The sequence below is a fragment of the Novilysobacter longmucuonensis genome, assembly GCF_046600735.1.
Classification (GTDB): Bacteria; Pseudomonadota; Gammaproteobacteria; order Xanthomonadales; family Xanthomonadaceae; genus Novilysobacter_A; species Novilysobacter_A longmucuonensis.
On the sequence record NZ_JBJMAW010000008.1, the window covers coordinates 55818 to 111887 of the forward strand.

Consider the following 56070-nt stretch of genomic DNA (forward strand, 5'->3'; position numbering starts at 1 on the left):
GCGTTCAGGAAAGGATCCTGCAAGGATTGCCCCTTTGACATCATTGTTCCCCACTGTGTTTTCTAGTTATAGGGCGGCAGTCGCGTGCGAACGGCCGCGTTGCCGCTGATTCTCCCCGCCGCGGCAACCCGGCCGATGGTAGCGCAATCGGCCGGCGCCGGACCCGGCCGGATGCGGCGTTTGCGACGCCTGTCCGATGCAGGGCACATCGGGCGCCGCCTCGAGCGCCCGCGCGTGTAGGAGCGGCTTCAGCCGCGATCCCAGCGGGCCGACGAGCCGGCTGGTTCCCAATCGCGGCTGAAGCCGCTCCTACGGACGCCCGGGTTCAGACAAACATCGCCATTGCCTGCTCCAGGCCGGCACGGTCGCCCGCCGGATCGAACCAGCGCGCATCGAGCTCACCGCGCAGCCAGGTCAACTGGCGCTTGGCCAGTTGCCGGGTGGCCTGGATGCCGCGCTGGCGGAACTGCGCGGCATCGGCAAGACCGTCGAGGTGCTCCCAGGCCTGGCGGTAGCCGACTGCGCGCAGTGCCGGCAGGTCCAGCGGGCGCGGGTGCGCCTGAAGCTCGGGCCGCGCGCGCAGGCCTCGGACCTCCTCGAGCAAGCCCTGCGCGAGCATCGCGTCGAACCGCGTCTCGATGCGCTGGTGCAGCACCGCGCGCTCACGCGGCGCCAGCACCAGCTTGAGCACGCGCACCGGCAGCCGCGCGGTCGTGGACACATCACCGCGCCAGTCACTGATGCTGCGCCCGGATAGCCGGTAGACCTCGAGCGCGCGCTGGATGCGCTGCGCATCGGTGGCGTGGATACGCGCCGCGGCCGCGGCATCGACCGCGGCGAGTTCGGCGTGCAGCGCAGCCCACCCACGCACATCGGCCTCGGCCGCCAGCTGCGCGCGGGTGGCCGCGTCGGCCGCCGGCATTGCCGACAGTCCCTGCAGCAATGCATGGAAGTACAGGCCGGTGCCGCCGGCGAGGATGGGCAGCTTGCCGCGCGCGACGATGTCATCGAGCGCCGCGCGCGCGTCGGCGGCGAACCCGGCCGCCGAGTATGGCTGCCACGGCTCGCGCAGGTCGATGAGGTGGTGGCGCACCTGGGCCCGCTCCCGGGCGGACGGCTTGGCCGCGCCGATGTTGAGGCCGCGGTAGACCAGCGCCGAATCGACGCTGACGATCTCCCCATCCAGCCGCTGCGCCCACTCGAGCGCAAGCGCGGTCTTGCCCGAAGCCGTTGGCCCCATCAGGGCGATCGCCGGCGGACGCTTGTCGTTCAACGTCATGCTGTTCAACGCCATGCGCCCGCGGACGACCGCCAGCCGATCAACGGTCCGTTATCGCCGGACCGTCCGGGGTCAGTAGCCGGTCTCGCTTAGCGACTGCCGCACCTGCTGGTGGGTGGCCTGGATGTCCTGCGGCGGCTCGCGGTCGAGCCGGCTGACGATGATGATCGCCAGGGTGGCGACGATGAAGCCGGGGATGATCTCGTAGAGTTCCGAGCCGAACTGGTTGACCGCGATCTGCTTCCAGGCAATCACCGTGACCGCGCCCAGCACCATGCCGGCCAACGCGCCGTTGCGGGTCATGCGCTGCCAGAACAGCGACAGCAGCACGACCGGCCCGAATGCGGCGCCGAAGCCGGCCCACGCATAGCTGACCAGGCCGAGCACGCGGCTGTCGGGATCGCGCGCGATCCACAGCGCCACCAGCGCGATCAGCAGCACCGAAGCGCGACCGACCCAGACCAGCTCGCGATGGCTGGCCTGCTTGCGCAGGAAGCCGCGGTAGAAGTCCTCCGACAGCACGCTGGAGGAGACCAGCAGCTGGCTGGACAGGGTGCTCATGACCGCCGCCAGGATCGCCGACAGCAGGATGCCCGCGACCCACGGATTGAACAGCACCTCGATCAGCGTGATGAACACCCGCTCGGCATTGGCCTCCACCGGTCCGGCCACGGCGGGGTTGTCGGCGAAATAGGCGATTCCGAAGAAGCCGACGGTCAGCGAGCCGGCCAAGCACAGGATCATCCAGCTCATGCCGATGCGGCGCGCCTTGGGAATGGTGGCGATGCTGTCGGCGGCCATGAAGCGCGCCAGGATGTGCGGTTGGCCGAAATAGCCCAACCCCCAGGCGATCAGCGACAGGATGCCGATGAGCCCCAGTTCACCGCCACGGAACCAGTCCAGCCGGGTCGAGTCGTACTGTTCGATCGCCGCCAGGCTGGCGTCGAAGCCGCCGTTGACCATGACCACCGTGACCGGCGTGATCAACAGCGCGAAGAACATCAGGGTGCCCTGCGCCGCGTCGGTCCAGCTGACCGCAAGGAAGCCGCCGACCATGGTGTAGAGGATCGTCACTGCCGCGCCCCACCACAGCGCCTGCGCATACGGCATGGCGAACACGCTCTCGAACAGGCGCGCGCCGGCGACCACGCCGGAGGCGCAGTACACCGCGAAGAACACCAGGATCACCGCCGCCGACAGCACCCGCAACGAGCGCCCGTCATCGCGGAACCGGCTGGTGAAGTAGTCCGGCAGCGTCAACGCATTGCTGGTGCGCTCGGTGTACACCCGCAGCGGGCCGGCGACGTACTTCCAGTTCAGCCAGGCACCGGCGATCAGGCCCACCGCGATCCAGCTCTCCGACACGCCACCGAGGTACATCGCGCCGGGCAGGCCCATCAGCAACCAGCCGCTCATGTCGGAGGCACCGGCCGACAGCGCGGTGACGAACGCACCCAGCGAGCGACCGCCGAGGATGTAGTCGTCGAAGTTCTTGGTCGAACGCCACGCGATGTACCCGATCAGCAGCATCGCGAACAGGTAGATCGAGAACGTGACAAGAAGTGGTGTGCTGGCGGTCATCGGCAAATCATCCCCCGGAAATCGGCGGCCGTGGTGGCCGTCCCCCGGGGCCCAGCTTACCGCGACTGGCAATCGGTTTTTTTTGCCGCAGTTGTGCACAGCCGCTGTGGACAAACATTCGGAACAACCTGTGGACAACTACCGCCGCAACCGGCCCCGCAAGGCCTGCAATCACCCTGGCCAAACTTTGGCCAGCCCCGAAGCGGCGCTGTCGTAGAGCGGAGCTCGCTCCGCTGCGCCCGCACGTCAACGAAACCTACGGCCGTCCGCGCAGCCGAGCAAGCTCGGCTCTACGGATCGAATGCCAACGGGCGCCGCTCAGTCTTCGTCGGGCCAACGGATGGTTGCGTTGGCGGTCCGGGCCTGCGGCATGCGTTGCGTGGCCACTGCCTGCCATACCTTCAAGGCGTCCGCGGTCGCGGCGACATCGTGCACGCGCAGCAGTCTTGCACCGCGTTGCGCGGCGATCAGGTGCGCCGCGACCGAGCCGTGCACACGCCGGTCCGGCTGCGCCTGCCCGGTCACCTCGCCGATCGTCTTCTTGCGTGACAGGCCGGCCAGCAACGGCACACCGAGTTCGGTGAAACGTTCCAGCTGCGCGAGCAACGCGAGGTTGTGGTCGCGGTTCTTGCCGAAACCGAAGCCCGGATCGACCACGATCTGCTGCTTGGCGATGCCCGCCATCTCGGCGGCGAAGATGCGCTCGGCCAGGAAGCGATGGACCTCGGCCACCACGTCCTCGTACTGCGGCGCATCCTGCATCGAGCGCGGCTCGCCGTGCATGTGCATCAGTATCACCGGCACACCCAGCGATGCGGCCATCGACAACGCACCATCGCGACGCAACGCGTACACGTCGTTGATCATCCCGGCACCGGCCGCGACGGCCGCGCGCATGACCTCGGGCTTGGAGGTATCGACGCTGATCGGCAGTGCGCATTCACGGGCCAGCCGCTCGATCACCGGGATCACCCGGCGCAGCTCTTCCTCGACGCCGACCTCGTCCGCTCCCGGGCGGGTCGACTCGCCGCCGACATCGAGCACGTCCGCGCCCTCCTGCGCCAGCTTCAGGCCATGCGCGACCGCGGCCTCGAGCGTGTCGTGCACGCCCCCATCGGAGAACGAATCGGGGGTGACGTTGACGATGCCCATGATCCGGGCACGATCGAGCGTCAGCGGGCGACCGCCGCAATCCAGGATGGGCGTGGTGTCGAACATGGCGGGACTCGGGACTCGGACGGGGACTCGGACGGGGACTCGGGACTCGGGACTCGGGACTCGGGACTCGGGACTCGGGACTCGGGAAAATCTACACCTTGTCATCCCGAACGCAGCGAGAGATCTGCTTTTGTTCTGCCGCGGCAAGCAAGGCAAAAGCAGATCTCTCGCTGCGCTCGGGATGACACTTTACTTTAGGCCGGGGTCGCCCCCCGCGGGTCGTGCTTACGCATCGCGTGCAGCGAAAACAAGAAACGGCGCCAGTTGCCCAGCGCCGCGTGCTTTGTCCCAAGTCCCGAGTCCCGACCCGAGCTCAGGTCTGCGCCGCAGGCCCGCCGATCGCGCCCGGGCGACCATCGTCCTTGGGCGGCTTGTCCGACTTGGACCAGTCCGCCGGTGGCCCGGGGGTGCGGCCGCCCATGATGTCGTCGATCTGCCTGGCGTCGATGGTCTCGTACAGCAGCAGGGTCTCGGCCATCACGTGCAGTTGGTCGAGGTGGTCCTTGAGGATCTTCGAGGTGCGCGCATAGGCCTTGTCGAGGATGCCGCGCACGACCTCGTCGATCCTGCGCGCGGTGTCGTCGGAGACACTCTTGTGCTGGGTCACCGACCGGCCGAGGAACACCTCGTCCTCGTCCTCGCTGTAGGCGATCGGGCCCATCTCGTCGCTCAGGCCCCACTTGGTGACCATGTTGCGCGCCATCTTGGTCGCGCGCTCGATGTCGTTGGAGGCACCGGTGGTGACCTTGTCGTTGCCGAAGATCAACTCCTCGGCGACCCGGCCGCCATACAGCGAGCACAGCTGCGACTCGATCGCGGTGCGGTTGAAGCTGTACTTGTCGCCCTCGGGCAGGTACATGGTCACACCCAGCGCGCGGCCGCGCGGAATGATGGTGACCTTGTAGACCGGGTCGTGCTCGGGCACCACGCGGCCGACGATGGCGTGGCCGGCCTCGTGGTAGGCGGTGAGCTTCTTCTCGTCCTCGCTCATCGCCATCGAGCGGCGTTCCGCGCCCATCAGGATCTTGTCGCGGGCGCGGTCGAAGTGCTCCATACGCACGTCCTTGCCGTCCTCGCGCGCGGCGAACAACGCCGCCTCGTTGACCAGGTTGGCCAGGTCCGCGCCGCTGAAGCCCGGCGTGCCGCGGGCGACCACCATCGGCTCGACGTCGTCGGCCAGCGGCACCTTGCGCATGTGCACGCGCAGGATCTGCTCGCGGCCCTTGACGTCGGGCAGCCCGACCACGACCTGGCGGTCGAAACGACCGGGGCGCAGCAACGCCGGGTCGAGCACGTCGGGGCGGTTGGTCGCGGCAATGACGATGACGCCTTCGCCGCCCTCGAACCCGTCCATCTCGACCAGCAACTGGTTCAGCGTCTGCTCGCGCTCGTCGTGGCCGCCACCGAGGCCGGCGCCGCGATGGCGGCCGACCGCGTCGATCTCGTCGATGAAGATGATGCATGGCGAGTGCTTCTTGGCCTGCTCGAACATGTCGCGCACGCGGCTGGCGCCGACGCCGACGAACATCTCCACGAAGTCCGAACCGGAAATCGAGAAGAACGGCACCTTGGCCTCGCCGGCGATGGCGCGCGCCAGCAGGGTCTTGCCGGTGCCGGGCGGGCCGACCATCAGCACGCCGCGCGGGATCTTGCCGCCGAGTTTCTGGAAGCGGCCCGGGTCGCGCAGGAACTCGACCAGTTCGCCGACTTCCTCCTTGGCCTCGTCGCAACCGGCCACGTCGGCCAGGGTGACCTTGACCTCGTTTTCGCCCTGCATCTTGGCGCGCGACTTGCCGAAGCTCATCGCGCCCTTGCTGCCGCCCTGCTGCATCTGCCGCATGAAATAGATCCACACGCCCAGGATCAGCACCCACGGCAGGATGTTGATCAGGATGTAGGCCAGCGATGGTCCGGTCTCGGGCTTCTTTCGGGTGATCTCCACGCCCTGGTTGACCAGCACGTTGACCAGCGAGTCGTCGGACGGCCCGTACACGGTGCCGATGCCGCCGTCCTTGCGCTCGAACCGCAGCGCATTGACCGACAGCCCGGTTTCCTCGGTGTATTCGACCGACTCGACCTGGCCGGCTTCGACCGCCTCGAGGAACTGCGAATAGGTGACGCTGGTCGGGGCCTGGCCCGCGGTGCGTGGACCGAACGCCTGGAACACCACCATCAGCACGACGGCGACGATCACCCAGAGCAGCAGATTCTTGGCCAAGTCATTCATTGAAAATATCCGTGGGCCCTGGGGCCGAAAACCGTTTGTCCGCGAAGGACGCAAAAACAGCAAAAAAACAACAACGCGAAAAACCGAAAACCGAAAAACCTAGAACTGCTTCATCGTCGCCCGCCGGCCCTGGGCCAGCGCGTAGACCTCCGGGGAGCGCTTGCGCGAGGCCGCCGGCTTGCGGATCGACACCTTCGCATAGCGACGGCGCAACTGCTTGACGTACTCGTCGAAACCCACGCCCTGGAACAGCTTGATCAGCAGGCTGCCGTCGACGCGCAGGTGCCGGTCGGCGAACTCCATCGCCAGCTCGGCCAGGTACAGCGCCCGCGGCATGTCCACCGCGTCCACACCGCTCTTATTGGGGGCCATGTCCGACAGTACAAGGTCCATCGGCTTGCCGCCGAGCGTCGCCTCCAGGGCCGATAGGACCGCATCCTCCCTGAAATCCCCATGAAGGAACTCCACGCCGGCCAGCGGCGGCATCTCCAGGATGTCCAGCGCGATCACGCGCCCGGGGTGGGCCTGGTCGAGCCCGCCGAGCTCCTGCCGCACCCACTGCGACCAGCCGCCCGGCGCAGCGCCCAGGTCGACCACCACCATGCCCGGCTTGAGCAGCCGGTCGCGCTCGACCAGTTCCTCCAACTTGTAGGCGGCACGCGAACGCAGGCCTTCGGCCTTCGCCTTCTTCACGAAGGGATCGGAAAAGTGTTCCTTGAGCCAGCGTTGGCTACTCTTGCTGCGCGTCGCCATGGGCGTGAGCGGGCCTGGATGGACGGTCGGCCATGATACCCTGCGCGCCTGTCCAGACTTGCTCGCCCGACCCGATGCCAACCTTGCTGAATGCCGCCCAGACCCGTTTCCTGCGCGGCCAGGCGCACGACCTGAACGCCATGCTGCAGGTCGGCGGCAAGGGCATCACCGATGCGCTGATCGCCGAGATCGACCTCGCGCTGGAGCAGCACGAGCTGATCAAGATCAAGGTCGCCGCGGCCGATCGCGAAGCCCGCCAGGCGATGATCGCCGAACTCGCCGAACGCACCGATGCGGCACTGGTGCAGCGGATCGGCCATACGGCAGTGCTGTACCGGCCCAGCCAGGACAAGCGGCAGATCGTGCTGCCGCGCTGAACGGGGGGAACGGAAAACGGTAAATAGTGAATGGTAAAGGCACCGGTTCCCGGTGACCTGCCGGTGTTCGCTTCTACCATTCGTTGTTCACGGTTCACCATTCATCGCCTACATGCAACTCACGCTTGAAAACCCTGAACATGAATACGTGCTGCGTGGCGCTGATGGCGAGGCTGCGCGAGTCAATGAGCGGCGGCTGACTGCCAGCTTCGTGTTGACGCCCACCACCCTGGTCGAGAGCTGGCCGGTGACCGATGCGCGGACGCTGGCAGCCGAGCAATTGCAGCCATTGCTGGACCTCGACCCCGAGGTGATCCTGCTCGGTACCGGCGCGCGCCAGGTGTTCCCGCCGGCTGCGGTGATGGCGGCCTGTCTGGGCCGCGGGATAGGCATCGAGATCATGACCAACGCCGCCGCGGCCCGCACGTTCAACGTGCTGGCCGGCGAGGAGCGGCGGGTGGTGGCCGGGTTCATCCTGTAGGGCGGGTCCTGGCCCGCCGCACGTCGCCGCGCCAGGAAGGCGGGTTGAAACCCGCCCTACTGCTTCGGCAGGTACCGCAACGGATCGACCGGCTTGCCGTTGTAGCGCACCTCGAAGTGCAGCATGTCGCGGGCGGCGCCGCTGCGGCCGAGTTCGGCGATCTGTTCGCCGGTCTTGACCACCTGGCCTTCGTTGACCAGCCGGTTGCGGTTGTGGCCGTAGGCCGACAGCCACTCCTCGCTGTGCTTGATGATGATCAGCTCGCCGTAGCCGACCAGGCCCGAGCCGGAATACACCACCACGCCGCCGGCCGCGGCGCTGACCGGAGCACCGCCGCTGCCGCCGATGTCGATGCCCTGCTTGGTCGGGTCGCCGGCGGTGAACCGGTTCAGCAACTGTCCGTCCGCCGGCCAGCGCCATGCGATTCCGCTGTCGGCCGGCGCCGCGGCCGAAACCGGCGGGCTTGACGGTTGGCGGCTGGCAGCAGGCGGTCTCGCCGATGGCGCGGCCGGCCGGGTGGCACCGGCGCTGCGCGAGCCGGAGCCCGGGTACAGGCGCAGGCGCTGGCCGGGATAGATCGTGTACGGCGGCGGGACGCCGTTCCACGCCGCCAGGTCGCGCGCCGCGATGCCGTTGTCGGTCGCGATGCGATACAGCGTGTCGCCGCGCTGCACCACGATGGTGGCACCGTGTCTGGCCGCCGACCGGCCTTCCCGGACCACGGTGCTGGAACAGGCTGCGAGCGCAAGCGCCACGCCAGCCGACATCAGGATGCGGGCGATGGTCTTGCCCGTCGGGGTCATCGTCTTGGTCATGCGCCTTGTTGTGTCCTCCAGATCAGCCGGGGCGACGTGGCCGACGCATCGATGGCGCCGGGCACCGGCGGTGAGCCGCTCAACTCGAGAGCCGCTGGAACAGCTCGTGCGCGGCGACACTGCCGCCGCCGATCAGGATACCGAAGTAGATGATCGTGCCGACGTTCGCCAGATGGCCCAGCAGCATCGCCCCGCCGTCCCGCTGGATCAGGCCCACAGCGTAGAACAGCAGCGCCAGTGCCGGCAGCGTGTTGCTGAACGGCACGAATCCGAACGGCGCCATCAGCAGCACGGCGGCCAGGATGAATGCCAGATTGTTGAGCAGGTCCTGCGCGCGTCCTTCGGCGAACAGGCGCAACCGATGCGGTCGGCTGATCTTCTCCAGGCGCCGTACCCAGACCATGCCGCCAGCCAGGCCGGGGCGCAGCTTGTCGGCCGGCAGCGCCTTGTGCCTGAGTCTCGCCGGGAGCCACAACGGCCGGCCGATCAGGCGACTGATGCCGACCAGCAGGATCGCCGCCCCGAACACCGTGCTGACGCCGGGGATCGACACCGGGATCAGGAACACCAGGGTCAGCAGCATGGTCAGCAGCAGCAGGCCCTCGCCGCCGAACACGTCGAGCAGTTCCCCCAGGGTTAGCTTGTCGCCGGGCAGGTCGCGGATGATCTTGGCGAGTTGCTCGCCCAGTGCAGCCGCCTGGGGATCGTGCGCGTCGCGTCGGTTGTCCGGCCCGGCCATGGCGCTCAGTCGATCAGGCCGGACAGCAACGGCACGAACACCACCGGCGCCAGCGACTCCTGGCTGATCCGGCCATCGGCGTCCTTGCGCAGCCGGAGCAGCGACTGCGACGAGGCCCCCCCGACCGGCGCGATCAGGATGCCGCCCGGCGCCAGTTGCGCGGTCAGCGCCTCGACCAGTGCCGGCGCCGCGGCGGTGACCAGGATCGCGTCGAACGGGCCGTTCTCGGGCCAGCCGATGCGGCCGTCGTCGTGCTTGCTGCGCACGTTCAGGCCGAGCTGGCGGAAGCGCTTGCGCGCGGTGCGCAGCAGCTCGCCGATGCGCTCGACGGTGTGCACTTCCAGCCCGAGCGCCGCCAGCACCGCGGCTTGGTAGCCCGAGCCGGTGCCGATCTCCAGCACCCGGCTCGGCGCCGCCTGGCCCGGCTGCGGCTCCAGCAGCGCCTGGGTCATCTTGGCCACCACCCAGGGTTGCGAGATGGTCTGGCCGTGGCCGATCGGCAGTGCGGTGTCCTCGTAGGCGCGCGTGGCCAGCGCCTCGTCGACGAACAGGTGCCGCGGGATGGTGCGGATCGCGTTGAGCACGCGCTCGTCGGTGATGTCGTTGCTGCGCAGGCGCTCGACCAGGCGGTCGCGCACGCGCTGGGAGGTCATTCCCGAGCCGATCGCTTCTGGCTGCAGCCGCAAGCGCACGCTCACTGGGAAGGCTCCGGCGTGGAGGCCTGCGACGCCGCCGGCTCCAGCGACGCCGCCAGGCCGCCGACCCAGCTGGCGACCTGTTCCAGCGCCTGGTAGCGGGTCAGGTCGACCAAGATCGGGCTGATCGAGATATGCCGGCCGCGGATCGCGTTGAAGTCGGTGCCCGGCCCGGCGTCCTGCTCGGGTCCGGCCGCGCCGATCCACCACCACTGGCGGCCACGCGGGTCGGTCTGCGGCACGCAGGCCTCGGCGCGGTGCCGGTTGCCCAGACGGGTGACCTCGAAGCCGGCGATCTCGTCCCACGGCAGGTCGGGCACGTTGACGTTGAGGATGGTGTCGGCCGGCAGGGGATCGGTCTTGAGCCGGGCGATGATCTGCACCGCGGCGCGCGCGGCGGTGTCGTAGTGCCGGCCGACGTGGTCGCTGGTGACCAGCGACATCGCGATCGCCGGCAAGCCGAGGAAGCGCCCTTCCATCGCCGCGGCGACGGTGCCCGAATAGATCACGTCGTCGCCGAGGTTGGCGGTGTTGTTGATGCCGGACACGACGATGTCCGGCTCGGCCTCCAGCATGCCGGTGATCGCCACGTGGACGCTGTCGGTCGGGGTGCCGAACACGCGCCAGGTCGTCGCGTCCTGCTGGACCACGCGGATCGGCATGTCGAGCGTGAGCGAATTGCTGGCGCCGGAGCGGTCGCGGTCGGGCGCGACCATCAACACCTCGTGGCCGGCGGCACGCAGCCCCTCGGCGAGGGCCTGGATGCCGGGGGCGTCGACACCGTCATCATTGCTTACCAGGACTCGCATGGACTCTCTTGCTGGAAGGACGCCTGCGCGGATGGCGCGGCGCAGTGGGGGCCATGATAGCTCACACGTTTTGTAGGCCGGGAATGGAAAGACGGAATGAGAAGCGGAAACGGGGAACGGTTGCTCGGCATGCCGGCGGACCTGCGAAGCCCCAAAAGCCGGTCATCCCGCGAAGGCGGGGATGACGGCAGAAAAAACGAAAGCGGGAAGGCACGTTCCGGCCCGATTTCCAGCTGCTAGTCTCGCCGCATGTCCCCCGACGACCACGACGACGATAACGACGCGGCGCTGTTTCGCGATGCGATCGGCCCGGTGCGCCGGCTGCCAGAGGCCACGCCGCCGCCGTCACCGCCGAAACCACGCCCGCGCGCGCGCATGGCCGAGCGCGACGAGCGCGAGGCGCGGGACGAATTTCGCCGCGGCCTGGAAGTGAGTCTGTTGGACGCCGGCGACGCGCTGAGCTATCGCCGTGATGCATTGCCGCCACGCACCTTCCAGCGGCTCAAGCGCGGCGAGATCGCGGTCCAGGACGAGCTCGACCTGCACGGCGCCGATGCGCGCGACGCCGAGTCACTGCTGCGCGGCTTCGTCGCCGACGCGCACTACCGCGGGTTGGGCTGCGTGCGCGTCATACACGGCAAGGGCCTGCACGGCGAGACGCTGTTCGGCAGTCGCGGCGCGCCGGTGCTGAAGAACCTGGCCGATCGCCTCCTGCGCCAGCGCGCGGACGTGCTGGCGTTCCATTCCGCGCCGCTGGCGCAAGGTGGCACCGGCGCGGTGCTGGTGTTGCTCGCGCCGCCGAAGCGGCGCTGAGCGGGTCAGTCGTCGACCTGCGCGACCGTCTGCCGGCTGCGCGGCAGGTTGACCCAGGTCACGTCGACGCCACGGCGCCGGGCGACCCGCTCGACCTTGTCCATGTAAGCGCGATCGGCATCGCTGAGCCAGGCGTCGCTGACCGGTGCCGGCGGCGTGTAGCTGGACCGCTCGTCCATGCTGGTGCAGGCCGCTAGGCCGAGGATCGGAAGCGCAAGAACCGCAATGCGTAGCTTGTCATTCATGACGGCATCTCCGGGGACCGGTGCTGCACTCGCACCGAAAACGCCCGGCCCATACCGGGCGTACTTCTTGCTTATACGCCGCCGACATGCCATGACCAGTGCCACGCGTCGGCTCCCGACGAACGGTCGTGAGGGCCCGGCCTGCAGCAAGCCGCCGGCCGGTCAGGCGCGTGCGGCGTCGCAGACCTCACCCAGCTCGGCCAGCACCGCGGTCGCATAGGTCCCGGCGGGCAGGGTGAAGGCAAGCTCCAGCGCGGCGGCGTCGAGCCAGCGCCAGGCCAGGTCGCCCGGTCGCAGCCGCAAGGATCGCCGCTCCTGGGCCAGCCCCGCCTTCTCCAGCCCGGCGCACAGCGATCCGGCGGTCTCCCCCGACAGCGCCAAGCGCTCCAGTTCGGCCACAGCCGCGCCGCTGCGCAGCTCGCCGCGGCCCCATAGCGGCCCGGTCGGATGGATGTCGAATCCCGCCAGCCGCTGCGCCAGCGTGTCGCTGAACGGTTCAGGGCCGAACACGCTGCGACTGCCCTCCAGCATCCAGACCTCGCCGTCCAGCGCCTGGTTCCAGTGACCGGCCGACACGCGCGCGGCGAGCACGCGGTTGAACAGTTCCGACCGCGCCGCCGACAGCAGCATGCCGCGTTGCTCGCGCCGCATGCGGCGACCGGCGAACATCGCCAGGGCGCCGGCGATGTTGGCGCCGTCGCGGCCGAAACGCTGCTGGCCAAAGTAGTTCGGCACGCCCTGCTCGGCCACCGCGCGCAACCGGGCCTCGATGGCGTCGCGCTCGCCGCGCACCTCACGCAACACGAGCACGAAGCGGTTGCCGAGCAACGCGCCGCGCGGCAGCTTTTTCGCATGCCAGGTGCTGTGCAGCACCCGCAGGCGCTCGTCGGGCGAGGTCTCCTCCTGCAGCGTCGCCAGGTCCGGCGCGATGCGTCTTGGCAGGTGCACGCTGAAACGCTGGCGGGTGACCGCATGGCGGTCCTTGAGGCCGGCGTAGCCGATCGCGACCTCGCCGATCCCGGCCCATTGCGCGATCCGACTGGCGGCGAAGGCGGTGTTGATGCCGCGCTTTTCTATCGTCAGCAGCAGGTGCTCGCCGCTGCCACTGGCCTCGAAGGCCGGCAGCTCCTCGACCAGGAAGTCCTCCGGCGTGGTGCGGATGAGCGCGGCGAGCACCGGTCCGCCGGCGGCACGCGGCAGCGTCGGGGCCGCTGGGCTCATGCGCGGACCAGCAGGCAGACCGCCATCGCCGCGATGCCCTCGCCGCGGCCGGTGAAGCCGAGGCGCTCGCTGGTGGTCGCCTTGATGCTGAGCGCATCGAGCGCCACGCCCAGATCGCTTGCCAGCACTTCGCGCATCGCCGGCGCATGCGGTGCGACCTTGGGCCGCTCGCAGACCACGGTGATGTCGGCATTGCCGACGCGCCAGCCACGTTCGGAAACCAGCCCCGTGCAGTGGCGCAGGAACGCACGGCTGTCGGCGCCCTGCCAGCGCGCATCGCCAGGCGGGAAGTGCTGGCCGATGTCACCCAGCGCCAGCGCACCGAGCATGGCATCGCATAACGCGTGGATGACCACGTCGCCGTCGGAGTGCGCCACGATGCCGCGCGAATGCGGCACCCGCACACCGCCGAGCATGAGGTGGTCGCCGTCGCCGAACGCATGCACGTCGAAGCCCTGGCCGATGCGGATGTTCATGTATCGAGTTCCATAGTCACTTCCAGCTTGCGATCCATTGTAGGAGCGGCTTCAGCCTCGATCGGACACCTGGGCGCTCGTGCCGGTTCTGGTTCGCGGCTGAAGCCGCTCCTACAGGTGCTGCCGGGCATTCGACAGCAGGTATTCGGCGAGGGCGAGGTCGCTCGTTGTCGTCACCTTGAGGTTGTCCTCGCGGCCCTCCACCAGCCGTGGCCGCGCGCCGGCGCGTTCCATCGCCATCGCCTCGTCGGTCACCGCGACACCCGCCGCATGCGCCTGCTGCAATGCCAGGGTCAGCGCGCCACGGCGGAAAGCCTGCGGCGTCAATGCACGCCACAGGCCGGCGCGGGGCTCGGTGGCGGCGATGCGACCGCCGTCGTCGGCGCGCTTCAGCGTGTCGCGCACCGGTGCGGCCAGGATGGCACCGTGCCGGTCGGCCTCGGCCGCGACAATCAGCCGGCCCAGGTCGTCGTCATGCAGGTTCGGCCGCGCCGCGTCGTGGACCAGCACCAATCCGTCCGGAGCCGACTCCGCCGGCAATGCCTGCAGCGCCGCCAGCACCGAATCGGCGCGCTCGCCGCCGCCGATGCAACGCAGCACCGGCTTCTGGTGCCATGAGGTCCAGCCCGGCCAATGCGCATCCTCGGCGGCCAGCGCGACCACCACGCCGGCCACGCGCGGATGCGCGAGCAGCGCGTCCAGCGCATGCGCGATCAACGGCCGCCCCGCCACGTCCAGGTACTGCTTGGGCACGGTGCCACCGAAGCGGGTGCCGCGGCCCGCGGCGGGGATCACCGCCCATATCTCCGGATGGCTCATTTGCGGCGACCCCTGCACCGCCACGCATGCGTCCGCACCACCATGTCGGAAGGGATCGCAGCGGCCTGTGGGAGCACGCCGGGGAGATCGGTGGTCGGCCGAAGCATGCGGATCCTGCTCAGTCCTCGGCCGGGAGCGAAGCTGCCGCCGGCTCGGGTTCGACCACGCGATAAAACGTCTCGCCCGGCCGGATCATGCCCAGCTCGCTGCGCGCACGCTCCTCGACCGCGGCCTCGCCCGACTTGAGGTCCTCGACCTCCGCGGCCAGCGCGTCGTTGCGCTGCTGCAGGCCCTGGTTGTCGCGGGTCTGCTGTTGGACCTGCTGCTCGAGCACGGCGACCGAACGGCGGCCGCCCTCGCCAACCCACAGCCGGTATTGCAGGCCGACGAACAGCACCAGCAACAGCATCGTGAGCAGTCGCAGCCAGCGCATGTCCGTCCCCGGGGCCTAACGCTTCAGCGACACGAACGCGTCGCGGCCGGCGTACCGGGCCGGAGTGCCCGGATTCTGAAGGGCAATTTGCTCCTCGATGCGCAGCAACTGGTTGTACTTGGCCACCCGGTCGCTGCGGCACAACGAGCCGGTCTTGATCTGGGTGGCGCTGGTCGCGACCGCGATGTCGGCGATCGTGGTGTCCTCGGTCTCCCCGGAGCGGTGCGAGACCACCGCGGCGTAGCCGGCGGCATCGGCCATCGCGATCGCCTCCAGGGTCTCGGTCAGGGTGCCGATCTGGTTGACCTTGATCAGGATCGCGTTGGCGACCTGCCGCTCGATGCCCTCCCTGAAAATGCGCGGGTTGGTCACGAACAGGTCGTCACCGACCAGCTGCACCTTGCGGCCGAGCACGTCGGTGAGCTGCTTCCAGCCTTCCCAGTCGCCCTCGTCCATGCCGTCCTCGATCGTGATGATCGGGTACTGCGTGCACCAGCTCGCGAGGAAGTCGACGAACTGGTCGCTGGTCAGCCGCTTGCCCTCGCCGGTGAGGTGGTACTTGCCGTTGTCGAAGAACTCGCTGGAAGCGACATCCAGGCCCAGCAGGATGTCCTCGCCGGCCTTGTAGCCGGCCTTGCCGATCGCCTCCAGGATGGTTTCCAGCGCCTCTTCATTGCTGCGCAGGTCCGGCGCGAATCCGCCCTCGTCGCCAACCGCGGTGCTCAGGCCGTGGCCCTTGAGCACCGACTTGAGCGCGTGGAACACCTCGGTGCCGGCGCGCAGGCTTTCGGCGAAGCTGTCGAAGCCGACCGGCAGCACCATGAACTCCTGCAGGTCGACGTTGTTGTCGGCATGCGCGCCGCCGTTGATGATGTTCATCATCGGCACCGGCAGGACCGGGGCGCGGCCGCCACCGATACCGCTGCCGGCCAGGTGCTGCCACAGCGGCAGCTTGTTGGACATGGCCACCGCATGGGCGTTGGCCATCGACACGCCCAGCAGCGCGTTCGCGCCGAGCCGGCCCTTGTTCTCGGTGCCGTCCAGGTCGATCAGGCGGCGGTCCAGGCTGGCCTGGTCGGTGGCATCGAGCCCGGCGAGCGCCTTGGCGATCGCGCCGTTGACGTTGTCGACCGCGTTGCGCACGCCCTTGCCGAGGTAGCGGGTGCGGTCGCCGTCGCGCAACTCGACCGCCTCCTTGGTGCCGGTGGACGCACCCGAGGGCACCATCGCACGGCCGAAGCTGCCGTCGCTGAGGGTCACTTCGGCTTCCAGCGTGGGATTGCCGCGGCTGTCGAGTATCTCGCGGGCGTGGACTTTGGCGATCGTAGTCATCGGTGGGTTCGTCTTGCCTCGGGGCAGGGGAATGGTGGTGGTGCGTAAAAAGCCTTGACGCGGATCAGAGCAGAAAAAGGCGGATCAGGGCGAAAAGCTTCAATGCAAAAGAGCAAACGGCACTGGGTTCCCGCTTTCGCGGGAATGACGCCGACCGGATGACGCTCTGTCGATTCTCTACCGCTCTTATCCGTGCTTATCCGCGTCGAAGCTCTATGCTCCTGATTCGAGGAAACCATTTCGCTTGGTGACCTCGTCCAGCGCCATCAGGGTTTCCAGCAGCGCGCGCATCTTTGGCAGCGGCCAGGCGTTGGGGCCGTCGCTGAGTGCCTTGTCCGGGTCGGGATGGGTCTCCATGAACAGGCCGGCAATGCCGACCGCCACCGCCGCGCGCGACAGCACCGGCACGAACTCGCGTTGGCCACCGCTCTTGCCGCCAGCGCCGCCGGGCAGCTGCACCGAATGGGTCGCGTCGAACACCACCGGGCAACCGGTGTCGCGCATCACGCTCAGCGAGCGCATGTCGCTGACCAGATTGTTGTAGCCGAAGCTGGCGCCGCGCTCGCAGGCCATGATCTGCCCGTTGCCGGTGGCGCGGGCCTTGTCGGTGACGTGCTTCATCTCCCATGGCGACAGGAACTGGCCTTTCTTGATGTTGACCGGCTTGCCGGCGCCGGCGACCTTCTGGATGAAATCGGTCTGCCGGCACAGGAATGCCGGGGTCTGCAACACGTCGACCACCGAGGTCACTTCGTCCAGCGGGGTGTATTCGTGCACGTCGGTCAGCACCGGCACGCCGAGCTGGCGCTTGACCTCGCCCAGCACCTTCAACCCTTCCTCCAGGCCCGGCCCGCGAAAGCTGGTGCCCGAGGTGCGGTTGGCCTTGTCGAAGCTGGATTTGAAGATGAAGGGGATGCCGAGCGCGCCGGTGATCTCCTTGAGCTGGCCGGCGACGTCGAGCTGCAGTTGCATCGATTCGATCACGCACGGCCCGGCGATCAGGAAGAACGGCTTGTAGAGGCCGATGTCGAAACCGCAGAGTTTCATGTGCGCACCTTCAAAAGCGGTAAATCTTTGACACGGATCAGAGCTAAAAAGAGCGGATCAAACAGAGACAAGACTTTTATGGCTCTATCCGTGTCCATCCGCGTAGATCCGTGTCCCGCGTTCATGCCTTGGCTTCCTTCAACAACCCACCCATCTGCCCTTCGTTCGCCTTGTACTCGCGCGCGGCGCGGATGAAACCGACGAACAGCGGGTGGCCATCGCGCGGGGTCGAAAGGAACTCCGGATGCGCCTGGCAGGCCAGGAACCACGGGTGCTTCTCGCGTGGCAGCTCGATCATTTCCACCAGCAGGTCGTCCATCGAACGCGCCGAGATCACCAGTCCGGCCTCCTCGAGCTGGGCGCGGTAACGGTTGTTGAACTCGTAGCGGTGGCGGTGGCGCTCGGCGGCGACGTCCTTGCCGTACAGCTCGTGCGCGAGCGTGCCCGGCTTGATCCGTGCGTCCTGCAGGCCCAGGCGCATGGTGCCGCCAAGGTCGCTGTCCTCGCTGCGGCGCTCGATGTCGCCCGAGGCGTTACGCCACTCGGTGACCAGGCCGATCACCGGGTGCGGGCTGGCCTTATCGTTCTCGGTGCTGTTGGCGCCCTCCAGCCCGACCACGTGGCGCGCGTAGTCGACCACCGCAGCCTGCAGGCCGTAGCAGATTCCGAAATAAGGAATGCCGTTCTCGCGCGCATGCCGCGCGGTCAGCACCTTGCCATCGAAGCCGCGGTCGCCGAACCCGCCAGGCACCAGGATGCCGTCGACCCCGGCCAGTGCCGCGCCGCCGTCGCGCTCGACGTCGCTGGATTCCAGCCACCTCAGGTTGACCCGGGTGCGCTGGCGCAGGCCGCCGTGCTTGAGCGCCTCGGCCACCGACTTGTAGGCGTCCTGGTGGTCGACGTACTTGCCGACCACGCCGATGGTGACCTCGTCGACCGGGTGGATGCTGGCGTCGAGCACCGCGTTCCATTCGCCCAGGTCGGCCGGGCCGGCCTGGATGCGCAGGCGGTCCAGAACGATGTCGTCCAATCCCTGCTCGTGGAAGAACGTGGGCAGCTTGTAGATGTTGTCCAGGTCGATCGCGGAGATGACCGCGCGCTCGGACACGTTGGTGAACAGCGCGATCTTGCGGCGGTCGCTGTCGGGCAGCGGCTGCTCGGAGCGGCACAGCAGGATGTCGGGCTGGATGCCGATGGAGCGCAGCTCCTTGACCGAGTGCTGGGTCGGCTTGGTCTTGAGCTCGCCGGCGGCGGCAATCCACGGCACCAGGGTCAGGTGCATGAACAGCGCGTTCTCCGGCCCGCGCTCGCTGCGGATCTGGCGGATCGCCTCCAGGAACGGCAGCGACTCGATGTCGCCGACGGTGCCGCCGATCTCGACCAAACCGATGTCGAAGCCGTCGGTGGCTTCCATGATCGCGCGCTTGATCTCGTCGGTGACGTGGGGGATCACCTGCACGGTGCCGCCGAGGTAATCGCCGCGGCGCTCCTTGCGGATCACGTTGTCGTAGATGCGGCCGGTGGTGACCGAGTTCTTGCGGCTCAGCCGGGTGCGGACGTAACGCTCGTAATGGCCCAGGTCCAGGTCGGTCTCGGCGCCATCGTCGGTGACGTACACCTCGCCGTGCTGGAACGGGCTCATCGTGCCCGGATCGACGTTGATGTAGGGGTCGAGCTTCATCATCGTCACGCGCAGGCCGCGCGCTTCGAGGATGGCCGCGAGCGAGGACGCCGCAATGCCCTTGCCGAGCGAGGACACCACGCCGCCGGTGACGAAGACGAGTGGAGTGATGGAACGGGCGGGTGTCATGAGTTGCTACCGCTGGAAAGCCGTAGTTTAGCGGCTGGCCGGCCGCGCCGCGACCGCTTGACGCGGCCGGCGAACCGGGGGCGGGGGTGACGCCGGGGTCGCGGGCGGCGCGGCGCGTTCAGGCCGCGCCGGCGGCATGCACTGCGATGGCAGCTTGACCGCCCCCGGGCCCGTCGCCATCCTCGCCGCTCCGCTTGCCGTGCCGGGCCTTTTGCAAACCTGCCGATGAACAACCGCTACAACGCCGCCGATATCGAAGTGCTGTCCGGGCTGGACCCGGTCAAACGCCGCCCCGGCATGTACACCGACACCACCCGCCCCAACCACCTGGCGCAGGAGGTGATCGACAACGCGGTCGATGAGGCGCTGGCCGGGCACGCGCGCGGCATCGAGGTCACCCTGCACGCCGACGGCAGCTGCGAGGTGTCCGACGACGGCCGCGGCATGCCGGTCGACATCCATCCCGATGAGGGCATCCCTGGAGTCGAGCTGATCCTGACCCGGCTGCACGCAGGCGGCAAGTTCAACAACAAAAATTACACCTTCTCCGGCGGCCTGCACGGGGTCGGCGTCAGCGTGGTCAACGCGCTGTCGACCCGGGTCGAGCTTTTCATCAAGCGCGACGGCAACGAGTACCGGATGGAGTTCCGCAACGGCGATCGGGTATCCGAACTGGACATCGTCGGCAGCGTCGGCAAAAAGAACACCGGCACCCGGCTGCGGTTCTGGCCGGACCCGGGCTACTTCGACACGGCCAAGTTCAACCTGCGCTCGCTCAAGCACCTGCTGCGGGCCAAGGCGGTGCTGAGCCCCGGGCTGACGGTGAAGCTGCTCGATGTCGCCAGCGGCGATAGCCATCAGTGGTACTACGAGGACGGCCTGCGCGACTACCTGCTCGGCGAGTTGCAGGGGTGCGAGCTGCTGCCGCCGGAGCTGTTCGTCGGCCGGCGCGAGCTCAACACCGAGACCGTCGACTGGGCGGTGGCCTGGGTGCCCGACGGTGAACTGGTGCAGGAGAGCTACGTCAACCTGATCCCTACCGCGCAGCACGGCACCCACGTCAATGGCCTGCGCACCGGCTTCACCGATGCCTTGCGGGAGTTCTGCGACTTCCGCAGCCTGCTGCCGCGCGGGGTCAAGCTGGCGCCGGAGGATGTATGGGACCGGGTCGCCTTCGTGCTCAGCATCAAGATGACCGACCCGCAGTTCAGCGGCCAGACCAAGGAGCGCCTGAGCTCGCGCCAGGCCGCGGGCTTCGTCGAGGGCGCCGCTCACGACGCGTTCTCGCTGTGGCTCAACCAGCACACCGAGCTGGGCGAGCGCATCGCGCAGCTCGCCATCGAGCGCGCATCTGCGCGGCTGAAGACCGAGAAGCAGATCACCCGCAAGAAGATCACCCAAGGCCCCGCCCTGCCCGGCAAGCTCGCCGACTGCACCAGCCAGGACCTGTCGCGCACCGAACTGTTCCTGGTCGAGGGCGACTCGGCCGGCGGCAGCGCGCGGCAGGCGCGCGACAAGGATTTCCAGGCGATCCTGCCGTTGCGCGGCAAGATCCTGAACACCTGGGAGGTCGCCTCCGGCAGCGTCTTGGCATCGCAGGAAGTGCACGACCTCGCGGTGGCGATCGGCTGCGATCCCGGCAAGGACGACATCAGCGGGCTGCGCTACGGCAAGGTGATCATTCTGGCCGACGCCGATTCGGACGGGCTGCATATCGCCACCCTGCTGACCGCGCTGTTCCTCAAGCACTTCCCGGCGCTGGTCGCGGCCGGCAACATCTTCGTGGCGATGCCGCCGCTGTTCCGCGTCGACGTCGGCAAGCAGGTGCTGTACGCGCTGGACGAGGAGGAAAAGCGCATCCTGCTGGAGAAGATCGAGCGCGAGAAGGCCGAGCGCAAGAAAGGCTCGAGCGGCGCGGTCAACGTCACCCGCTTCAAGGGCCTGGGCGAGATGAACCCGTCACAGCTGCGCGAATCGACCATTCACCCGGATACGCGCCGGTTGGTGCAGCTGACCGTCGATGACGAGGACCAGACCCGCTCGCTGATGGACATGCTGCTGGGCAAGAAGCGCGCCGGCGACCGCAAGGCGTGGCTCGAAAACAAGGGCGACCTGGCGACGCTGGAGGTTTAGCACGAGTCTCGACCCGCCATCGCGTCGTGCTCCCGCGGCGGGTTGAAACCCGCCCTACGTTCTGTAGGAGCGGCTTCAGCCGCGAACACCAATCGGTCACCGACGGTCGAGCCCGGCCGTCGGACCCGCTTTGCGACATTCGGCATTTCCCGCGACCTGTCCGAAAAGCTCGCGGCTGAAGCCGCTCCTACAGGAGCGTGGCGGCCAGCAGCTCGCGCAGCATGATCTGCAGCCGCGCGGCTTTCGCCTGGTCGTACTCGAACGTCGCCTCGTCCATGTAGGTCCGCTGGCTGATCTCCAGCTGCACCGCGTCGATGCCCCGTTCGGGCTGGCCGTAGTGGCGCGTGATGTAGCCGCCCTTGAAGCGGCCGTTGGCGACCCAGTCGTAGGCGGACTGCGCGCCCAGTACCGCTTCAAGCCGGGCCTGCAACGCGGCACCGCAACTGCTGCCAGCGGCGGTGCCGAGATTGAGGTCCGGCAGGCGTCCCTCGAACAGGAACGCCAGTTCGCTACCTTTGATCGAGTGGCCTTCCCACAACACCGCGCGGCCATGCTGCGCGTGCAGGCGATCGAGCTCGTTGCGCAGTGCCTGGTGGTACGGCCGCCAGTATTGCGCCACGCGCCGGTCGATCTCATCGGCCGGCGGCGCCTGCCCGTCGCGGTACACCGGCTCGCCACAGAACTGCCGCGCCGGGCACAACCCGGTGGTGTTCTGCCCCGGGTACAGCGAGGTGTCGTCGGGCGGCCGGTTGAGGTCGACGACGTAGCGCGAATAGCGCGGCACCAGGATGGAGGCGCCCAGCTCGCGCGCGAATGCGTACAGCCGGGCCACGTGCCAGTCGGTATCGGGCGCGGCGCGCGCCGAATCGGCCATGCGCGTAGCGATCGCATCGGGAATCAAGCTGCCGTCGTGCGGCAGGCTGACTAACAGCGGCGCGGTGCCGCGGTGCAGCGTGCAGATGTCCATGCGGCGATTGTCGCACCCGCGGCCCTGGCTCCCACCGCGACCGCCGCCGGTTGTAGGAGCGGCTTCAGCCGCGATCCGGAACCGGCGCAGGCCACACATGTATCCGATCGCGGCTGAAGCCGCTCCTACAGTGAAGGTGCATGCCTCTAGCGCATCAACACCAGTTCCTCGGCGCTGGTCGGATGGATCGCCACCGTGTTGCGTAGATCGCGCAAGGTAACGCCGAGCTTCAGCGCCACCGCGAAACCCTGCAGGATCTCGTCGGCCGCGTCGCCCAGCAGGTGGATGCCGACCACGCGGCGCTGCGCACCAACGCACACCAGCTTGAACAGGCTGCGCTGCTCGGACTCGGCCAACGCATGCAGCATCGGCCGGAAGCCGCTGCGGTAGACGTGGACGTCATCGCCATGGCGCTCGCGTGCCTCGTCCTCGGTCAGCCCGATCCGGCCAATCGGCGGATGCGAGAACACCACCGTCGGAATGTCGCGTGGGTCCAGTCGCTCATCGATGCCGCCGTACAGCCGGTCCATCAGCCGCCGCGCCGCCGCGATCGCCACCGGGGTCAGCGGCAGGTCAGTGCTGACATCGCCGACTGCGAAGACGCCCTCGACGTTGGTCGCGTGGCCATCATCGATCTGGATGCGGCCGTGCCCGTCGGTCGCCACACCGGCCGCCTCCAGCCCCAGGCGCGCGGTGTTGGCGCGCCGGCCGGTGGCGAACAGCAGCGCATCGAAACGCCCGCTGGCCTGGCCCTGCGCGTCGCGCACGCACACACCCCCGTCGTCCGGCTCGACCGCCGCGATCGCGCGGCCAAAGTGCAGGTGCACGCCGGCCTGGCGGTAATCCTCGGCCAATTGCTCGGTGAGCTCGTGATCGAAGCTCTCCATCAGCCGCGGCCCGCGCACGAAAAGCTCCACCCGGCTGCCGAGCGCCTGCAGCACGCCGGCCAGTTCCACCGCGACATAGCCGCCGCCGACCAGCGCCAGCCGACGCGGCGGCGCGGTCCACTGGAAGAAGTCATCCGACACGCCGCCCAGCTCGGCGCCGGGAATGCCCGGCTTGACCGGATGGCCGCCGGTGGCGATCAGGATGCGCGCTGCGCTCAACCGCGTGCCGTCCTCGCATGCGACCGTGCACGGATCCAGCAACTTCGCACGCAACGGCAACAGCGCGATGCCGGCTGCGTCCAGGCGCCTGCGGTAACTGCCGTGAATGCTGCTGATGTAGCGCTGCCGGTGTGCAATGAAGGTCGGCCAGTCCAACGCGCAGTGATCGGTGGAGAAGCCAAGCGAGCCGGCCATGGTCAGCTTGCGCGCGACCTCCGCCGCCAGCCACATCGCCTTTTTCGGCACGCAGCCGGCATTGACGCAGGTGCCGCCGAGCGCCGCCGGCTCCAGCAACACCACGCGCGCGCCGTGCGCCGCCGCGCGGAACGCGCCGGCCAGCCCGCCGGAGCCGCCGCCGATCACGATGAGGTCGAAGTCCTGGCTCATTTCCTGTTTTCCGTTTCCTGTTTTCCGTTTTCCGTTTTCTGTTTTCAAAACCGCCGTTCAACCAAACCGCTCCACCCGATACGGCGTTGGATCGATCGCCGGCGCGCGCCCCGTCACCAGGTCCGCCACCAGCTGGCCGGTGCCGGCGCTCATGCTCACGCCCATCATGCCGTGGCCGGTGGCCAACCACAGGTGCGGCTGGTGCGGCACCCGGCCGATCACCGGGATGTCGTCGCAACTCATCGGTCGCCAGCCGAACCACTGCTCGCGCCGCTCCGGGCCGCCCGGCTGGTGCAGGTATTCGGCGGCACTGCGCTCGAGCGCGGCAAGCCGGCGTGCGTTGAGCGACTCGTCGAATCCGGAGAATTCCATCGTGCTGCCAAGCCGGAACCCGCTGGCCCATGCGGTCACGCACACGGTGCGCTCGCGCAGCACCAGCGGCCGCTTCGGCACCAGAGCTGGCGGATCGAAGGTGATCGAATAACCCTTGCCGGGCTGCAGCGCGTGCCTGAGCGCCGGCACACCGATGGCCGCGGCCATGCGCGGCGACCACGCGCCGGCCGCGATCACCGCATCACGCGCATGCAGTGTGCCGCGCGAGGTGCGCAGCCGGACACCGTGTCGGTCGGCGGCCAGGTCCTGCAGCGCGCACTGCTCGACGATGGTGCCGCCTCGTGCCCGAACCGCGCGGGCGAGCTCGGCGACGTAGCGCTCCGGTCGCAGCGCGGCGTCGCCATCGAAGCGGATCGCGCCAGCCACGCCTGGCTTCAGCGCCGGCTCCTTGGCCTGGTATGCCGCCCCGTCGATCGCCTCGACGGCAACGCCGAACTCGCGCAGGATCGCGATTTCCTCGCGTCCATGGGCGAAGGCGCGGGCATCGCGGAACACGTAGTCCAGGCCCGATTCCTCGAACTCGCAGTCCAGCCCATGGCGCTCGACCCAGTCGCCCAGCCGGATGCGCGAATCGTTGAGCAGCGCCGATTTGGCCACCGCGCTGGTCCGCCAGTCGCGCGTGTTGCAGCGCGCGGCAAAGCGCAGCAGCCAGCGCCACAGGCCGGGATCGAGCCGCGGCTGGACGTACAGCGGCGCATCCGGCGTCAGCATCCAGCGCAGCGCGCGGCCGACCATGCCGGGTGCCGCCAGCGGTGGGGCATGGCTCGGGGTGATCGTGCCGCAGTTGCCGTGCGAACTGCCGCCGCCGATGCGGCCGGCGTCGATCACCTGCACGCCGCGGCCGGCCTCCAGCAGCGCCAGCGCCGCCGCCAGGCCGATCACGCCGGCACCGACCACGACCACGTCCTCGCGCCCCGACGCTTCGCGGCCTGCTTCTTCGCGCCCCGCTTCTTCGCGATATTCCATCCGCGCAGTCTAAGCGGCGGCGCGCGCTCCGATGCGCAGTGGCGGCGTGCGCAGGTAGGTGAAGCTGCGCCACGCCCACTCGGCCGGACCGTGGCGGAACCGGGCCAGCCACCAGTGGCTCAGCACGACCTGCAATGCGAAGAACACCAGCGCGAACGGCACCTGCCACGCGCGCGACAATTGTTCGAAATAGCCGAGGCCATAGCCGGAGAAAACCAGCGTGCAGACGATCGACTGCAGCAGGTAGTTGCTCAGCGCCATGCGCCCGGCCGGCGCCAGCAGGCGCAACCCGGTCGCCAGCACCGCCGCATCGAGCGCCCGCAACACCCAGGCCAGGTAGCCCAGGCCCATCAGCACGCCGCCGAGCAGGTGCAGGTCCTTGGCCACCGCCCACGGCAGATCCATGCGATCGAAAGTGTCGACCGGCAGCAGCCGGAACGACACCAGCGTCATTGCCAGCCCGACCGGCAGCGCCACCCAGCGCAGGCCCGCGTACAGGCGCGGAAATTCCCGGGGCCGCGCGATCGCGCCGCTGCGCACGAACCAGGCGCCCCACAGGAACAACCCCAGGATCTGCCAGCCCATCATCAGGATGTTGCCCAGCACGACCGTGAAATCCTGCAGCCGCTGCGCGACCGCATCGAGATAGCTGCCCGAACCGTAGGCCTGGCGTTGCGCGGCGATCTGCTCGGTCATGACCCGCGCCTGCTCGGCGGTGACCTCGTCGAGTGCGGCCGCCGCGCTCGGCTCCAGTTGCATCAGCGAGCCCACCAGCCCGACCAGGCCGATCAGCCCGAGCGGCAGCAGGTACAGCGCGGTGCCCCATTTCGGCAACCGCGATTGCGGCGTATCGCGGAACAGCAGCAAGGCGAACGCGAGCAGCGCGTAGGTGGTGAGGATGTCGCCCGACCACACCAGCGCGGCGTGCGCCACGCCGATCACCAGCAAGCCGAGGGTGCGCCGCAGGTACAGGCCGGTGAACGCGCGGCCGGCCGCCTGGGCGCGCGTGATCATCACCGCGAAGCCCATGCCGAACAGCAGCGAGAACAGCGGGTAGAACTTGCCCTGGACGAACAGGTAAATCAGTCCGTCGGCCCAGCGGTCCGCGCCGCTCAGGGCCGGGTCCAGGCCGCTCAGCGACGCGAACAACGGGCCGGACAGGCCTTCGGTGTTCATCAGCAGGATGCCCAGCAGCGCGAACCCGCGCAGGACGTCCATGGCCTCGATGCGCTCCGATGCCGCCACCGGCATCAGGATCGTGCTTGCATTCATTGCTTCGGACCTCCCCGTCTCGAAGACACCATCATGCCGGTTATTGGCATGACCGCAATCGCCACTCCCACAGAGTCAGCGACGCAACCGGAATTCGCGTGCCCTCACCCCAACCCTCTCCCGCAAGCGGGAGAGGGGGCAAAGGCGTCTAGTGCTGGTGGCCGCCCTCACCGTGCACGTGACCGTGTTCGATCTCCTCGGCACTGGCCTCGCGCACCTCCACCAGCTCGATCGCGAAGCTCAGGTCCTTGCCGGCCATCGGGTGGTTGAGGTCGACGTCGACCACGCTCATGCCGACCTTCAGGATGGTCACCGCGCGCGGTCCGAAGTTGGTCGGCAGCACCGCCTGCATGCCCGGGTGCAGGCGCACGTCCTTGAAATGCTTCTTCGGCACGCGCTGGGTCAGCCCGTCCTGCCGCACGCCATAAGCGTCCGCCGCGGCCACGTCGACCTCGAACTTCTCGCCGGCCTCGCGGCCTTCCATCGCCTGCTCCAGGCCCGGGATGATGTTGCCGTGGCCGATCAGGATCGCCATCGGATCGCGGCCTTCGGAGGTTTCCAGCGTCTCCTGGCCCTGCTCGGACACGGAGTAGTGGAAGCGGACGACGCGATCTTTCTCGATTTTCATGCGGGGACTCGACTGTGGCTGCCCGTCGGCAGCGGAAAAGGTTCTGTAGAGCGGAGCTTGCTCCGCTGCTCCGGCATCTCGCGGGCAGAGCAGCCGGGCAAGCTCGGCCCTGCGGGAGCGGTCGCGTGCTGGTGACGGCGCAGCGGCTTGCCGCAAGCGGCGCAAACGGCCAATCTGGCGGCCATGAACGATGCTGCGCATTATCCCGGCTACACCACGTCCGCGCCAGCGCACAGCACGTGGCTCCTGCGAGTCGCCGTTGCGGCGCTGCTTTCGGTGATGCTTGCCGGCTGTGGCGGCGGCGCGCGTGATGCCACGGTCCGCGGCAACCCGTCAGCCACGGCCGACTGGGCGGTAGTCGCACCGGCCGATCCGGTCTCGGCCAACGCGGTGCTGATGCGCGCGATCAGCCTGGTCGGCACGCCCTACCGGTACGGCGGCGACAGTCCCGAGGGCGGGTTCGACTGCAGCGGACTGGTCAACTACGTCTATCGCGACATGCTCGATGTGCGACTGCCGCGGACCTCACGCGACCTGGCCGCCTACCAGGGGCCGAAGATCGCGCCGCGGCAGCTGACCGCCGCCGACCTGGTGTTCTTCGGCAGCGGCGGCACGGTCAGCCACGTCGGCATCTACCTCGGGGACGGCCGCTTCGTGCATGCGCCCAGCAGCGGCGGCACGGTGCGGCTGGACCATCTCGATGGCTACTACTGGCGCGACCACTACAGCGGCGCCAAACGGGTGCTGGGCCGGGCAAGCGCGAATTGACCAGGGCACTGTAGGAGCGGCTTCAGCCGCGATCGCTTCTGCCTCGAGGGAAATCGCGCGCGTCGCGAACGAGGATGGCAGCATCAATCGATGTCGCATGCGTCCGCCCTCGGCGACACCATCGCGGCTGAAGCCGCTCCTGCAAGCCCTCGACGCTCCACCCTACTGGGCTTCTCCGTGCCCGCTGTCGGCCTCGCGATAGCGCTGGACGGTCTGCTCGATGCCCTTGCTGAGCGCCATTACCTGCATCGCGTATTCGGCCAGCCGCTTGTCCTCGCCGCTCGCCGGCGTCCATGGCGGCACCGGCACCGGCCGGCCCTCGACCTCGTCCAGCGCGACGAACACGATTACGCAATGCGTGCACAGCCGCTCCCGCGCGGCGCTGCCGCGTGCGAAGCCCGGATCGCGCGCGAGCACGTCGACCGCGAAATGCATGCTGCTGGTGCCGGTGTGGACCAGCTTGGCGCGCACCGTCACCAGGTCGCCGATCCGCACCGGCGCCACGAAGCGGATGCCGCCGACCGCGACCGTCACGCTGTACTGCCCGCTCCAGCCGACCGCCGCGGCGTAGCCGGCCTGGTCGATCCACTTCATCACCACCCCGCCGTGCACCTTGCCGCCGTAGTTGACGTCGGCTGGCTCGGCCAGGAAGCGCAGCACCAGCTCGCGTTGCTGGCCGGCCTCGCCGTCCGGCGCTGGAGTGCTGACCATGGTTGACCTCCTGTTGCCGTGGTATGGAGCAGCCTGCCGACCTGCGCGTGGTGACGGCATGACCGCGGCGATGCCCAGTTTCGTAGGAGCGGCTTCAGCCGCGAGCTCTTGATTGAGGCAAGGGCATTTGACACGGATCAGGAAAAAAAGGCGGATCAAGCGATTCAAGCTTTCCCTGCACAGAAGGCTTTTGCCTTTATCCGCCATTTTTCGCTCTGATCCGTGTCAAAGGTTTTTGCCCCCAGATTGAGACTGAAGCCGCTCCTACCAGGCACCGGCTCGCTGGCCGGGATCGGAGCAATTGACCACACTGTCGCATCGCTCACGCCGATTCGGCGTGCCGCCCAGCCTCCATGGACCTGCACGATGCCCTATACCCCGATCGTCGCCACCCTGGGATACGTGCTTTCGCCTGACGGCCGCCAGGTGCTGCTGGTGCACCGCAACGCCCGACCCGGCGACCAGCACCTGGGAAAGTACAACGGCCTGGGCGGCAAGATCGAGGCCGACGAGGACGTGCTGGCCGGCATGCGCCGCGAGATATCCGAGGAGGCCGGCATCGCCTGCGAGGCAATGTCGCTGCGCGGCACGATCAGCTGGCCGGGCTTTGGCAAGCACGGCGAGGACTGGCTCGGTTTCATCTTCGTGGTCACTCGCTTCCGCGGCACGCCACTGGATTGCAACCCGGAAGGCACGCTGGAATGGGTCGCGCTGGACCGGCTCGACGCGCTGCCGATGTGGGAAGGCGACCGCGAGTTCCTGCCGCTGGTGTTCGACGCCGACCCCCGCCCGTTCCACGGCGTCATGCCGTATCGCGAGGGGCGGATGCTGAGCTGGCAGTATTCTCGGTTATGAACCGCGGATGTGACTGGCGGATGTGAGGTGCGTAGCGATCACACCCGCTCGCGCATCGTGTAGTCCATGCCCACCGAGAACGGTCCGGTCTCGACGAATCCGTACCTGGCGTACAAATGCCTGGCATCACCATCGGCAAACAGCGAGACGCTGGCCGACGCCGGCGCGTGGGCGCGCAACCACGCATCCAGTGCGTCCATGATCCGCTTGCCGAGCCCGCGCTTCTGGTGGGCCGGCTCGACCGCGATGTCCACCACCAGGAAGAAGCATCCGCCGTCGCCGATGATCCGGCCCATGCCGATCACGTCCCCGTGGTGCAGCACGCTGACGCCGAACAAGGTGTTGCGCAGTCCGCGCTCGGCGGCATCGGCCGACTTGGCCGACAGGCCGGTGGCGACGCGCAGGCGGCGATAGTCGTCGCGGTCGGGAAAGCGTTCGAGCAGCGTGTAGCCGTCGGCCGTGTCGGTCGGGGCACTCACGACACCGCCTCGCGTGATTCGGCCGCGTCGCCCTCGGTCACCCCGACATTGCTCGACGCCGCGTCGTAGACCGCGCTGTCGAGCAGCCCGGTTTCCCGCGCCACCAGCACCGGCACCAGCATCTGCCCGGTGACGTTGGTCATGGTGCGCATCATGTCGAGCACGCGGTCGATCGCGACCACGAAACCAATCCCCTCCAGCGGCAGGCCGGCGGCGCTCAGCACCAGGGTCACCATCACGATCGCGGTGCCGGGCACGCCGGCGGTGCCGAAGCTGCCGAGCACCGAGGCGATCAGGATGATCAGGTACTGGGTCGGCTCCAGGGTCAGACCGAAATACTGGGCGACGAAGATCGAGGTCAGCGCCGGGTAGATCGCGCCGCAGCCGTCCATCTTGATGCTCGCGCCCAGCGGCACCGCGAACGCGGCGTAGTCGCGGTCCACGCCGAGGTTGTGGGTGACCGAGCGCAGCGCGACCGGCAGCGAGGCGAAACTCGACGAACTGGCGAACGCCACCTGCATGCCCGGCGCGGCGCCGCGGAAGAACCGCAGCGGGTTGAGCCCATGCGCCAGCAGCAGGCCGCCGTACGTCAGCACGATGTGCAGCGCGCAGGCCAGGTACAGCGCAAACACGAAATTGCCCAGCGGCAGCAGCTTCTCGAACCCGTAGGCGCCGACCAGCGCGGCAATCAGGCCGAAGGTACCCAGCGGGGTCACCTCGAGTACGAAGCGGGTCACCTGGATCATCACGTCGCTGGCCTCGCCCACCAGCCGGCGGATACCGGTGGTCTTCTCACCGAGTTTCACCAGCGCGAACCCGACCAGGCCGGCGAACACGATCACCTGCAGGATCTTGCCCTCGCTCAGCGCCCGGAACGGGTTACCCGGGACCACGTCGAGCAGCACCTGCACCGGCGAGGGCAGTTCGCGCACGGTGTAGTCCGGCGCCATGCTCAGCCCGGCCACGCCGATGCCGGGCTGCAGCACCCAACCCACGCCCAGTCCGATGCAGACCGCCAGCGCGGCGGTGACCGCGAACCACAGGAACGTGCGCCCGCCGAGCAGGGCCACCGATTTCTGCCCGTGCAGCGAGGCGACCGCGTTCATCACCGCAAAGAACACCAACGGCACCGCGATCATCTTGATCAGGGTGACGTACAGCGTGCCGAGCGGGCCGAACCAAGTCTCCGCCGCCGGGCCGAACGCCCAACCCGCCAGCGCGCCCAGCACGAAGCCGGCCAGCACGCGCTGCCAGAACGGGATGCGGAGCCAGGCGTGGACCAGTCTCATCGGCGAACCTTCGTCGGCCCGGGCCGGCCGCTTGCATGGTGAGTATCGGATCAGCACCTTAGCGGAGGCACCGGCCAGCGGCGAGTGCACGCACGCGCCACACCATCCCACAGCGGCAACAGTCGCGCGGCATAATCGGGTTTTCCGCCAGGTTCCTGCCGATGCTCCCACCGCGCGCCGCGTGTCTCGCCCTCGCCGCCACCGTACTGGCCGGCGCCTGCGCCGGCGCGCCGCCGTCCCGGCCCGATCAGGTGGGCGCGGCGCCGCTTGCCAGCGCCGCGCCCGCCAGCGCAATCGTGGTCACCGTGCCCCCGATCACCCGCCCCGACGGCGAAACCGCCGCGTGGTGGTTCCGCGACGGCGCCGCGCAGGCGGCCGCGCGGGGCGCGATGAGCGGCCGCGCGAAGAACGTGATCCTGTTCGTCGGCGACGGCATGAGCCTGACCACGGTCTCCGCCGCGCGCATCCTCGATGGCCAGAACCGCGGTGGAACCGGCGAAGAGCACCGCCTGGGCTGGGAGCACTACCCTGCCACCGCGCTGGCCAGGACCTACAACACCGACACCCAGACCCCCGACTCGGCCGGCACGATGACCGCGATGGCGACGGGAGTGAAGACCCGCAGCGGCGTGGTCAACGTCGGCCCGTCAGCCCTGCACGGCGACTGTGCCGGCGCGCAGCAGGTACCGCTACTGTCGCTGTGGGAACTCGCCGCCGAAGCCGGCATGGCCACCGGCGTGGTCAGTACCGCGCGCCTCACCCACGCCACCCCGGCGGCCACCTTCGCCCGCGTGGCCGACCGCGGCTGGGAAAGCGATGCCGACCTGCCGGCCGCGGCCAAGCGCGCCGGCTGCATCGACATCGCCCGCCAGCTCATCGAAACCCCGTTCGGGCACGGGCCGGAGGTGCTGCTGGGCGGCGGCCGGAGCAACTTCACGACCGCCGCCCAGGCCGATCCCGAATATCCCGCCCTGACCGGCCGCCGCCGCGACGGCCGCGACCTGGTCGCCCGCTGGCGGCAGGCCCATCCCGACGGCGCCTACGTGTGGAACGTCGCGCAACTGGCCGACGCGCCGGCCCACGCACCGCTGCTGGGGCTGTTCGAGCCCTCGCACATGCAGTACGAGCACGACCGCCCGCGCGACGCGGCCGGCGAACCGAGCCTGGCCGAGATGACCCGCGCCGCGATCGAGCGCCTGCAGCGCGACGAAGACGGCTACCTGCTGCTGGTCGAAGCCGGCCGCATCGACCACGCCCACCACGCCAGCAACGCCTACCGGGCACTGGACGACACGATCGCGATGAGCGAAGCGGTGGCGCTCGCCAATCAGCTGACCTCCGCCGACGACACCCTGATCGTGGTCACCGCCGACCATTCGCACACCCTGGGCTTCGCCGGCTATCCGCAACGCGGCAACCCGATCCTCGGCCTGGTGCGCGAAGCCCCCGCCCGGCCCGGTGCGGAGGCAGAACTGACCCGGGACGCGGACGGCCTGCCCTACACCACGCTGAGCTACGGCAATGGCCCGGGCCACGTCGAACCTGCCCCGGGCCAGACCGGGCGTCCCGACCTGCGCGAGGTCGACACCCAGCATCCGGACTACCTGCAGGAAGCGCTGGTCCCGCTGGCCAGCGAATCGCACGGTGGCGACGATGTCGGCATCTGGGCACGCGGCCCCGGCAGCGACGCGGTGCGTGGCAGCGTCGAGCAGAGCGCGGTATTCCATTTCATGCTGCAGGCAACCCCGCACCTGCGCCAAGCGCTATGTGCCAGGGACCTGTGCGACACGAACGGCGTACCGGTGGAACTGCCGGCCCCGGCCGAGTTCATCGCCGACTGACAGCACGGAAGCTGCTGTGGTCCCCCTCTTTGGAAAAGAGGGGCCAGGGGAGATTTGCTCTGGCGTTTCGTTCTCCGCTCTTCTCACTGGCATCCCCGGAGCCGAGCCACGTTCCGTGCCCCAGCCACGAAGCAGGAATGCGTCAGAACGGCTTGCCCAGCACCAGCCACACGATCGCCACCAGCAGCAGCACCGGCAGTTCGTTGAACCAGCGCAGCGCCTTGGCCGACGGCAGTGCGCGTCCGGCGTCCACGCCTTTCAACCAGCGCCCGGCGACGACGTAGTGAGCCAGCAGCAGCACCACCAGCGCCAGCTTGGCGTGCAGCCAGCCGCCGACCACGCCGAAATGCAGCCACAGCACCAGCCCGAGCGCGATCGCCAGGCCGAACATCACGTGGCCGAAGCGATACAGCCGCCGCCCCATCAGCACCAGCCGCGCCCGCACCGCCGGGTCCTCGCCGGCCTCGGCCAGATTGACCAGGATGCGCGGCAGGTAGAACGCCGCCGCCAGGCCGCCGATCACGAACACCAGGTGCAGGGTGATGGTCCAGACGTAAACGTTCATTCGGCAGGTTCCTCGGACAATTCGGCAGCAATGGCGCGATAGCATCGCATGGCGCACGGTCGGCTTCGGGTCCCGGGCTTTCCCGTTTTCCGTTTTCCGTTTTTCCGTCTACCCCTCAATGACCAAACACTACGACGCCACCTACTTCGAACGCTGGTATCGCGATCCCGCGCTGAAGGCGCAGGCGATCGGCGGCCGCGCGCGGCTGTCGCGCAAGGTCGCACTGGCGGTCGCCACCGCCGAGTACCACCTGGAACGGCCGCTACGCAGCGTGCTCGACATCGGTTGCGGCGAAGGCGCGTGGCGCGCGCCGCTGCTGAAACTGCGGCCGAAGGCCCAGTACCTGGGATTCGACAGCAGCGAGTACGCGATCGGCCGCTTCGGTGCGCGCCGCAACCTGCATCACGCGCGTTTCGGTGACTTCCAGCACCTGCGGCCGTGCCCGCCGGCCGACCTGCTGATCTGCAGCGACGTGCTGCATTACCTCGAAACGCGTGAACTCGACCGTGGTCTGGCGGCGCTGGCCGAGCTGTGCGGCGGGGTCGCGTTCCTGGAAACGTTCACGCGCGAGGACGGCATCGACGGCGACACCCACGGCTTCAGGCGCCGCCCGGCGCGCTTTTACCGGCAGCGCTTCGAGGCCGTCGGCCTCACGCCGCTGGGCTCCCACCTGTGGCTGGCGCCGGCCCTACGCGAAGGCGCCGCCACGCTGGAAATCCCCGACCGCCTGTAGGAGCGCCCCATGGCCGCGATCGCTCGACTACGGCTGCCGGTCGCGGGCATGGCCCGCTCCTACAACAGCACGTCGCCTTTGTAGGAGCGGCTCTTAGCCGCGAGCCTTTCGTTCAGATCGCGAAAATCGCCCCCATCCGAATGCAGGAGCGCTCCCGATCCCGATCTCACGAGCACGGAGACGGTGCACAGAGCGCGGCTGAGAGCCGTTTTGACAAAGGCCGATCCGGTTCACGTTTCGGCCATCCCGATCCGCTACGCTGCACCGCAACATGATCCGTCAACAGGGGAACGGGGAATGATGCTCTACCAGATGCACGAACTCGGCCGCGCATGGATGGCGCCGATGACTTACTGGGCCGACGCCAGTGCCAAGATGTTCGGCGCCTCCGGCAGCTGGCTGTCGACCCTGCCCGGGGCCTCGCGCCTGGCCGCCGGCTACGAGTTGATGTACCGCATCGGCAAGGACTACGAGAAGCCCGAGTTCGGCATCCACTCGCTCGACATCGACGGCCAGGTTTACCCGGTGATCGAACGCGAGATGCTGCGCAAGCCGTTCTGCCGCCTGCTGCGCTTCAAGCGCTATGCCGACGACGCCGGCAACATCGCCGAGCTCAAGGACGATCCGCCGGTGCTGGTGGTCGCACCGCTGTCGGGCCACCACAGCACGCTGCTGCGCGACACCGTGCGCACGTTGCTGCGCGACCACAAGGTCTACATCACCGACTGGACCGACGCACGCATGGTGCCGGCCGGCGACGGCACGTTCTCGCTGGACGACTACGTCGGCTACATCCAGGATTTCATCCGCGCCATCGGTGCCGAAAACCTGCACGTGATCAGCGTGTGCCAGCCGACCGTGCCGGTGCTCGCGGCGGTGTCGCTGATGGCCGCGCGTGGCGAGCCCACGCCGCGCTCGCTGGTGATGATGGGCGGGCCGATCGACACCCGCGAAAGCCCCACGCAGGTCAACGACCTGGCGGTGCAGCGGCCGCTGTGGTGGTTCGAGCACAACGTCATCCACCACGTGCCGGCGAACTACCCCGGCCACGGCCGTCGGGTGTACCCGGGCTTCCTGCAGCACGGCGGCTTCATGGCGATGAACCCCGAGCGCCATGCGCAATCGCACTGGGAATTCTATCAGGACCTGCTGAAGGGCGACCTGGAAGACGCCGAGTCGCACCGCCGGTTCTACGATGAATACAACGCCGTGCTCGACATGCCGGCCGAGTACTACCTCGACACGATCCGCGTGGTGTTCCAGCAGCACCTGCTGCCGCGGGGCCTGTGGGAGATCGATGGCGAGCGCGTCGACCCCGGTGCGATCAAGGGCACCGCGCTGCTGACCATCGAGGGCGAGCTCGACGACATCTCCGGCCAGGGCCAGACCCGCGCCGCGCACAAGCTGTGCACCGGCATCGCCGAGCAGGACCAGCAGCACCTGGAGGTCCACGGCGCCGGACACTATGGCATCTTCAGCGGCCGCCGCTGGCGCGAGCAGGTGTACCCGCAGGTGCGCGACTTCATCGCGCGCTACGCCGACTGAAGCGTCGCACCTGCCCTCCGCCCGGAATCTCTCGCTGCGCGGCTCTGCCCCTGTAGGAGCGGCTTTAGCCGCGATCGGGCTGCGGTGTGGCGGAAAATCCTTGACGCGGATCAGAGCTAAAAAGGCGCGGATCAGAGCGCATAGAGCTTTTCTGGATATTTGTCCGCTCTGATCTGCCTTTTTTGTCCTGATCCGTGTCAGTGCCTTTGGGTTCTATCCGACGAGGGCAACAACTCGCGGCTGAAGCCGCTCCTGCAGCGGATCGGTAAAGTCAGCGCAACAGCAGCACCGGAATCTGGCACTCGCGCAGCATCGCCGTGGTGGTGCTGCCGACGATCAGCTGGCGGATGCGCGAGTGGCCGTAGGCGCCCATGACCAGCACGCCGATCGCGTGTTCGCGCACGTAGGCGCCGATCACGGTTTCCGGCTCGCCGGCGATCAGTGCGCTGCACACGTCGAATCCCGCCTGCGACAGGACACCTTCGGCTTCCTGCAGCTGAGCGCTGGCCTGCGTGCTTTCGGCCCCGACCATCACCAGATGCACCTGCAGCCCGCGGAACAGGGGGCTCGCAGCGACCATCTCCACGCCCTTGCGCGTGGTCGCGCTGCCGTCGAACGCGACCAGCACGCGGTCGATTGGTTTGAATGCGCGCGAGACCACCAGCAGCGGCCGGTGCACCGCGCGCACCGTGCGCTCCAGGTTCCCGCCCAGGTGCCCTTTCGCAAAGTCCGCGTGTTCGCCGCGCTTGCCGAGCACGAACAGCCGCACGTCCGCCTCCAGCTCGGTCAACGTGTCGACCAGCCCACCGTGGCGCTGGCGGGCGTCGATCTCGGTCGCGCCGGCCTCGCCGGCCATGCGCTTGACCTCCTGCAGCAGCAGACGCCCCTGCTCCTGCGCGATCGTGCTGCGGCGCTCGTCCAGGCTGGCCAGTTCGTGCAGCAACTCCTCCTTCTCGCCGAGCTTGAGGTTGCCGCTGTAGTCCGCGGTCGGCGTGGTTTCCGGATGACGGTCGAGCACATGCACGAACTGCAGCGGCGCGCCCAGCCGCGAAGCCGCCCATGCGGCGTGGCAGGCCACGCTCTCGGTGTAGATCGAGCGATCGACGGCGGCCAGTACGCAGCCTTCGGTGTGGATCAGGGACGTATTCATCGCATAGCTCCTCAAGTCTCAGTGCCCGGACAGGCGTTCGACCGCGTCGGGTTTGTCGTGCACGCCGAGCCGGTCGACCAGGGTCGTGCTCGCCTCGTCCATGCCGACCAGTTCGACTTCGGTGCCCTCGCGGCGGAACTTCAACACCACCTTGTCGAGCGCACCGACCGCGCTCAGGTCCCAGAAGTGCGCGCGGCCGACATCGATCCGCACCCGCTGCAGTACTTCCTTGAAATCGAACGCGGCGATGAAGCTCTCCGCCGAGGCGAAGAACACCTGCCCGATGACCGTGTAGTGCCGCGCCGCACCCTCTTCGGCGGCGGCCGAGCCCACGTGCAGCACGCGCCCGACCTTGCGCGCGAAGAACAGCGCCGACAGCAGCACGCCGGTCAGCACGCCCTTGGCCAGGTCATGGGTGAACACGGTGACGATGACCGTGGCGATCATCACCATGCTCGAGGACTTCGGGTGGGTGCGCAGGTCGCGCACCGAGGCCCAGCTGAAGGTGCCGATCGCGACCATGATCATCACCGCGACCAGGGCCGCCATCGGGATCACCCTGACCCACTCGGCAGCGAAAACCACCAGCACCAGCAGCACCACACCGGCCACCAGCGTCGACAACCGCCCGCGGCCGCCGGACTTCACGTTGATCACCGACTGCCCGATCATCGCGCAGCCGGCCATGCCGCCGACGAAACCCGAGGCGATGTTGGCGATGCCCTGGCCGGTCGACTCGCGGTTCTTGTCGCTGGGCGTGTCTGTGAGGTCGTCGACGATCTGCGCGGTCAGTTGCGACTCCAGCAGGCCGACCACCGCCAGCGTCGCGGCCACCGGCAGGATGATCCACAGCGTCTCCAGGTTAAGCGGCACGTCCGGCAGCAGGAACACCGGCAGGCTGTCGGGCAGCTCGCCCATGTCGCCGACGGTGCGGATGTCGAGGTTGAGCAGCAGCGCCAGCACGGTCAGCACCACGATCGCGACCAGCGGCGAGGGAATCGTGCGGGTCAGGTACGGGAACAGATAGATGATGCCGAGCCCGGCGGCGGTCATCGCGTACACCGTCCAGGGCATCCCGGTCAGTTCCGGCAATTGCGCCATGAAGATCAGTATCGCCAGGGCGTTCACGAAACCGGTGATGACCGAACGCGAGACGAAGCGCATCAGCGTGGCGAGCTTGAACACGCCGGCGAGGATCTGCAGCACGCCGGTCAGCAGGGTCGCGGCGAGCAGGTACTGCAAACCGTGATCGCGCACCAGCGTGACCATCAGCAGCGCCATCGCGCCGGTGGCAGCCGAGATCATGCCGGGCCGGCCGCCGGTGAAGGCGATGACCACCGCGATGCAGAACGAGGCGTAGAGGCCGACCTTGGGATCGACCCCGGCGATGATCGAGAACGCGATCGCCTCCGGAATCAGCGCCAGGGCGACGACGAGGCCGGCGAGCACGTCGCCGCGGATGTTTCCGAGCCAGTCGCGGCGCAGATGAGATGTGATGTCCAAAAAGAATTTTCCCGACGCCCGGCGATGGACCAGGCGAAAAAAGCCATACAAGACCCCGCGCCTTGATCGAGGCACGCGCGCAGTGATGAAGCGACGCTAGGGTGGCGTGGACACGGGAGATGGGAACCGGAAAAGATGAATGGCGGCCGCAAGCTGCACGGGGCCGCGCGGCATTGTACCCGACCGCTGACCCGCCCCCCGGCCTCCACGCTCTGCCGGGCGACGTTGGCGTCTTGCCGTCGGCTTAACCCGCTGCGCGTTAATACGAACCCGCGCCGCCCCCCTTCGCGACGCCTGGAGGAGCCCCCATGCCCCGTGGCGAGAAATCCGCATACACCGACAAGCAGAAGCGCAAGGCCGAGCACATCGAGGACAGCGAACTCGAGCAGGGCCGTTCCAAGGACGATGCCGAGCGCATCGCCTGGGCGACGGTCAACAAGCAGGACGGCGGCGGCAAGCAATTGGGCTCTGGTCGCGACGATCGCAAGCACCACTGACCGGCGGCCGCTGGCCGTGGCGGCCGGCGCTGGGCACAATCGGGCGCACCTCTCGTGGAGCGCCCTTCAATGTCCCAGCCATCGCTGCTGCCGTCCGTCCTGCTGGTCTCGATCATGATGCCGATCATGCTGCTGCCCGGCTGCGCCACCACCCAGGGCGCCACCAGTCAGGCTGGTTCCGAACAAAGCGCGGCCGGCAGCACGGCGCCGGTGCAGGCGCGCTCGATGCAGGAAATCCTCGATGCGTCCGGCCCGAGCGACTGGCGCGCGCCCGATCCGGCCGACACGCTTTACCTGGAACTCGACAGCGGCCGCGTGGTGATCGAACTGGCGCCAGACTTCGCCCCCGAGCACGTCGGCAACATACGCACCCTGGCGCGCGAGGGTTACTGGGACGGCATGAGCATCAACCGCTCGCAGGACAACTTCGTCGTGCAGTGGGGCGATCCGGCGCAGGACGCGTCCGCGCGCAGGCCGCTGGGCAGCGCCCGGGCCGAACTGCCAGCCGAATTCGCGCGATCCAGTGAAGGGCTGGACTTCCACCGCCTGCCCGATGCCGACGGCTGGGCACCGGAGGTGGGCTTTGTCGACGGCTTCCCGGCCGCGCGCCATCCGCGCGCGGGGACCGCCTGGCTGGCGCACTGCTACGGCATGGTCGGCGCCGGCCGCGACATCACCGCCGACTCCAGCAACGGCACCGAGCTCTACGTCGTCATTGGCCAGTCGCCGCGCCAACTCGACCTCAACATCACCCTGGTCGGCCGCGTGATCGACGGCATCGAGCGCCTGTCGGTGCTGCCGCGCGGCACCGGGCCGCTGGGGTTCTACGAGGACCCGGCGCAGCGCACCCCGATCCGCGCCATCCGCCTGGCCTCCGAGGTGCCCGAGGGCGAACGCAGCGCGCTGGAAGTGCTGCGTACCGACACGCCGCTATTCGACGAACTCATCGAAGCCCGCCGCAACCGCCGCGACGACTGGTACAAGGTCCCGGCCGGGCACATCGACCTGTGCAACGTGCCGGTGCCGGTGAGGGGGGCTGGCGGCAACTGATCGGCCGCTTGAGGCTCCCTCCTTGGACAAAGGAGGGCTGGGGAGGATTTGCTCTTGCTCTGGCGTGCGCCCCCTTCGGGCCGGAAGCAAATCTCCCCCAACCCCTCTTTTCCAAAGAGGAGAGCAAACACCGCGCCCTTGGCGTCGGGCAGACGATGAAGGCCCGGCATACTCACCGTTCCCCGTTCCCGCTTCACTATTCCCCGCCCCAATCAGGCATCGCGCCGCTGCTCGTCCCGCCCCAGGGCCTCGTGCTGGAATACGCACATGCGGACCACGCTGCGATAGCGGCCGTCGCTGAAGTATTCGTCGACCAGCACGCCCTCGCGCTTGAACCCGGCGCCCTCGTAGATGCGGATCGCGCGGGCGTTGTCGACATCGACCAGCAGGTAGAGCTTGTAGAGGTTCAGCACCCGGAACGCGTAGTTGATCGCGCTGTGGGTGGCGGCGGTGGCGAAGCCGCGGCCCTGCTGCTCGGGCGAGACCATGATCAGGAACTCGGCGCGCCGGTGCAGGTGGTCGATCTCGACCAGCTCGACCAGGCCCACGCGCTGGTGTTCGTGCCCATGCTCAGCGCTCTCGATGATGAAGCGACGCTCGGACTGGTCGTGGATGTGCTTGCGGTAGAGCTCCTCGAGTTCGACGAATGATTCGTACGGCTCCTCGAACCAGTAGCCCATCACCGCGCGATTGTTGTTGAGCAGGTGGACGAAGTGCAGGTCGCTGCGCTCGAGCGGGCGCAACTGCACCGGCGGCAGCGAGGCGGGACGCGGGCCGGGCCCGGGGGACGAAGTGGGGTTCATCAGCGAAGCCTAGCTGACCGGCGCGAAGATTCCGTGGCGGCGGCTGACCGGGTGCGATGTCCGCCAACGGCGCAGGCAGCGCGGGACCACGCGCCGCACGGATGCGATAATCCCACCATGACCGCGCATGCCTCCCCCGACAGTCCCACCCCGCCCGCTCCCCTCACCGCCGACGCCCCGCTGGTCATCGCCGGCCGGCACTACCGCTCGCGGCTGCTCACCGGCACCGGCAAGTTCACCGGTCCGGAGCAGACCCGCCTGGCCACCCAGGCGGCCGGAGCCGAAATCGTCACCGTCGCGATCCGCCGCAGCAATATCGGCCAGAACCCGGACGAGCCGAACCTGCTCGACGTGCTGCCGCCGGACAGGTACACGATCCTGCCCAACACCGCCGGCTGCTACACCGCCGACGATGCGGTGCGCACCTGCCGGCTGGCGCGCGAGCTGCTCGACGGCCGCAGCCTGGTCAAGCTGGAAGTGCTCGGCGATGCGCGCACGCTGTTCCCCGACGTGGTGCAGACCCTGGCCGCGGCCGAGACGCTGGTCAGGGAAGGCTTCGAGGTGATGGTCTACACCTCCGATGACCCGCTGCTGGCGCGCCGGCTGGAGGAGATCGGCTGCGTGGCGGTGATGCCGCTGGCCGCGCCGATCGGTTCGGGCCTGGGCATCCAGAACAAGTGGAACCTGATTGAGATAGTCGAGAACGCCAAGGTGCCGATCATCGTCGACGCCGGGGTCGGCACCGCCTCGGACGCGGCGATCGCGATGGAACTGGGCTGCGACGGGGTGCTGATGAATACCGCGATCGCCGGTGCCAGGGACCCGGTGCTGATGGCGCATGCAATGAGGCTCGCGGTCGAGGCCGGACGTGCGGCGTTCAGCGCCGGGCGCATTCCGCGCAAGCGGTTTGCGAGTGCGTCCAGTCCGGTGGATGGGTTGATCGGGTGATGGGGATGTCGGCCGCGGTTGTAACCCATCCCCACCCAACCCTCCCCTTGAAGGGGGAGCCTCGTGCGCCGACGCCGATGCTGTTCTCCTTCCCCTTCAAGGGGAAGGCCGGGATGGGGGTGGGTTTTGTTCCGGCAGACGCAGATACCCATGACTGACTCGCCCACCAGGCCGTCCCCGCCCAAACCGTTCACCGTCACCGAGGGCCACCGCCAGGTCCGCAGCTTCGTCTTGCGCCAGGGCCGCTTCAGTCCGGCCCAGCAGCGCGCATTCGAGCAGCAGTGGCCGCGTTTCGGCCTTGATTTTCTGGGTGAGGCTCGCGACTTCGACGCGGTGTTTGGCCGCCACGCCAGGCGCGTGCTGGAGATCGGTTTCGGCAACGGCGAGGCGCTGCGCTTCGCCGCCAGGCACGACACCGACCGCGACCTGATCGGCATCGAGGTGCACGCCCCCGGCGTCGGCCGGCTGCTGAACGCACTGGCCGAGGACGACGCCCGCCACGTCCGCATCTACCACCACGATGCGGTCGAGGTGCTGGACCACGAAATCGCCGACGCCGGCCTGGACGAGATCCGCATCTACTTCCCCGACCCTTGGCACAAGAAGCGCCACAACAAGCGCCGGCTCGTGCAGCCCGCGTTCGCCGCGCTGCTGGTGCGCAAGCTCGCCACCGATGGACGCTTGCACCTCGCCACCGATTGGCAGGACTATGCCGAGCAGATGTGGGACGTGCTCGATGCGACCCCCGGCATCGCCAACCGCGCCGGTGCGCGCGGATCGGTGCCGCGGCCACCGTGGCGCCCGCAGACGCATTTCGAGACCCGTGGCCAGCAACTCGGCCATGGCGTCTGGGACCTGTTGTACGACCGGGTTGAACGATGATGCTGCTTGAAAGCGGGAACAGGGAACCGGGAAGGCGGCACGCCACGGCACGGCGATCCGGCCGTTTCCGGTGCCCTGTTCCCGCCTCCCGTTTTGCCTTTTCGCGTCCCTGACGCCGCCGCTACCCTGCCCCGCTGATGGAATCCGCGCTGACGCTCACCACCGACATGAAGCTCGTTCTCGGGCTGGTGGGCTTCACGATGGTGATGTTCCTGTTCGAGCGCATCCGCGCCGACGTGGTCGCGCTGGTGGTGCTGGTCCTGCTCGGCCTGTCGGGGCTGGTCGCGCCGGAGGAAATCTTCAACGGCTTCTCGACCAACGCGGTGATGGCGATCATCGCGACCATGATCCTCGGCGCCGGCCTGGACCGCACCGGTGCGCTGAACCGCCTCGCCGGCTGGCTGCTGCGGCGCGCGCATGGCGTCGAACAACGGCTGATGCTGTTGACCGGCGCGGTCGCCGGGCTCAACTCCTCGGTCATGCAGAACCCCTCTGTGATGGCGCTGTACCTGCCCGTCGCCTCGCGCCTGTCCTCGCGTACAGGCATGTCCCTGCCGCGCCTGCTGCTGCCTATCGCGGCGGCGATCGTGATGGGCGGCGGGCTGACCATGGTCGGCAACTCGCCACTGATCCTGCTCAACGACCTGCTGCTGGCGGCCAACAGCAACCTGCCCTCGGGCGTGGCGACGCTGGAGCCGCTGAGCATGTTCGCGCCGCTGCCGATCGGCCTGGCACTGCTGGCCGCGTCGCTGGTGTATTTCCACTTCGCCGGCAGCAAGCTCGAGCGTGAAGGCGGCAAGGGCGCGACCCCGGCGCGTACCCAGAGCTATTTCGCCAACGCCTATGGCATCGACGGCGATGTCTACGAACTCACCGTCACCGCCGACAGTCCGCTGGTCGGCATGGCGCTGGGCGAGGCCGAGGCGCTGCACGGCGCACCGCTGCTGCTGGCCCTCAAGAGCAACAACGAGTCGCGCCTGGCGCCACCGGCCGACACCCGCATCTGGGTCGGCAGCGTGCTGGGCGTGATGGGGGCGAAGCAGCAGGTGACCGACTTCGCGCAGAACCAGATCCTGCGCGTTAGCTCGCGCCTGCGCACCTTCGGCGACCTGTTCAATCCCAGCCGCGCCGGCATCTCCGAGGCGGTGATCCCGGCGACGTCCGGGTTCATCGGCAAGACCGGCCGCGACCTGGAGTTGCGCAAGCTGCTCGGGCTCAGCCTGCTGGCGATCAACCGCGACAAGGCGGTGATGCGCGAGAACGTGCGCGACGTGCCGCTGCGGGCCGGCGACATGCTGGTGCTGCACAGCATCTGGGCCGACCTGGGCGATGCCGCGGAGGGCAGGGACCTGGTCGTGGTCACCGACTACCCCAAGGGCGAGCAGCGCCCGCACAAGCTCAAGATCGCGCTGGGCATCTTCGCGGTGGCGCTGCTGCTGGCGCTGTCGTCGCGGCTGCCGGTGTCGGTCGCGCTGATGACCGGCGTGGCCGGGATGCTCATCGCCGGAGTGATCCACATCGACGAGGCGTATGCGGCGATCAACTGGAAGACCGTGTTCCTGATGGCCTCCCTGATACCGCTGGGCTGGGCGATGGACTCCAGCGGCGCGGCGGCCTGGATCGCCGGACATACCATCGAACGCATGCCGCCGGGGACCCCCATTTGGCTGCTGCAGGTCGCGATGGGCCTGCTCACCACCGCGTTCTCGCTGGTGATCAGCCACGTCGGCGCTGCGATCGTGATGGTGCCGCTGGCAATCAACCTGGCGCTGGCCGCGGGCGGCGACCCGACCGCGTTCGCGCTGATCGTCGCGCTGTCGGCATCGAACAACTTCATGACCGCCTCCAACCCGGTGATCTCGATGATCACCGGACCGGCCGGCTACACCAGCAAGGAACTGTGGAAGGTCGGTGCGCCGCTGTCGCTGGTCTATACCGCGGTGGCGGTGTTGATGGTGAATCTGCTGTTCTGACGGCGGATACGGCGGCTTTTGTAGGAGCGACGTAAGTCGCGATATCGCCCTCTCACCGATCAGCGCATCGCGACTTACGTCGCTCCTACACCCCAGAGGAGGAAGTCGCTCTGGGAGACGACAGCCACACGGCGCCATCGCGGACGTCGACCGGCACCGCGCGCAGGGTCTCGCCGCGGCATGGGCCGGCTACGCATTCGCCGCCGGCCAGCTCGAAGCTGGCGCCATGCGCGGCGCAGACCAGCAGGCCGTCCTTGCTCTTGAGAAACTGCCCCGGGGCCCAGTCGAGGCGCCGTCCGGCATGCGGGCAGACGTTGAGCCACGCCCGGACGTGATCGCCGTCGCGATACAGCACCAGCGATTCGGCATCCCCGTTCATCGTCGCTTCGGCTTCGGCCAGAGCCCCATCCGACAGCCGCTCCAGGGCCAGCAGCGGCCGCGGCGGACCGGCCTCTTCACGCCCGCTTAACGAATTCATTACTTCGTCGACCATGCCTAGCCCGATACTCGTTGCCCCGGCAACCGGCCGCATTGTGTCACGACGTACCGAATGTTCGCCCACTCGTTCCGCTTCAACCACCACCAGTTCCAGTCGCGCATGCGCAGTGCCTTCGAGCCGCGCAAGCCGCGTCACCCGCTGCTGCGCTTCGTGCTCGGGGTGGTTGGCCTGGGCGTGCTCGCGCTGCTGGTGATGTTCAGCGTGTTCGTGGGTGCGGCGATGATCGCGGTGGGGCTGATCTACCGGTTGTGGTCGGGCCGAGGCAGGCCACTGACGCGCAAGGCGCCGCAGGACCCACGCGTGGTCGAGGGCGAATACCAGGTGGTCGACCGGCCGGTGCTGGACCGCGCCGACGAGCGCCCGGCCGGCCGCTGAACCGCGCCAGCGGCACCGCTTCTCCAGGTTTCCCCTCCAAGCAGTGAGCGATCGCATGGGCGATGTCTTCCAGGCGCCGGCGCAGCCGCGCATCCCGGTCCGCAGTGCCACCGACGAGCAGTTGTTCTTTCCGGTGCGGCGGGTGTACTGCGTCGGCCGCAATTTCGCCGAGCACGCCCGCGAGATGGGCGCGGCGGTACCTAGCTCAGTGGCCGATCGCGGCCGCCCGGCGTTCTTCCTCAAGCCGGCTGACGCGCTGGTGCTCGATGGCGTGGTGCCCTACCCGCGTGGCACCCGCGAGCTGCACCATGAGGTGGAGCTGGTGGTGGCGCTCGGCCAGGACGCGCCGCCGGGCGTGCTCGATCCCAAGGTCGCGATGCCGCTGGTGTTCGGCTACGGCATCGGCCTGGACCTGACCCGTCGCGACCTGCAGGCCGCCGCCAAGGCCAAGGGCCTGCCGTGGGACACCGGCAAGGCGTTCGATCACTCCGCGCCGGTCAGCGCACTGGTGCCGGCGGCCGAAGTCGGCGATCTGGCCGCGCGCTCGTTGAGCCTGCAGGTCAACGGCGAAATCCGCCAGCACGGCGCCTTCGCCGACCTGGTGTGGGATGTGCCGGAAATCCTGCACGAGCTGTCGCGGCTGTACGCCTTGCGTGCCGGCGACCTGGTGTTCATGGGCACGCCCGCGGGCGTCGGTCCGATGCAGCCGGGCGATCGTTTCATCGCGCGGCTGGACGATGTGATCGAGCTGCAGGGCGAGATCATCCAGGACGCTCATTCCGGCTAGCAGCACCGCACGGCCGCGGCAAGCTCGCGGCTCCGGGGGACGACAGCTTGGCTATCCCGGCTCACCTATAGTCCATCGATCCTCAACACGGAGAGATCGATGAGCATCGTCAGCGAGTTCAAGGCCTTCATCGCGCGCGGCAACGTGATCGACCTGGCGGTCGCGGTGGTGATCGGCGCTGCATTCAACAAGATCGTCACTGCGCTGGTCGATGGACTGGTAATGCCGGTGATCGCCACGCTGACCGGCGGGGTCAGCGTGGATGACTGGAAGTACGTGATCCATCCCGCGCAGGTCGATGCCAGCGGCACCGAAGTCGCCGCCGAGGTGTCGATCAAGCACGGCATGGTGCTGCAGGCCACGATCGATTTCGTGCTGATCGCGTTCGTGATTTTCCTGTTCGTCCGGGCCTACAACCGCATGCGCAAGCCGGCCGAGAAGGCGGCCGCCGGGCCGAGCGAAGAGGTGCTGCTGTTGCGCGACATCCGCGATTCGCTGAAGCGCCCGCAGGGCGGCTGAAGGCGCCTTCAGGCAGTTTCCCGCTCCCGCTCCCGCGCGCCGCGGTTGCGGTTGCGGTTGCTTCACAACGCAAATAAATCTATATCGCATCTCCACAGACCCCGAAGGGGCGGGGTTGTTTGATTTGCGTTGCAGCAACAGCAACCGCAACGGCGGCGGCGGCGGCGGGCAAGCCAAAGTCAAACTAAGGTCAGGCAAGGTCAGGCAAGGTCAAGGTAAATTCGATTTTCCCCTGGGAACGACCGGGCATGGGCGTGTCACGTGACTTGGGACACGCCCGAGCGCCAGCGCCACTTGTTAAGCTGGCGGCTTCGCAAATTGCCGTGTGGGAGAGTGGAATGCGTGTTTCGTTGCGGGCCGTTGCGGCCACCCTGATGATGGCCGGCGCTGCGATGACAGCGGCCTCGGCGGCCGAGCCGCGCCAGACGCACATCCCCGAAGCGGCCATGGCCGCGGTGCCGGAACTGCGCGAGCGCGCGCTGGCCAGCGACCTGGGCTACGAGATCACCGAATCGCTGACCACCGAGGTCGGCGCGCGGCTGGCCGGCAGCGAGGCCGATGCGCGCGCGGTGGCGTGGGCCCGGGCGAAGTTCGAAGAACTGGGTTTCGACAAGGTCTGGGTCGAGCCGGTGACGTTTCTCAAGTGGGAGCGCCGCAGCGAACGCGGCGAGGTGCTCGGCGCCAATGCGCAGCAGCTCACGTTGACCGCGCTCGGTGGCAGCCCCGGCGGTACGGTCGAGGGCGAGGTAGTGCGTTTCGCCGACCTGGCCGCACTGGAGGCGGCACCGGCCGGCTCGCTCGACGGCAAGCTCGCGTTCGTCGACTACAAGATGGAGCGCGCGCGCGACGGCAGCGGCTACGGCCCCGGTTCGCGGGTGCGCAGCCGCGGCCCGTCCGAGGCGATCGAGGCCGGTGCCATCGGTTACCTGATGCGCTCGGCCGGGACCGATTCGCACCGCAACCCGCACACCGGCATCACCCGCTTCGACGAGGGGCTGACGCCGGTGCCGTCGGCGGCGCTGTCGGTGCCCGATGCCGACCAGCTGGCCCGCCTGCTCGCGCTCGGCCCCCAGCGCGTGCGCGTGGCGATCGACGCCGGCTGGAACGGTGAGGCGACCTCCTACAACGTCATCGGCGACATCCGCGGTAGCAGCAAGCCGGAGGAAGTGGTGCTGATCGGTGGTCACCTGGATTCGTGGGACCTGGGCACCGGCGCGATCGACGACGCCGCCGGCATCGGCATCACCATGGCCGCGGCCAAGCTCATCGGCGACCTGCCACAGCATCCGGCACGCACCATCCGGGTGGTGGCGTTCGCCAACGAGGAGCAGGGCCTGTACGGCGGCAAGGCCTACGCGGCGGCGCATGCCGATGAGATCACTGCCCACCAGATCGCCGCTGAGAGCGACTTCGGCGCCGGGCGCGTCTATGGCTACTCCAGCTCCGCACCCGCGCACGCGCAGGCGGCGGGCCGGCAGATCGCGCAGGCGCTGGCCCCGCTCGGCATCAAACACATGCCCGGCACGGGCGGTCCTGGCCCGGACATCAGCCCGTTTGCGGCGCAGGGCCTGGCCTGGGCGCGGCTGTCGCAGGACGGCACCGACTATTTCGACCTGCACCACACCCCCGACGACACGCTCGACAAGATCGACCCGGAGGCGCTGGCGCAGAATGTCGCCGCCTATGCGGTGTTCGCCTATCTGGCCGCGTCGGCCGAGGGTGACTTCGGCAGCACGCCGGCGGCCGCGAAGGAGGAGTAACCTCGGTCCATGATCGAGCGCTACGACGACTTTGGCGCCATCGCCGTAGACCCGATCACCGGGCTGTACCGGCTCGGCGCCAACGGCCCGAACCTGTCCACCGCGATCGCAGCGGCCGGCGCGACCAAGCGCCGCATCGCGCTGCTGCACATCGACGTGGACATGTTCCGCTCGATCAACACCAACATGGGCGAGGACATCGGCGACCAGGCGCTGGCCGCCGTCGCCCAGCGCCTGCGCAAGGCCATGCCGCGCGACGGCTGGCTCTGGCGGCTGGCCAGCGACGAATTCGTGCTGGGCATCGGTTATCGCGACGGTGAACTGGACGGCGCGCAAATGGCCGAGCGCCTGCGCGACGCTTTCGAGACGCCGCTGTCGATCCCGCCCTACACGCTGCCGATGACGCTGTCGATCGGCATCGCGGTGTTTCCCGACCATGCCCCCAACGCCGCGATGCTGCTGTCCAAGGCCGAGCAGGCGCTGCGCCGGGTCAAGCAGGAAGGCCTGAACAACATCGGGCTGTACTCGGCCGCCCCGGAAAAGGCCGCCTCCAACGACGGCTTCGCCGAGCGCTTCGTCGAGGCGCTGGAGCGTAGCGAATTCCGGCTGTTCTACCAGCCGCTGGTCGATGCCCACGACGGCAGCCTGACCGGTTTCAGCGGGCTGCTGCGCTGGCAGACCGAAGGCCACGGCCTGCTGCGGCCGAGCCACTTCCTGGACATCGTCGAGCGCGTCGGCCTGTCGGCACGGCTCGGCACCTGGGTCGCCGAGGCCGCGTTCGCGCAACTGGCGCAATGGCGCGCGCAGGGGCTGGATTACCTGTCGATGTCGGTGCACCTGGCCGGCGCGCTGCTGAACCAGCCCGGATGCGTGGACCGGATCGGCGAGCTGCTGCACCGCTTCGAGCTGCCCGGCACGGCGCTGGAGTTCGAGATCGCCGAGAGTGTGCTGGCGACCGACGCCCACCAGGTCTACGACACCCTGGTCGGGCTGCGCGCCACGGGCGCCACCCTGACGGTGCAGGATTTCGGCCTCGGCGGGCTGAGCTTCGCCGCGCTGGCGCAGTACCGGCTGGACCGGCTCAAGATCGACCGCAGCTTCATCCGAAACGTCGCCAGCGACCCGCGCAGCGCCGCGATCGTGCGCGGCATCATCGCGATGGGGCACCAGCTCGGCATGAAGGTCACCGCCAAGGGCGTGGAGAGCGAGGCCGAGCTCGGCTTCCTGCGCCGCAACCATTGCGATTTCTTCCAGGGTTATTTGTTCAGTGCACCGCAACCGGCCGAGGACCTGGGCGATTTGGTGCGCAAGCGTTTCCTGCTGCCGGGCGCGTTTGCCGCCACCCGGCCGGAACGTACGCTGCTGCTGCTGGACGACGAGGAGAACGTGCTGCGCTCCCTGGTCCGGCTGTTCCGCCGCGACGGCTACAACATCCTCAGCGCCAGCAGCGTCAGCGAGGCGTTCGACCTGCTCGCCAGCAACAGCACCCAGGTGATCGTGTCCGACCAGCGCATGGCCGACATGAGCGGTACCGAGTTCCTGACCCGGGTCCGCGACCTCTACCCCGACACGATCCGCATGGTGCTGTCGGGCTACACCGACCTGGCCACGATCACCGAGGCGATCAACCACGGCGCGATCTACCGGTTCCTGACCAAGCCGTGGAGCGACGAGGAGCTGCGCGAGCACATCCATGCCGCGTTCCGCACCTACGAGCGCCGCGCCGCGGGTGAGGCGGTGTACTGAGCCACGCATGACCCGTAGAGCCGAGCTCGCTCGGCTGCTGTTCTGCAGGAGCTCCCCATGGGCGCGACCGGCGCGGCCGTGTCATTCCAATCGCGGGCATGGCCCGCTCCTACAACAGCGCTCGATTTTGTAGGAGCGCCCCATGGGCGCGATCGGCGCGGCCGCGTCATTTCAATCGCGGGCATGGCCCGCTCCTACAACCGCGCTCGATGGGGGCGATGGTCTGCTGCGCATGCGCGGTCGGGCCGTGGCCGCTCCGCCAGAGCCCGGTGCAATACCGCCCGCTCAAGTCGCCGCCGCCGCCGCCGTTAATTGACACGAACCTCAACGGCCGCCCCACTCGCCATGACCCAGCTGTCCCTGCAACCCGACCTTGGCATCGAGCATGTCGCCGCATTGCAGGCGGCGCTGCTGCCGCACCTGGACGACGAGGAACCGCTGACCCTCACCGCCGACCGCGTCGAACGGGTGCACGCCGCCGGACTGCAGTTGCTGCATGCATTCGTGCGCGACCGCGCCAGCGCCGGGCGCAGCACCGTCGTCACCCTCGCCTCCACTACCCTGGCCGATGCCGCGCGACACCTTGCGCTGACCGCAAGCCTGGGCCTCGACGCGCCAGCCGAACCGGGCCGGACCTCACATGGCTAGCCCGACTCCCTTCACCCCCATCCCTGCCTTCCCCCGCGCTGCGGGGGAAGGAAACTCGTGGCACTCGACTGCGTCGAGTGCGCAATCTCATGGAGATCCTGCGTGAGCGCACAGCTACTGATCGTCGACGACTCGACTTCCATGCGGCAGATGGTCGCCTTCGCATTGTCCTCGGGCGGCTACGACGTGCGCGAAGCCGAGGACGGCCAGGCGGCGCTCGAGATCGCCAGGACCGCGCGGTTCGATGCGGTGGTCACCGACGTCAACATGCCGCGCATGGACGGCATCGAGCTGATCCGACAGCTGCGCCAGCTGCCGGACTACAAGTTCACCCCGCTGCTGATGCTGACCACCGAATCGGGCGGCGACAAGAAATCCGAAGGCAAGGCCGCCGGCGCAACCGGCTGGCTGGTCAAGCCGTTCGACCCGGAGCAACTGCTCTCGACGGTTCGCAAGGTGCTCGGCTGAGCCATGGACATCACCCAGTTCCACGCCGCGTTCTTCGAGGAAAGCCGTGAGGGCCTGGATGCGATGGAATCCAGCCTGCTCGGGCTGGAAGCCTCCGGCAGCGCCGATCCCGACACGGTCAACGTGATCTTCCGCGCGGCGCATTCGATCAAGGGCGGCGCGGCAACCTTCGGCTTCGGCGCGGTCACCGACCTGACCCACCTGCTGGAGACCCTGCTCGACGAAGCCCGCAGCGGCCGGCGCGTGCTCGACGCCGGCGCGACCGGCGCGTTGCTGGCTTCGGTCGACGTGCTGCGCGGCCTGTTGTCGGTGGCCGAGTACGGCAGCGCCGGGCGCGACGAGGACGCCGACCGCGCGGCGCTCGCGCAGGCGCGCGCCGCGCTCGACCGCCTGCTCGCGACCGACGCGGCGGCGCCGGCCCCGGCCGCGTCGGACCCATCCACCGCACCGGCCGCGCCGGACAACTGGCGCATCGGCTTCCGTCCGGAACCATCGCTGTTCATGAGCGGCAACGACCCGCTGCGGATCCTGCGCGAGCTCGGCAGCCATGGCGAGCTCAGCACCACCTGCCTGGACGACCGGCTGCCGCCGTTCACCGAACTTGATCCATTCGAGGCGCACCTGGCCTGGGACCTGATGCTGCCCGGCAGCGTGCCGCGCGCCGCGATCGACGAGGCCTTCGCCTGGGTCGAGGACCAGTGCGAGCTGTCGATCGAGGAACTGCGCCAGGCCAAGACCGAGCTGGCCCGCGGCGACGGCGCGCCTGTCGGCAATCCGGTCGATCCGGCCGCCCCGCCGGCCCGCCGCGCCAGCGATGGCGACAACTCGATCCGCGTCGCCGTGGCCAAGGTCGACGCGCTGATCAACCTGGTCGGCGAGCTGGTCATCACCCAGGCGATGCTGCGCCAGCGCTCCGAGTCGCTCGATCCGGTCGCCAACGAGGCGTTGCTGACCGGACTGGGCCAGCTCGACCGCAACACCCGCGACCTGCAGGAGGCGGTGATGAGCGTGCGCATGCTGCCGGTGGAGTTCGCCTTCAGCCGTTTCCCGCGCATGGTCCGCGACCTGGCCACCCGCCTGGACAAGAAGGTGCGGCTGAAGACCCAGGGCGAGGCGACCGAGCTCGACAAGGGCGTGATCGAGAAGATCGTCGACCCGCTGGTGCACCTGATGCGCAACGCGATCGACCACGGTCTGGAGATGCCGGCCGAGCGCCGTGCCGCGGGCAAGGACGAGACCGGCACCATCACCATGACCGCCGCGCACCAGGGCGGGCACATCATCATCGAGGTCGGCGACGACGGCAAAGGCCTGGACCGCGAACGCATCCTGCGCAAGGCTGCCGAACGCGAGCTGCCAGTGCCGGAAAACCCGACCGACGCGCAGGTCTGGGACCTGGTGTTCCACCCCGGCTTCTCCACCGCCGAGGCCCTGACCGACCTGTCCGGCCGCGGCGTCGGCATGGACGTGGTCAAGAGCAACATCGTCGCGCTCGGCGGCCAGGTCGAGATCCGCAGCCGCAAGGGCGCCGGCACCACCGTGTCGATCAAGCTGCCGCTGACCCTGGCGATCCTGGATGGGATGTCGGTCGCGGTCGGCGATCAGGTCTTCATCCTGCCGCTGAACATGGTGATTGAGTCGCTGCAGCCCGGCGCCGGCGAAGTCCGCACGATCGCCGGCGACACCCGCGTGCTGCGCGTGCGCGACGACTACCTGCCGCTGGTCAACCTGCGCGAGCAGTACCGCCTGCCGGCACCGGCCGGCGCCGCATCCGGCGCGGTGCCGATCGCGGTGGTGGTCGAAAGCAGCGGCCGCAAGCTGGCGCTGGAGGTCGACGAGTTGCTCGGACAGCAGCAGGTCGTGGTCAAGAACCTGGAAACCAACTACCGCCGCATCCCCGGCGTGTCGGGCGCGACCATCCTCGGCGACGGCCGCGTCGCATTGATCGTCGACGCCGGTGGCCTCGGCCAGCCAAGCGAGCGCCTAGCGGTGGCTGCGTGATGGACGCTCCTGGAAACATTGCTCATCATTCCCGCGAACGCGGGTTGCCTCATCGTGCCGCCGTAGGCGGCTACCCAGCGACGTTGCTGTTGCGCACTCAAGTCACTGGATCCCCGTCTTCGCGAGGATGGCGGACTGAGGCATCAGCTGCCCACCGCACACACCGCATCCGCGTCACAGGAACAATGCCATGAACCATCCGCTCCCCAGCGCCGCCACCCGCACCGACCTCGCCAGCCACGAGTTCCTCACGTTCGCGCTCGGCGAGGAGGAGTACGGCGTCGAAATCCTCAAGGTGCAGGAGATCCGCGGCTACGACGCGGTCACCCGCCTGCCCGACGCACCGGACTACATCAAGGGCGTGATCAACCTGCGCGGCATCATCGTGCCGGTGATCGACATGCGCCTGAAGTTCCGCCTGGCCAAGGCCGAATACAACGCGCTGACGGTGATGATCGTGCTCAACGTCGCCGACCGCGTGGTCGGCATGGTGGTCGACAGCGTGTCCGATGTGGTGCAGCTCGGCGGCGAACAGATCCGCGACGTGCCGGAACTCGGCGCCACCATCGACCGCCAGTTTCTGACCGGCATCGGCACGCTGGACGAACGCATGCTGATCCTGATCGACATCGAGAAGCTCATGACCGATGCCGACATGGGGCTGGTCGCAAAAGCCGCCTAGCGGTTTCCCATGGCGGCAAGCGCCCGCCATCCGTTTTGCTCCATCCGGACAAAGGAATGCGCATGTCTTTCAATAATCTCAGCGTCAGCGGCCGCCTCGCGGTCGGCTTTTCCGCTGTCATCGTCCTCATGCTGGTAATCAGCGGCATGAACATGGCCGGGCAGAAGCAGCTCACGGGGGCGTCCAGCGCGAACGAGCACACCTTTCGGGTACTGTTGGAAGGCGAGCAGTTGTTGCAGGACATGGTCAACATCGCGTCGGGCACGCGCGGTTTCGTGCTTACCGGCAACGGTGACTACCTGGAGCCTTTCGTCGCCGGCCAACGCGACTTCGACGCCGCCTGGGCAGAGGCGAATCGGCTGACCTCGGACAATCCCGTCCAGCAGGACCGCCTTGCCGAGGTGCGCGAGCTGCAGCAGCAGTTCGTGGCGTACGAACAGGGCCTGATCGACCAGCGCCGTGCGGTCGACGGCGGTGAGCAGACCATGGAGGCACTGCTCGCGAACTTCGACGATGGGCGCGGCAAGCAGATCTCCGACCGCACGCGGGCGTTGATCGCCGAATTCTACAAGTCCGAACAGGACCTTCTCGCCGAGCGTAGTGCGCATGCGACAACGATCGAATCGCGCGGCACCCTGCTCAGTGTGCTCGGCGGCCTGTTCGCCGTGGTCATAGCCGTCTGGATGGGCCTGCTGATCCGCCGCAGCCTGATGCGCCAGCTCGGTGGCGAGCCGGCCTATGCCGCCGAAGTCGTGCGCCGCATCGGCGCCGGCGAGCTCGACCGCGAAGTGCGGGTGCAGTCCTCCGGCCCGTCGCTGCTGGCCGGCATGCGCCAGCTGCAGCAGCAGTTGCGCAGCTTCAACACCGCCCAGTTGCAGATGGCCGAGCGCCATGAAGCCGGCGATACCGACCACCGCATCGACAGCGCCAGCTTCCCCGGTGCCTACGGCACGATGGCGCAGGCGGTCAACGACCTGGTCGACTCGCACATCGCGGTCAATCGCCACGTGGTCGAAGTGGTCTCGCGGTACGCCAAGGGCGACCTGGCAACGGACATCGACCGCATGCCCGGCAAGAAGGCCGAGATCACCGAGGCCATCGACGGGGTCAAGTCCGGCATGCTCGGGGTCAACGCCGAGCTCAAGCGCCTGGTCGATGCCGCCGTGGCCGGCGACTTCGCCCAGCGTGGCGACACCGCCCGCTTCGAGTTCGCCTACCGCGAGATGATCGTCTCACTCAACGAGCTGATGCAGACCGCCGATTCCGGCCTCGGCGAGCTCGGCACCCTGCTGTCGGCCATGGCCGAGGGCGACCTGACCCGGCGCATCACCGTGGAGCTCAACGGCAAGTTCGGCGAAGTCGCGGGCGATGCCAACCGCACCGTGCAGAAGCTCAGCGAGATCGTGCGCCAGATCCGCGAAGGCACCGAGACCATCAGCACCGCCGCGCGCGAGATCTCCGCCGGCAACACCGACCTGTCCACGCGCACCGAGCAGCAGGCCGCCTCGCTGGAGGAAACCGCCTCCTCGATGGAGGAGCTGACCAGCACCGTGCGCCAGAACGCCGAAAACGCGCGCCAGGCCAACCAACTGGCGATCAGCGCATCGGACGTCGCCACCAGCGGCGGCGGCGTGGTCGGCGACGTGGTCACGACCATGGGCGAGATCGACGCATCGTCCAAGCAGATCGTCGAGATCATCAGCGTCATCGACGGCATCGCGTTCCAGACCAACATCCTCGCGCTCAACGCCGCGGTCGAGGCCGCGCGCGCCGGCGAGCAGGGCCGCGGCTTCGCGGTGGTCGCATCCGAGGTGCGCAGCCTGGCGCAACGCTCGGCCGCCGCGGCCAAGGAGATCAAGACGCTGATCGGCAACTCGGTGGAAAAGGTCGAACAGGGCACCGCGCTGGTCGACCAGGCCGGCAAGACCATGCAGGACATCGTCACCGGCGTGAAGCGGGTGACCGACATCA

Annotated in this window: 54 protein-coding genes and 1 pseudogene (2 of these 55 running past the window's edge); 24 read left to right on the forward strand and 31 right to left on the reverse strand. The window is 68.5% G+C overall.

Features of this window, described 5'->3' with window-relative positions:
- The 6 genes from hfq to rlmE all read right to left on the reverse strand — a co-directional run.
- Nucleotides 1-41 carry the beginning of an RNA chaperone Hfq gene (gene hfq, locus ACJQWM_RS09355; protein ID WP_332704205.1) on the reverse strand. It extends 244 nt beyond the left edge of the window, so 41 of the gene's 285 nt are visible here — the first part of the coding sequence; the start codon lies at nt 39-41; the stop codon falls past the left edge of the window.
- Between the two features lie 284 nt (nt 42-325).
- A complete protein-coding gene (gene miaA, locus ACJQWM_RS09360; protein ID WP_332704203.1) occupies nt 326-1279 on the reverse strand; it encodes a tRNA (adenosine(37)-N6)-dimethylallyltransferase MiaA in 954 nt (317 codons plus the stop codon).
- A gap of 72 nt (nt 1280-1351) precedes the next feature.
- Nucleotides 1352-2860, reverse strand: a complete 1509-nt coding sequence (gene putP / locus ACJQWM_RS09365; RefSeq protein ID WP_332704201.1) for a sodium/proline symporter PutP — start codon at nt 2858-2860, stop codon at nt 1352-1354.
- A 318-nt stretch (nt 2861-3178) separates the two neighbouring features.
- Nucleotides 3179-4078, reverse strand: coding sequence for a dihydropteroate synthase (gene folP, locus ACJQWM_RS09370; protein ID WP_332704199.1), 900 nt, complete (start codon nt 4076-4078; stop codon nt 3179-3181).
- Between the two features lie 313 nt (nt 4079-4391).
- Nucleotides 4392-6305 carry an ATP-dependent zinc metalloprotease FtsH gene (gene ftsH / locus ACJQWM_RS09375; RefSeq protein WP_332704197.1) on the reverse strand — a complete coding sequence of 638 codons (1914 nt, stop codon included), beginning with the start codon at nt 6303-6305 and terminating at the stop codon, nt 4392-4394.
- A gap of 99 nt (nt 6306-6404) precedes the next feature.
- Nucleotides 6405-7058 carry a 23S rRNA (uridine(2552)-2'-O)-methyltransferase RlmE gene (gene rlmE, locus ACJQWM_RS09380; protein WP_332704195.1) on the reverse strand — a complete coding sequence of 218 codons (654 nt, stop codon included), beginning with the start codon at nt 7056-7058 and terminating at the stop codon, nt 6405-6407.
- A gap of 74 nt (nt 7059-7132) precedes the next feature.
- Here rlmE and yhbY point away from each other — a divergent pair, with 74 nt between their 5' ends.
- Together yhbY and ACJQWM_RS09390 are read left to right on the forward strand one after the other, a co-directional pair.
- Nucleotides 7133-7435, forward strand: a complete 303-nt coding sequence (yhbY, locus tag ACJQWM_RS09385; RefSeq protein ID WP_332704193.1) for a ribosome assembly RNA-binding protein YhbY — start codon at nt 7133-7135, stop codon at nt 7433-7435.
- Nucleotides 7436-7547: 112 nt separating this feature from the next.
- On the forward strand, nt 7548-7916 hold the full coding sequence (locus ACJQWM_RS09390) for an Mth938-like domain-containing protein (RefSeq protein ID WP_332704191.1): 369 nt from the start codon (nt 7548-7550) through the stop codon (nt 7914-7916).
- Nucleotides 7917-7972: 56 nt separating this feature from the next.
- Here ACJQWM_RS09390 and ACJQWM_RS09395 read toward each other — a convergent pair whose 3' ends face one another.
- The 4 genes from ACJQWM_RS09395 to surE all read right to left on the reverse strand — a co-directional run bounded on the left by ACJQWM_RS09395 (nt 7973) and on the right by surE (nt 10974).
- On the reverse strand, nt 7973-8731 hold the full coding sequence (locus ACJQWM_RS09395; protein WP_411306784.1) for a peptidoglycan DD-metalloendopeptidase family protein: 759 nt from the start codon (nt 8729-8731) through the stop codon (nt 7973-7975).
- A 79-nt stretch (nt 8732-8810) separates the two neighbouring features.
- Nucleotides 8811-9470, reverse strand: a complete 660-nt coding sequence (locus ACJQWM_RS09400; RefSeq protein WP_332704189.1) for an exopolysaccharide biosynthesis protein — start codon at nt 9468-9470, stop codon at nt 8811-8813.
- 5 nt (nt 9471-9475) lie between these two features.
- On the reverse strand, nt 9476-10168 hold the full coding sequence (locus ACJQWM_RS09405; RefSeq protein WP_332704187.1) for a protein-L-isoaspartate(D-aspartate) O-methyltransferase: 693 nt from the start codon (nt 10166-10168) through the stop codon (nt 9476-9478).
- Nucleotides 10165-10974, reverse strand: a complete 810-nt coding sequence (gene surE / locus ACJQWM_RS09410; protein WP_332704185.1) for a 5'/3'-nucleotidase SurE — start codon at nt 10972-10974, stop codon at nt 10165-10167. The genes ACJQWM_RS09405 and surE overlap by 4 nt, the downstream gene beginning before the upstream one ends.
- 249 nt (nt 10975-11223) lie before the next feature.
- Here surE and ACJQWM_RS09415 point away from each other — a divergent pair, with 249 nt between their 5' ends.
- On the forward strand, nt 11224-11787 hold the full coding sequence (locus ACJQWM_RS09415) for a Smr/MutS family protein (RefSeq protein ID WP_332704183.1): 564 nt from the start codon (nt 11224-11226) through the stop codon (nt 11785-11787).
- Nucleotides 11788-11792: 5 nt separating this feature from the next.
- Here ACJQWM_RS09415 and ACJQWM_RS09420 read toward each other — a convergent pair whose 3' ends face one another.
- From ACJQWM_RS09420 to pyrG, 8 genes are all read right to left on the reverse strand, one after another.
- On the reverse strand, nt 11793-12032 hold the full coding sequence (locus tag ACJQWM_RS09420) for a hypothetical protein (RefSeq protein ID WP_332704181.1): 240 nt from the start codon (nt 12030-12032) through the stop codon (nt 11793-11795).
- 162 nt (nt 12033-12194) lie between these two features.
- Nucleotides 12195-13253, reverse strand: coding sequence for a tRNA pseudouridine(13) synthase TruD (truD, locus tag ACJQWM_RS09425; protein ID WP_332704179.1), 1059 nt, complete (start codon nt 13251-13253; stop codon nt 12195-12197).
- Nucleotides 13250-13729, reverse strand: coding sequence for a 2-C-methyl-D-erythritol 2,4-cyclodiphosphate synthase (gene ispF / locus ACJQWM_RS09430; protein ID WP_332704177.1), 480 nt, complete (start codon nt 13727-13729; stop codon nt 13250-13252). Before ispF ends, truD begins: the two co-directional genes overlap by 4 nt.
- Before the next feature lie 111 nt (nt 13730-13840).
- Nucleotides 13841-14548 carry a 2-C-methyl-D-erythritol 4-phosphate cytidylyltransferase gene (gene ispD, locus ACJQWM_RS09435; RefSeq protein WP_332704175.1) on the reverse strand — a complete coding sequence of 236 codons (708 nt, stop codon included), beginning with the start codon at nt 14546-14548 and terminating at the stop codon, nt 13841-13843.
- A gap of 118 nt (nt 14549-14666) precedes the next feature.
- Entirely contained in the window at nt 14667-14981 is a 315-nt protein-coding gene (gene ftsB / locus ACJQWM_RS09440; RefSeq protein WP_332704173.1) for a cell division protein FtsB, read from the reverse strand.
- 15 nt (nt 14982-14996) lie between these two features.
- On the reverse strand, nt 14997-16313 hold the full coding sequence (gene eno, locus ACJQWM_RS09445; RefSeq protein WP_332704171.1) for a phosphopyruvate hydratase: 1317 nt from the start codon (nt 16311-16313) through the stop codon (nt 14997-14999).
- A 213-nt stretch (nt 16314-16526) separates the two neighbouring features.
- Nucleotides 16527-17360 carry a 3-deoxy-8-phosphooctulonate synthase gene (gene kdsA / locus ACJQWM_RS09450; RefSeq protein ID WP_332704169.1) on the reverse strand — a complete coding sequence of 278 codons (834 nt, stop codon included), beginning with the start codon at nt 17358-17360 and terminating at the stop codon, nt 16527-16529.
- A 121-nt stretch (nt 17361-17481) separates the two neighbouring features.
- Nucleotides 17482-19152: a CTP synthase gene (gene pyrG / locus ACJQWM_RS09455; protein ID WP_332704238.1), complete on the reverse strand. Its 1671-nt coding sequence runs from the start codon at nt 19150-19152 to the stop codon at nt 17482-17484.
- Between the two features lie 243 nt (nt 19153-19395).
- On the opposite strand from pyrG, the gene parE reads away from it, so the two are divergent.
- Nucleotides 19396-21303, forward strand: a complete 1908-nt coding sequence (gene parE, locus ACJQWM_RS09460; protein WP_332704165.1) for a DNA topoisomerase IV subunit B — start codon at nt 19396-19398, stop codon at nt 21301-21303.
- Nucleotides 21304-21490: 187 nt separating this feature from the next.
- On the opposite strand, the gene hutG is transcribed toward parE, so the two are convergent.
- The 5 genes from hutG to ACJQWM_RS09485 all read right to left on the reverse strand — a co-directional run bounded on the left by hutG (nt 21491) and on the right by ACJQWM_RS09485 (nt 27022).
- Nucleotides 21491-22270 carry an N-formylglutamate deformylase gene (hutG, locus tag ACJQWM_RS09465; protein ID WP_332704163.1) on the reverse strand — a complete coding sequence of 260 codons (780 nt, stop codon included), beginning with the start codon at nt 22268-22270 and terminating at the stop codon, nt 21491-21493.
- Nucleotides 22271-22416: 146 nt separating this feature from the next.
- Nucleotides 22417-23763 carry a glutathione-disulfide reductase gene (gorA, locus tag ACJQWM_RS09470; RefSeq protein ID WP_332704161.1) on the reverse strand — a complete coding sequence of 449 codons (1347 nt, stop codon included), beginning with the start codon at nt 23761-23763 and terminating at the stop codon, nt 22417-22419.
- Between the two features lie 57 nt (nt 23764-23820).
- A complete protein-coding gene (locus ACJQWM_RS09475; RefSeq protein WP_332704159.1) occupies nt 23821-25122 on the reverse strand; it encodes an NAD(P)/FAD-dependent oxidoreductase in 1302 nt (433 codons plus the stop codon).
- A 9-nt stretch (nt 25123-25131) separates the two neighbouring features.
- Nucleotides 25132-26394, reverse strand: a complete 1263-nt coding sequence (locus ACJQWM_RS09480; RefSeq protein WP_332704157.1) for a DUF418 domain-containing protein — start codon at nt 26392-26394, stop codon at nt 25132-25134.
- Between the two features lie 148 nt (nt 26395-26542).
- The gene (locus tag ACJQWM_RS09485) at nt 26543-27022 is read right to left on the reverse strand and encodes an FKBP-type peptidyl-prolyl cis-trans isomerase (RefSeq protein WP_332704155.1); all 480 of its coding nucleotides are present in this window, start codon (nt 27020-27022) and stop codon (nt 26543-26545) included.
- A gap of 183 nt (nt 27023-27205) precedes the next feature.
- Between ACJQWM_RS09485 and ACJQWM_RS09490 the strand changes: the two genes are divergently transcribed.
- Complete coding sequence (locus ACJQWM_RS09490) at nt 27206-27790, forward strand: C40 family peptidase (protein WP_411306785.1); 585 nt, start codon at nt 27206-27208, stop codon at nt 27788-27790.
- Between the two features lie 162 nt (nt 27791-27952).
- On the opposite strand, the gene ACJQWM_RS09495 is transcribed toward ACJQWM_RS09490, so the two are convergent.
- A complete protein-coding gene (locus ACJQWM_RS09495; RefSeq protein ID WP_332704153.1) occupies nt 27953-28501 on the reverse strand; it encodes an acyl-CoA thioesterase in 549 nt (182 codons plus the stop codon).
- A gap of 366 nt (nt 28502-28867) precedes the next feature.
- On the opposite strand from ACJQWM_RS09495, the gene ACJQWM_RS09500 reads away from it, so the two are divergent.
- Nucleotides 28868-29356, forward strand: coding sequence for an NUDIX hydrolase (locus tag ACJQWM_RS09500; RefSeq protein WP_332704152.1), 489 nt, complete (start codon nt 28868-28870; stop codon nt 29354-29356).
- A gap of 38 nt (nt 29357-29394) precedes the next feature.
- Here the strand turns inward: ACJQWM_RS09500 and ACJQWM_RS09505 are convergent, their stop codons facing one another.
- Together ACJQWM_RS09505 and ACJQWM_RS09510 are read right to left on the reverse strand one after the other, a co-directional pair.
- On the reverse strand, nt 29395-29835 hold the full coding sequence (locus ACJQWM_RS09505) for a GNAT family N-acetyltransferase (protein WP_332704150.1): 441 nt from the start codon (nt 29833-29835) through the stop codon (nt 29395-29397).
- The gene (locus tag ACJQWM_RS09510; protein WP_332704148.1) at nt 29832-31124 is read right to left on the reverse strand and encodes a dicarboxylate/amino acid:cation symporter; all 1293 of its coding nucleotides are present in this window, start codon (nt 31122-31124) and stop codon (nt 29832-29834) included. Before ACJQWM_RS09510 ends, ACJQWM_RS09505 begins: the two co-directional genes overlap by 4 nt.
- A 161-nt stretch (nt 31125-31285) precedes the next feature.
- On the opposite strand from ACJQWM_RS09510, the gene ACJQWM_RS09515 reads away from it, so the two are divergent.
- The gene (locus tag ACJQWM_RS09515; protein ID WP_332704146.1) at nt 31286-32965 is read left to right on the forward strand and encodes an alkaline phosphatase family protein; all 1680 of its coding nucleotides are present in this window, start codon (nt 31286-31288) and stop codon (nt 32963-32965) included.
- Nucleotides 32966-33107: 142 nt separating this feature from the next.
- On the opposite strand, the gene ACJQWM_RS09520 is transcribed toward ACJQWM_RS09515, so the two are convergent.
- Nucleotides 33108-33530: a CopD family protein gene (locus tag ACJQWM_RS09520; RefSeq protein ID WP_332704144.1), complete on the reverse strand. Its 423-nt coding sequence runs from the start codon at nt 33528-33530 to the stop codon at nt 33108-33110.
- 118 nt (nt 33531-33648) lie between these two features.
- Here ACJQWM_RS09520 and ACJQWM_RS09525 point away from each other — a divergent pair, with 118 nt between their 5' ends.
- Both ACJQWM_RS09525 and ACJQWM_RS09530 read left to right on the forward strand, forming a co-directional pair.
- Entirely contained in the window at nt 33649-34263 is a 615-nt protein-coding gene (locus ACJQWM_RS09525; protein ID WP_332704142.1) for a class I SAM-dependent DNA methyltransferase, read from the forward strand.
- Nucleotides 34264-34563: 300 nt separating this feature from the next.
- Nucleotides 34564-35808, forward strand: a complete 1245-nt coding sequence (locus ACJQWM_RS09530; protein WP_332704234.1) for a polyhydroxyalkanoate depolymerase — start codon at nt 34564-34566, stop codon at nt 35806-35808.
- Nucleotides 35809-36079: 271 nt separating this feature from the next.
- Here the strand turns inward: ACJQWM_RS09530 and ACJQWM_RS09535 are convergent, their stop codons facing one another.
- Entirely contained in the window at nt 36080-36958 is an 879-nt protein-coding gene (locus ACJQWM_RS09535; RefSeq protein WP_332704140.1) for a universal stress protein, read from the reverse strand.
- Nucleotides 36959-36976: 18 nt separating this feature from the next.
- Nucleotides 36977-38443, reverse strand: a complete 1467-nt coding sequence (locus ACJQWM_RS09540) for a SulP family inorganic anion transporter (RefSeq protein ID WP_441004839.1) — start codon at nt 38441-38443, stop codon at nt 36977-36979.
- A 326-nt stretch (nt 38444-38769) separates the two neighbouring features.
- Between ACJQWM_RS09540 and ACJQWM_RS09545 the strand changes: the two are divergent.
- A pseudogene (locus ACJQWM_RS09545) lies at nt 38770-38949 on the forward strand (HupB); the annotation flags it as partial.
- A gap of 234 nt (nt 38950-39183) precedes the next feature.
- The gene (locus tag ACJQWM_RS09550; protein ID WP_332704230.1) at nt 39184-40008 is read left to right on the forward strand and encodes a peptidylprolyl isomerase; all 825 of its coding nucleotides are present in this window, start codon (nt 39184-39186) and stop codon (nt 40006-40008) included.
- A 212-nt stretch (nt 40009-40220) separates the two neighbouring features.
- On the opposite strand, the gene speG is transcribed toward ACJQWM_RS09550, so the two are convergent.
- Nucleotides 40221-40811, reverse strand: coding sequence for a spermidine N1-acetyltransferase (speG, locus tag ACJQWM_RS09555; protein ID WP_332704138.1), 591 nt, complete (start codon nt 40809-40811; stop codon nt 40221-40223).
- 117 nt (nt 40812-40928) lie between these two features.
- Here speG and ACJQWM_RS09560 point away from each other — a divergent pair, with 117 nt between their 5' ends.
- The 3 genes from ACJQWM_RS09560 (at nt 40929) to ACJQWM_RS09570 (ending at nt 44614) form a co-directional block, all read left to right on the forward strand.
- Nucleotides 40929-41759: a thiazole synthase gene (locus ACJQWM_RS09560; protein ID WP_332704136.1), complete on the forward strand. Its 831-nt coding sequence runs from the start codon at nt 40929-40931 to the stop codon at nt 41757-41759.
- Nucleotides 41760-41909: 150 nt separating this feature from the next.
- Nucleotides 41910-42641 carry a tRNA (guanosine(46)-N7)-methyltransferase TrmB gene (gene trmB, locus ACJQWM_RS09565; protein ID WP_332704134.1) on the forward strand — a complete coding sequence of 244 codons (732 nt, stop codon included), beginning with the start codon at nt 41910-41912 and terminating at the stop codon, nt 42639-42641.
- 137 nt (nt 42642-42778) lie between these two features.
- Nucleotides 42779-44614 carry an SLC13 family permease gene (locus ACJQWM_RS09570; protein WP_332704132.1) on the forward strand — a complete coding sequence of 612 codons (1836 nt, stop codon included), beginning with the start codon at nt 42779-42781 and terminating at the stop codon, nt 44612-44614.
- 85 nt (nt 44615-44699) lie between these two features.
- Here the strand turns inward: ACJQWM_RS09570 and ACJQWM_RS09575 are convergent, their stop codons facing one another.
- Nucleotides 44700-45107, reverse strand: coding sequence for a Rieske (2Fe-2S) protein (locus tag ACJQWM_RS09575; protein WP_411306786.1), 408 nt, complete (start codon nt 45105-45107; stop codon nt 44700-44702).
- Between the two features lie 57 nt (nt 45108-45164).
- Between ACJQWM_RS09575 and ACJQWM_RS09580 the strand changes: the two genes are divergently transcribed.
- The 10 genes from ACJQWM_RS09580 to ACJQWM_RS09625 form a co-directional block, all read left to right on the forward strand.
- Nucleotides 45165-45488: a hypothetical protein gene (locus ACJQWM_RS09580; RefSeq protein WP_332704128.1), complete on the forward strand. Its 324-nt coding sequence runs from the start codon at nt 45165-45167 to the stop codon at nt 45486-45488.
- Nucleotides 45489-45543: 55 nt separating this feature from the next.
- The gene (locus ACJQWM_RS09585) at nt 45544-46275 is read left to right on the forward strand and encodes a fumarylacetoacetate hydrolase family protein (protein WP_332704228.1); all 732 of its coding nucleotides are present in this window, start codon (nt 45544-45546) and stop codon (nt 46273-46275) included.
- A 99-nt stretch (nt 46276-46374) separates the two neighbouring features.
- Nucleotides 46375-46794 (forward strand): large-conductance mechanosensitive channel protein MscL, encoded by a 420-nt coding sequence (gene mscL / locus ACJQWM_RS09590; RefSeq protein ID WP_332704126.1) that lies wholly within the window; start codon nt 46375-46377, stop codon nt 46792-46794.
- Nucleotides 46795-47132: 338 nt separating this feature from the next.
- Complete coding sequence (locus ACJQWM_RS09595; protein ID WP_332704124.1) at nt 47133-48554, forward strand: M28 family peptidase; 1422 nt, start codon at nt 47133-47135, stop codon at nt 48552-48554.
- A gap of 9 nt (nt 48555-48563) precedes the next feature.
- Complete coding sequence (locus ACJQWM_RS09600; protein WP_332704123.1) at nt 48564-50300, forward strand: EAL domain-containing protein; 1737 nt, start codon at nt 48564-48566, stop codon at nt 50298-50300.
- A 345-nt stretch (nt 50301-50645) separates the two neighbouring features.
- The gene (locus tag ACJQWM_RS09605) at nt 50646-50948 is read left to right on the forward strand and encodes an STAS domain-containing protein (RefSeq protein ID WP_330970529.1); all 303 of its coding nucleotides are present in this window, start codon (nt 50646-50648) and stop codon (nt 50946-50948) included.
- Nucleotides 50949-51050: 102 nt separating this feature from the next.
- The gene (locus ACJQWM_RS09610; RefSeq protein ID WP_332704120.1) at nt 51051-51416 is read left to right on the forward strand and encodes a response regulator; all 366 of its coding nucleotides are present in this window, start codon (nt 51051-51053) and stop codon (nt 51414-51416) included.
- Nucleotides 51417-51419: 3 nt separating this feature from the next.
- Nucleotides 51420-53417: a chemotaxis protein CheW gene (locus ACJQWM_RS09615; protein ID WP_411306787.1), complete on the forward strand. Its 1998-nt coding sequence runs from the start codon at nt 51420-51422 to the stop codon at nt 53415-53417.
- A gap of 190 nt (nt 53418-53607) precedes the next feature.
- The gene (locus ACJQWM_RS09620) at nt 53608-54099 is read left to right on the forward strand and encodes a chemotaxis protein CheW (protein ID WP_332705875.1); all 492 of its coding nucleotides are present in this window, start codon (nt 53608-53610) and stop codon (nt 54097-54099) included.
- Between the two features lie 62 nt (nt 54100-54161).
- On the forward strand, nt 54162-56070 hold the 5' portion of the coding sequence (locus ACJQWM_RS09625; RefSeq protein WP_332705878.1) for a methyl-accepting chemotaxis protein. 365 nt of this gene lie beyond the right edge of the window; only the first 1909 of its 2274 coding nucleotides appear in the window; the start codon lies at nt 54162-54164; the stop codon falls past the right edge of the window.

Coding starts and splice junctions, on each gene's coding strand:
- miaA (WP_332704203.1), bottom strand. CDS start 1,279: ATGACGTTGAACGACAAGCGTCCGCCGGCGATCGCCCTGATGGGGCCA.
- putP (WP_332704201.1), bottom strand. CDS start 2,860: ATGACCGCCAGCACACCACTTCTTGTCACGTTCTCGATCTACCTGTTC.
- folP (WP_332704199.1), bottom strand. CDS start 4,078: ATGTTCGACACCACGCCCATCCTGGATTGCGGCGGTCGCCCGCTGACG.
- ftsH (WP_332704197.1), bottom strand. CDS start 6,305: ATGAATGACTTGGCCAAGAATCTGCTGCTCTGGGTGATCGTCGCCGTC.
- rlmE (WP_332704195.1), bottom strand. CDS start 7,058: ATGGCGACGCGCAGCAAGAGTAGCCAACGCTGGCTCAAGGAACACTTT.
- yhbY (WP_332704193.1), top strand. CDS start 7,133: ATGCCAACCTTGCTGAATGCCGCCCAGACCCGTTTCCTGCGCGGCCAG.
- ACJQWM_RS09390 (WP_332704191.1), top strand. CDS start 7,548: ATGCAACTCACGCTTGAAAACCCTGAACATGAATACGTGCTGCGTGGC.
- ACJQWM_RS09395 (WP_411306784.1), bottom strand. CDS start 8,731: ATGACCAAGACGATGACCCCGACGGGCAAGACCATCGCCCGCATCCTG.
- ACJQWM_RS09400 (WP_332704189.1), bottom strand. CDS start 9,470: ATGGCCGGGCCGGACAACCGACGCGACGCGCACGATCCCCAGGCGGCT.
- surE (WP_332704185.1), bottom strand. CDS start 10,974: ATGCGAGTCCTGGTAAGCAATGATGACGGTGTCGACGCCCCCGGCATC.
- ACJQWM_RS09415 (WP_332704183.1), top strand. CDS start 11,224: ATGTCCCCCGACGACCACGACGACGATAACGACGCGGCGCTGTTTCGC.
- ACJQWM_RS09420 (WP_332704181.1), bottom strand. CDS start 12,032: ATGAATGACAAGCTACGCATTGCGGTTCTTGCGCTTCCGATCCTCGGC.
- truD (WP_332704179.1), bottom strand. CDS start 13,253: ATGAGCCCAGCGGCCCCGACGCTGCCGCGTGCCGCCGGCGGACCGGTG.
- ispF (WP_332704177.1), bottom strand. CDS start 13,729: ATGAACATCCGCATCGGCCAGGGCTTCGACGTGCATGCGTTCGGCGAC.
- ispD (WP_332704175.1), bottom strand. CDS start 14,548: ATGAGCCATCCGGAGATATGGGCGGTGATCCCCGCCGCGGGCCGCGGC.
- ftsB (WP_332704173.1), bottom strand. CDS start 14,981: ATGCGCTGGCTGCGACTGCTCACGATGCTGTTGCTGGTGCTGTTCGTC.
- eno (WP_332704171.1), bottom strand. CDS start 16,313: ATGACTACGATCGCCAAAGTCCACGCCCGCGAGATACTCGACAGCCGC.
- kdsA (WP_332704169.1), bottom strand. CDS start 17,360: ATGAAACTCTGCGGTTTCGACATCGGCCTCTACAAGCCGTTCTTCCTG.
- parE (WP_332704165.1), top strand. CDS start 19,396: ATGAACAACCGCTACAACGCCGCCGATATCGAAGTGCTGTCCGGGCTG.
- hutG (WP_332704163.1), bottom strand. CDS start 22,270: ATGGACATCTGCACGCTGCACCGCGGCACCGCGCCGCTGTTAGTCAGC.
- gorA (WP_332704161.1), bottom strand. CDS start 23,763: ATGAGCCAGGACTTCGACCTCATCGTGATCGGCGGCGGCTCCGGCGGG.
- ACJQWM_RS09475 (WP_332704159.1), bottom strand. CDS start 25,122: ATGGAATATCGCGAAGAAGCGGGGCGCGAAGAAGCAGGCCGCGAAGCG.
- ACJQWM_RS09480 (WP_332704157.1), bottom strand. CDS start 26,394: ATGAATGCAAGCACGATCCTGATGCCGGTGGCGGCATCGGAGCGCATC.
- ACJQWM_RS09485 (WP_332704155.1), bottom strand. CDS start 27,022: ATGAAAATCGAGAAAGATCGCGTCGTCCGCTTCCACTACTCCGTGTCC.
- ACJQWM_RS09490 (WP_411306785.1), top strand. CDS start 27,206: ATGAACGATGCTGCGCATTATCCCGGCTACACCACGTCCGCGCCAGCG.
- ACJQWM_RS09495 (WP_332704153.1), bottom strand. CDS start 28,501: ATGGTCAGCACTCCAGCGCCGGACGGCGAGGCCGGCCAGCAACGCGAG.
- ACJQWM_RS09500 (WP_332704152.1), top strand. CDS start 28,868: ATGCCCTATACCCCGATCGTCGCCACCCTGGGATACGTGCTTTCGCCT.
- ACJQWM_RS09510 (WP_332704148.1), bottom strand. CDS start 31,124: ATGAGACTGGTCCACGCCTGGCTCCGCATCCCGTTCTGGCAGCGCGTG.
- ACJQWM_RS09515 (WP_332704146.1), top strand. CDS start 31,286: ATGCTCCCACCGCGCGCCGCGTGTCTCGCCCTCGCCGCCACCGTACTG.
- ACJQWM_RS09520 (WP_332704144.1), bottom strand. CDS start 33,530: ATGAACGTTTACGTCTGGACCATCACCCTGCACCTGGTGTTCGTGATC.
- ACJQWM_RS09525 (WP_332704142.1), top strand. CDS start 33,649: ATGACCAAACACTACGACGCCACCTACTTCGAACGCTGGTATCGCGAT.
- ACJQWM_RS09530 (WP_332704234.1), top strand. CDS start 34,564: ATGCTCTACCAGATGCACGAACTCGGCCGCGCATGGATGGCGCCGATG.
- ACJQWM_RS09535 (WP_332704140.1), bottom strand. CDS start 36,958: ATGAATACGTCCCTGATCCACACCGAAGGCTGCGTACTGGCCGCCGTC.
- ACJQWM_RS09550 (WP_332704230.1), top strand. CDS start 39,184: ATGCAGGAAATCCTCGATGCGTCCGGCCCGAGCGACTGGCGCGCGCCC.
- speG (WP_332704138.1), bottom strand. CDS start 40,811: ATGAACCCCACTTCGTCCCCCGGGCCCGGCCCGCGTCCCGCCTCGCTG.
- ACJQWM_RS09560 (WP_332704136.1), top strand. CDS start 40,929: ATGACCGCGCATGCCTCCCCCGACAGTCCCACCCCGCCCGCTCCCCTC.
- trmB (WP_332704134.1), top strand. CDS start 41,910: ATGACTGACTCGCCCACCAGGCCGTCCCCGCCCAAACCGTTCACCGTC.
- ACJQWM_RS09570 (WP_332704132.1), top strand. CDS start 42,779: ATGGAATCCGCGCTGACGCTCACCACCGACATGAAGCTCGTTCTCGGG.
- ACJQWM_RS09575 (WP_411306786.1), bottom strand. CDS start 45,107: ATGGTCGACGAAGTAATGAATTCGTTAAGCGGGCGTGAAGAGGCCGGT.
- ACJQWM_RS09580 (WP_332704128.1), top strand. CDS start 45,165: ATGTTCGCCCACTCGTTCCGCTTCAACCACCACCAGTTCCAGTCGCGC.
- ACJQWM_RS09585 (WP_332704228.1), top strand. CDS start 45,544: ATGGGCGATGTCTTCCAGGCGCCGGCGCAGCCGCGCATCCCGGTCCGC.
- mscL (WP_332704126.1), top strand. CDS start 46,375: ATGAGCATCGTCAGCGAGTTCAAGGCCTTCATCGCGCGCGGCAACGTG.
- ACJQWM_RS09595 (WP_332704124.1), top strand. CDS start 47,133: ATGCGTGTTTCGTTGCGGGCCGTTGCGGCCACCCTGATGATGGCCGGC.
- ACJQWM_RS09600 (WP_332704123.1), top strand. CDS start 48,564: ATGATCGAGCGCTACGACGACTTTGGCGCCATCGCCGTAGACCCGATC.
- ACJQWM_RS09605 (WP_330970529.1), top strand. CDS start 50,646: ATGACCCAGCTGTCCCTGCAACCCGACCTTGGCATCGAGCATGTCGCC.
- ACJQWM_RS09615 (WP_411306787.1), top strand. CDS start 51,420: ATGGACATCACCCAGTTCCACGCCGCGTTCTTCGAGGAAAGCCGTGAG.
- ACJQWM_RS09620 (WP_332705875.1), top strand. CDS start 53,608: ATGAACCATCCGCTCCCCAGCGCCGCCACCCGCACCGACCTCGCCAGC.